Genomic DNA, 57,671 nt, shown 5'->3' with positions numbered 1-57,671 from the left:
ATACGGTAAAGGGTGTTTGCCCATTGTGTAATAAGCGACGTTCCCAGAAACCCTGATAATTTGCAATCAAGTTGCAACTCCCTTCTCTTACCTTTGTACCGTAATCAAGAAGTAAATAATTAAAATAGATAAGATTATGAGTACAACATGTGGATGCGAACATTGCCATTCGCACGGAAGTTCCGGTTTATGGATGCCGACGGTTTCTTTCGTTTTGTTGGTGATAGGACTTATCGGGAAGTACTCGGGGATAAGTTGGTTTGCTGAGTCTTGGATAGAGGCTATTTGGTTTCTGGTCGCTTTTTTGCCGGTAGGACTTCCTGTTATGCGAGAAGCTTGGGAAGCGGCTTTGCAGAAAGACTTTTTTAGTGAGTTCTCGTTAATGGCGATCGCCTCGATCGGGGCGTTTTGTATTGGGGAGTATCCCGAGGCCGTAGCCGTGATGCTTTTCTATACGGTAGGAGAGAGGTTGCAACTTCTAGCCGTGAATAAAGCTTCGAAGAATATCAGTGACTTATTAGATGTCCGGCCGGAACGAACGGATGTATGGCGGACGGGTACATATATGAATGTATCTCCGAAGGATGTGAAAGTAGGCGAGCGGATCGAGGTGAAGCCCGGCGGACGTGTGCCTTTGGATGGCGTTTTATTGGAAGCCGAGGCACAGTTCGATACTTCGGCATTAACTGGGGAAAGTATGCCTCGTTCTATCTGTGAGGGTGAGGAGGTGCTTGCCGGAATGATTGCGCAGGGACAGGCGGTACGTATACAAGTGAATCGGCCGTACGAGCAAAGTGCCTTGGCCCGTATTTTGGCTTTGGTGAAAGATGCCTCGGAGCGGAAAGCGCCGGCGGAATTGTTTATTCGGCGTTTCGCACGGATTTATACCCCAATCGTGATTCTTCTGTCGTTTCTAATCGTGTCGGTTCCAGCCTTGGTAGGGATGGTGACGCCTTCTTTCCAGTATGTTTTCTCGGATTGGTTATATAGGGGATTGGTTTTCTTGGTTATTTCTTGTCCTTGTGCCTTGGTTATAAGTGTTCCGCTCGGGTATTTCGGTGGTATAGGCGCCGCTTCTCGTGCCGGGATATTATTTAAGGGCGGTAATTATTTAGATGCGATCACACGGGTAAATACGGTAGCGTTCGATAAGACCGGTACATTGACTACCGGGCGTTTTGAGGTCACAACGGTGGAAAGCACGGGTATCCCGGCTTCTGATCTTTTGAGTGTTTTGTTATCAGTAGAGCGGAAAAGTACCCATCCGGTAGCGCAGGCTGTAGTTCGCTATGCGGAAAAACAAGATAGCGTGCCGATGGAAATCACTGACATGCGGGAATTGGCAGGGCATGGTGTCGAGGCTATCGTGAACGGTCGGCAGGTGCTTGTCGGTAACATTCGTTTATTGGCCGAACGTGATATTCCTGTCCCGAAGGAATTATCCGATAGTGTTTCTACCGTGGTGGTTTGTGCGATCGATGGGAAATATGCGGGGCATCTTCTCCTTTCGGATACCTTGAAGAAGGATGCCGTGGATGCGATTCGTCGGTTAAAGGATCTGGATGTTAAAAATATTTGCTTGTTGTCCGGGGATAAGCAAGAGATCGTGAATCAATTCGCTGAGCGTTTGGGTGTCGATAAAGCGTATGGTAATCTGCTGCCGGAGGATAAAGCCGCTTATATAGAGCGATTAACGGCGGAGCCGGATAAGTCGGTTGCCTTTGTGGGCGATGGGATGAACGATGCGCCGGTACTGGCTTTAAGTGATGTCGGTATTGCGATGGGTGGATTGGGATCGGATGCGGCCATCGAGAGCGCGGACGTGGTTATCCAAACGGACCAGCCCTCTAAAGTAGCGGAAGCTATTTCTATCGGACGTGCTACCCGGAATATCGTCCGTCAGAATATCGTGGGATCTATTGGCGTGAAGGTGATAGTCCTTGTGGCGGGAGCCTTCGGTTTTGCCACGCTTTGGGAAGCTGTTTTTGCGGATGTAGGCGTATCTTTGCTGGCGGTTCTTAATTCGATCCGTATACTAAAACGTTGAGAAGTGAAGAATTTCGAGATCGCTTTCATCGCATACTCATCTCTTTTTCGTACCTTTGCCCCTTAATCCAGTAGAAAATAATATAAATACACATACGAATTATGTTTGAGAACTTAAGCGAAAGGTTAGACAGATCGTTTAAACTGTTGAAGGGCGAAGGCAAGATTACCGAGATCAATGTGGCGGAAACATTGAAGGATGTGCGTAAAGCGTTGTTGGATGCCGACGTCAATTATAAGGTTGCCAAGAGTTTTACGGATACGGTAAAAGAGAAGGCTTTAGGACAGAATGTGCTTACATCGGTTAAGCCTAGTCAGTTGATGGTTAAGATTGTTCACGATGAGTTGGCCAGCTTGATGGGAGGTACGGCAGTCGACGTGAATTTGCAGGGAAATCCCGCCATTATATTGATGTCCGGTTTGCAAGGTTCGGGTAAGACTACTTTCACAGGTAAACTAGCGTCTTTATTAAAGACCAAGAAAAATAAGAAACCATTATTAGCCGCTTGCGACGTGTATCGTCCGGCAGCTATCGAGCAGTTGCGTGTAGTCGGAGAGCAGGTAGGTGTTCCGGTATACATGGAATTGGAGAATAAGAATCCGGTGGAGATCGCTATGAACGCTATCCGCGAGGCACGGGCTAAAGGCAATGACGTCGTGATCGTGGATACCGCCGGTCGTTTGGCTATCGATGAGCAGATGATGAACGAGATCGCCGCTATCAAGAGCGCTATCCAGCCGGATGAGACCTTGTTCGTAGTAGATGCCATGACGGGTCAGGATGCCGTGAATACCGCGAGGGAATTTAATGAGCGGCTGAACTTCGACGGCGTCGTACTTACGAAGTTGGATGGTGATACCCGTGGTGGTGCCGCTTTGTCGATCCGTACGGTTGTTGATAAGCCGATTAAGTTTGTCGGTACGGGCGAGAAGATGGATGCCTTGGATATTTTCCACCCTGAACGTATGGCGGATCGAATCTTAGGCATGGGTGATATCGTGTCTTTGGTGGAACGTGCGCAAGAGCAATATGACGAGGAAGAAGCGAAACGTTTGCAGAAGAAGATCGCTAAGAACCAGTTCGATTTTAACGACTTTATCTCCCAGATCCAACAGATCAAGAAGATGGGTAACTTGAAAGAGCTGGCATCTATGATCCCGGGCGTAGGAAAGGCATTGAAAGACGTGGATATCGATGATAACGCGTTCAAGAGTATCGAGGCTATCATTTATTCGATGACTCCGGATGAGCGTAGCAACCCGGCTATTTTGAATGGCTCACGCCGTCAGCGTATCGCCAAAGGTAGCGGTACGAGCATCCAGGAGGTGAACAAGCTGATCAAGCAATTTGATGAGACCCGTAAGATGATGCGTATGCTTACTTCCGCAAAGTCGGGGAAGATGAAGCTACCTTCGATGAAGCCCTCGTTCAGACGTTAATTAACAGGAGACAATCAATAATATGGAAGAACAACATTATCAATTGCTGGATGGTAAGGCCGTTTCCGCTCAGATGAAGAAGGAGATGGCTGAGGAGGTGGCCCAGATCAAGGCTGCCGGAGGTAAGATCCCTCACTTGGCCGCTATTTTGGTGGGCCATGACGGTGGTAGCGAGACTTATGTGGCTAGTAAAGTCAAGACTTGTCAGGAGATTGGTTTTAAGTCTACCTTAATTCGCTTTGAGGAGGATGTTACAGAGGAAGAATTGCTTCGTAAGGTCGATGAGTTAAATAATGATCCGGATGTGGATGGCTTTATCGTACAGCTTCCGCTTCCGAAACATATATCCGAGCAGAAGGTGATTGAGGCGATCGATTATCGTAAAGACGTGGACGGTTTCCATCCGATTAACGTGGGACGTATGTCTATCGGTTTACCTTGTTTCGTATCGGCTACGCCTGCCGGTATCTTGGAATTATTGAAGCGTTATCATATCGAGACGCAAGGAAAGCATTGCGTGGTTTTGGGACGCAGCAATATTGTCGGCAAGCCGATGGCTACCTTGATGATGCAGAAATCTTATCCGGGCGATTGTACGGTGACCGTATGCCATAGCCGTTCTAAGAACTTGAAGGAGATGTGCCTGTCTGCTGATATTATTATCGTGGCTTTAGGTGTTCCTGAATTCTTGAAAGGGGATATGGTGAAGGAAGGCGCCGTGATCGTAGACGTGGGAACAACCCGTATGCCAAGCAGCGTAACCAAGAGCGGATTTAAGTTAACGGGAGATGTCTTGTTTAACGAGGTGGCTCCTAAATGTTCCTATATCACTCCGGTTCCGGGTGGCGTAGGGCCTATGACAATCATTTCTTTGATGCGTAACACATTGTTAGCGGGAAAGAAAGCGATCTATAAGTAAGTGGATGGATAAAAAAGTTCGCAAAAGGTTTGTGTAATCAGAATTTATACCTATCTTTGCGCCGTCTTAAAGGGGGAATCCTTTGAAAGGCGGATATGGTGAGAGTAGCTCAGTTGGTTAGAGCATCGGATTGTGGTTCCGAGGGTCGTGGGTTCGAGCCCCATCTTTCACCCATTGTGGTTTTTTAGATAAAAATCTTGTTATGAATAAAACAAGGTTTTATGAACCAAGGTGTCTGTGAAGAATGAAAGGTTTTTTTATATGGTGAGAGTAGCTCAGTTGGTTAGAGCATCGGATTGTGGTTCCGAGGGTCGTGGGTTCGAGCCCCATCTTTCACCCTAGAATGAGAAAAGGATATGTCTATTAGGGCATATCCTTTTTCTATTTCTTATAATGGGCATTGTAAGTCTTTTATGATGCCCATCATAAGGAGCTTACAATAGGCATTGTAAACTCCTTATGATAGCGATCGTGCTGACCTACTCTTCGGTATATAAACCTTCTCTTGATAATTGCTTATCCAGATTCGCTACACCGAGGGCTATGATAGCGGTAACCGTAGCCGTATGTTCTTGGTATTCGGGGATGTTCTTTGTGTATAAATCCCGTTCCGTATGCCAGATTTCGCCGTAATCAAAATCATATCCTTTGAAATCTTCTGTGGTGAAACCTAATGTGGGGACACCTTCGATGGCGAAAACTGATGCGTCTGTTCCCCCCATGCGTGTCGGGCGTTTACGGGGTTCACGAACTTTTACCTCGAAAGGATAGTCCGGACGGATTTTTTGGATGGGTTCGCTGATCTTCACGAAATCATCATACATGGCTTGAGGGACGGAGATACCGACAGGAGGTTCCGGGCCACCGTCACGATTGAACAAATTAGCGATTTTGGGTAATTTATCCTTATGCGCTTTCACCCAAGCTTGTGCTCCTAATAAGCCAAATTCCTCACCGGCGAATCCGATAAATAAGATCGTGCGCTTAGGCTTGGCTCCGGATTTGGCGATCATGCGAGCGGCTTCCATCATCGGTCCGATTCCAGTACCGCAATCGATGCCTCCGGTAGCCACGTCGAAAGCATCTAAGTGACCGCTGATAATAACATATTCGTCCGGGTATTTGCTGCCTTTGATAGATGCTACGACATTATGGTATTTAACCGGGCCTAATTTAAAATGATTACGAATATCGAACTCTAGTTCGAATGTACGTCTCTCTTTCACCATTTGTTCGATGATCGCGAATTGATGCTCGTCTAATTTGATATCCGGAAGTTCCGGCAGATTGTCGAAGTTCGTATTCGGGTCGTTCATCATTTTCCGGTCGTATAACGCACGGATAGGTACGGTGGAGGATTGGATAAAACCTAAAGCTCCGGCCTCGCACATTTCCTTATAATATAATCCGGGGAATTCTTTATAAGGCAACATCTCGTTTTTCTCCCCGTTTTCCCAGTTGCGGCGTCTTAGATCATTGTTTTTCTTCATGATCTCGCTGTTCTCTTTCTTGATCTCCGCACGGATGGAATCTCCCGAGGCGGAGCGGTCGATAGGCCAACCTGCGTTTTTCCCTGAGATAAGAACCCAAGCACCATTCAACCTTCCTTTGATTTGCTGGAACTCCTCGTCGTTACGAGGCTCCATCACCGCATGCCCACGTTGCACGCCTTTCGTTCCGGAAGTGTAGGAAGGGGTGGCGAAATGCAGGATCATTCCGTTGTCGCTCAACAAGCGTCCGAACCAAGGTCCTCGATTAAAGCCGACAGGGACGGTACCGGCCTCTTCTAATTGGACATCGAGTCCCCAACTCTTAAACTCACGCACCATCCACTCGGCGGCGTTCTCATAAGCGTCGGAACCGATTAAACGTCCGCCAAAGCGGTTCGTAAGGATATCCAGCTGATGCATCACTTGATTGTCATTCTGACCCATCTCGATAATTTTCTTTACGGCCGCATCCTGCGCTGGTACAGGAGAAGTCGCCATGCAGGCTAGCGCCGCACAAACGAGTAAAATCTTTTTCATAAAGTAGTGTTTATTTCATTACTGCAAATAAAAAGATAAAATCGGGTTACACCAAATAATTTGTCTGTTTAAGTCGGGGTTTCTTTTAAATTTTATAATTTAAGTACTGGATATGTAAAGCTTAATGTTATTCTTTTATATAACTTTGCGGCGTAAACAGGATTGGCGAATGAAAACACTGCGTAGCTTACAATGGTTAAGGCCCCTTTTGGTGGTACTCTTCATGAGTTACTACGTAGGTGGTACGACCTTTACCCATACGCACTATTTCCTGACATACAGTATCACTCACTCTCACCCTTATTTGCCGGGTACCGATGGCTTGCCCCATCATGATCATAGTGCGGCCGGTTTTAATACGATCGAGGAGCTGACAGGGTTATGTATGGAATTGATACCAGACTTGTCGGTGGTTATGGCTTTGGTATTTTTGATGAGGGTGGTTTCCTGGCCAGGAAAAGGGATAACATTACACCCTGTTTGGCGTGCCATACTGCGTGCTCCCCCTTGTTTAGTATGAAATATGGATCAAGCAATTAGAATCACTTTTTATACTAAACATTTTACGCATCTTATATGAAATCTATATTTTTACTATTGCTTCCAGCGATAGTACTATGCTCTTGCCATACCCAAAAGCAAGAGGATGAGTCTGCGAATGCCGTAACACTCAAAGGGGATATTATACATATCGGTTCCGAATCTCCTGTTTTATCCAAATTGACAAAGGAAACGGTTAAACGGGAACCTTATCGTATGGAGTTTACCACCTCGGGGGTCGTACAGGCGATTCCTTCTAATTATGCGGAGGTGGCTTCACCGGTAAGCGGGCGAATTACGAAATCGTTCGTTCGCTTAGGGCAGAAAGTGGCCCCCAGTAGTCCGATCTTCGAGATTAGCGCTCCCGCTGTTTATGAGGCGGGGAAATCTTATTACCAAGCTCGCCAAGAGATGGAACTGGCTTTGAAAAGTTTGAATCGGGAGAAAGACTTGATGAAAAACAAGGTTGGTGTCCAAAAGGAATTGGAAGAGGCCGAGGTGAATTACGAGTTAAAGAAAAAAGACTATGAGAATATGGTAGCCGCATTAAAAGTCTTTCAGATTAATCCGGATGAAATGGCTTTGGGGCAACCATTGATCGTTCGCTCGCCTATAGCCGGTGAGGTCGTGAAAGATCGGATCGTAATCGGGCAATATATGAAAGAGGACGCCGAGCCAGTAGCTGTCATCGCCGATTTGAGCAAGGTATGGGTGGTCGCCCATGTAAAAGAGAAGGATTTGAGTTTAATACAGGCTTTGGATGAGGTGGAAATTCGGTTGGTAGCCATGCCGGATAAACCGATATCGGGAAAGATTTATCATATCAGCGAGATGCTGGACCCCGATACCCGTTCGGTGGAGGTCTTGATCGAGTGCGATAACAGTACCCGTTTGATGAAACCGGAGATGTACGGCACGGTCAAGTTGAGCGACCGTGAGGCGGAGGTAATCCGTATACCTACTTCCGCTATCTTGCAGGAAGAGGAGAATATGTACGTATTGGTGGAATTGGGGAATAACGATTATCGGAAACAAAAGATCGAGACCGGCCTTACTGAAGATGGCAAGACGGTGGTTTTATCCGGCTTGAACGTAGGTGACGAGATCGTAGCTACGGGAGCGTTTTATTTACTTGACGCACGCTAACGGATTATGAAAAGGATTATTTACTTGGCGATACATCGGCGAGGACTGATGTTCGTGTTATTTCTGTTCTTAGCGATCGTTGGTTATTATTCTTGGACGCGGTTGGCGATAGATGCTTATCCGGATATCGCCGATACCACCGTGCAAGTCGTGACGCAAGTTCCCGGATTGGCCGCCGAGGAGATCGAGCAACAAATCAGTATTCCGATCGAGCGGGCTATGAATGGTCTGCCGGGACTAAACGTAATGCGTAGCAAGAATACGTTTGGTTTATCTACGGTCGTATTGGTTTTTGATGATGGTATTGAGGATTATTGGGCCCGGCAACGTGTACAAGAGCGGTTGGTAGACGTGGAGCTTCCTTATAATGCGGTTCCCGGCTTAAATCCTTTGACTTCGCCGACGGGAGAGATCTTTCGTTATGTGGTGGAAAGTGACCGTTTAGACTTGAGGGAGTTGACCGATTTGCATAAATGGGTAATTATTCCGAGACTGAAACAGGTTACGGGTGTAGCGGATGTAAGTAATTACGGCGGTATCACTACCCAATATCAGATCGAGGTGAACCCTTATAAGATGGAGCAATACGACATTACCTTAGGGGATATTACGGAAAAGATAGAGAAGAATAACGTGAACGCCGGTGGTAGTATGTTAAGCCGGGGGGATTTGAGTTATGTGATCCGTGGAATCGGTCTGGTTAAGGACTTGGAAGACTTGGGACATATCGTGATCAAGACCGTGAATGGTGTCCCGGTCTACTTGAATGATATCGGTAAACTGAAATACGGAAACTTGGAGCGTAAGGGCGTTTTAGGTTTTACGGACGATACCCGTGATTACTCCGATGGCGTGGAAGGTATCGTGCAAATGCTTAGGGGGGAGAATCCGTCCCGGGTGTTGGATGATGTGCATAAGGCGGTAGACGAACTAAATAACGAGACACTTCCCGAGGGAACCCGTATCCATCCGTTTATGGATCGTACGGATTTGGTTAATACGACCTTGCATACTGTATCGCATACGTTGTTCGAGGGTATGGTACTGGTTGTCTTAGTACTGATCTTATTCTTGGGGAGTTGGCGTGGCGCTTTGTTGGTGGCCTTAACCATTCCCTTGTCTCTATTGATTGCCTTTATCTTGATGCATGTTACGAATATTCCTGCGAACCTACTTTCCCTAGGCGCTATAGACTTCGGTATTTTGGTAGACGGAGCGATCGTGATGATGGAGACGGTCTTGAAGAAAAGGGAACGGCATCCGGATGAGGTATTGACGGAAGATTCGATCTTGCGCCGTACGACTGAGGTGGCTCGCCCGATCTTTTTCTCTACATTAATTATTATAACGGCCTATCTTCCTTTGTTCGCTTTTGAGCATATTGAGAAGAAATTGTTTACGCCGATGGCTTATACCGTAGGGTATGCTTTGCTGGGCGCTTTGTGCGTGGCCTTGTTCTTGATTCCGGGATTGGCCTTTTATGCGTATCGTAAGCCGGGAAAGATTTACCATAATCGTTGGTTGGAGAAACTTTCCACGGCTTATCATTCACAAATTGCCCGATTGATGGAGAAGCCAAGACGGGTTATTGTACCGTTACTGGCGATATTGCTGGGAGCGGGGATTTTAAGTTATACCGTAGGAAAAGACTTCTTGCCTCCGTTGGATGAGGGGGCGATCTGGATACAGGTACAGCTTCCTCCGGGTATTTCCATTGAGAAATCTAAGGAGATGGGGGCGGAGCTTCGGAAGACTTTGAAAGAGTTTAAGGAAGTCTCATATGTAATGACCCAAGTAGGTCGCGATGATGAGGGGGCGGAAGCGTTCTCACTCTCCCATGTGGAGTGTGGCGTGGGATTGAAGCCCTATAGTACATGGGAGTTCGGTAAGACGAAAGCGGATTTGATCGAGGAGATGGCAGCTAAGTTGGAGACTATGCCCGGCTACTCGGTCGGTTTTTCACAGCCGATCATCGATATGGTGATGGATCAGATCGCCGGGGCTCATAGTGATTTGGCGTTGAAGATCTATAGCGATGATATTACGGAAAGTCGCCATATCGCAGATCAAGTCGCTAATGTGTTGAAGGAAATACCGGGTGCTGCCGACGTAGCGGTAGATCAAGAGCCTCCGTTGCCGCAATTGCAGATTATCGCGGATCGTGCCCGTATCGCCCAGTATGGCTTGAACGTGTCGGATGTGGCTGATTTGATTGAGTTAGCGATCGGTGGAGCCTCTATTTCCCAGATATTTGTCGGAAGTAAAAGTTATGACGTGATTTGTCGTTTCGATGACGCTAGCCGCAATTCTCCCGAACGTATCGGTAATCTATTGCTGACTACCGGTTCCGGTACGAAGATTCCTCTTTCGCAAGTAGCGGAGATTAAGATGACAACCGGTGCCAGTACGATTACCCGTGAGATGAATAAGCGGCACTTGACGGTACGGGTTAATTTACGTGGCGTGGACTTGACAGCGTTCTTGAATAAGGCGAATGCGTTGATTGATAAAGAGGTGAAATACGATCATGATTCCGTGCATTTGAAATGGGCCGGACAGTTCGAGAACCAGCATCGTGCGTATGCCCGTTTGGGGGCTGTGGTTCCTTTGGCGTTGGGACTGATGCTGCTTCTGTTGTTTGCGGCTTGCGGTAAATTCCGGCAGGCGGCTTTGATGATGAGTGTCGTTCCCTTGGCTTTGTTTGGTGGTATGTTGGCGTTGAATGTGCGGGGAATGACATTGAATGTTTCCTCGGCGGTTGGTTTTATTGCCTTGGTCGGTGTCGCTATCCAAAATGGCGTGATCATGATTTCCCATATCAATAACTTACGTACAAGGGAACGAGATTTGAAAGATGCGGTGATAACGGGAACTAAGCACCGTTTCCGTCCGATCTTGATGACGGCTACGGTTGCGGTCTTGGGATTGCTTCCTGCCTCTGTTAGTACAGGTATCGGTTCGGACGTGCAGCGTCCCTTGGCTACGGTAATCGTTTACGGGCTTTTATTTGCTACGGTTATTACGCTTTATGTACTTCCCGCTTTATACTATATGATCGAGAAACATTATGAGGGGAAGGATTTGACGCCGGTATCGGAGGAAAAAGAGCTGCACGCTTAATCCGGAGGTGGAATTAAAAAGATATACTATGTTTAGATTAGAAGATATGAAGAAATATATAATCCTGTCGTTACTCTGCGGATGCTTATCCGTGAATGCCCAGACCATGGTTCCGCTTACGTATCGGCAATATATGGAGCGGGTTGCGGAAGGCAACCTTGAGTATGCGTCGGAGAAATTGAATGTGCCGGCCGCTAAGGCTGAGGTAACGGTGGCAAAGGTGTTTAACGATCCGAACCTTTCCGTGTCTTATTTCAATAATGAGAATAATTCCTTGCAAATGGGAGAAGGTGTTGAAGTAGAACTGAGCAAAACTTTCTCTTTTGGAAAACGGGGTGCGAATATCTCATTGGCACGTAGCGAGAGTGAGTTGACCGAGGCTTTGTTGGCCGATTATTTCCGGAATCTCCGGGCAGACGCTACGATTGCTTATATGGAAGCCTTGAAGCAACATGAGTTGTATAAGGTAAAGGAGAATGCCTATGAGAATATCCGGACATTGGCGGAGAGCGACAGTATCCGTTTCTCATTGGGGCAAATCCGTGAGGTGGATGCTACGCAGAGCCGGGTAGAGGCCGGGGTCTTACGAAACGAGTTGTTGCAAGCCGGAGCGGAATTAAAGAATGCTTTCTCGAACTTAAACTTCTTGACGGGGACTTTCAGTACGGATACTTTATTTCACCCAGAGGCTGAGTTACGTACGGAGCCTCGGGATTTTATCCTTGCCGACTTAATCACGGCGGCAAGCGAGGGGCGTACGGATTTGGTAGCCGCCTTAAAAAACAAGGAAGTGGCCGCTAGAGCCTTGAAAGTAGCTCGCCGGGAGCGGAATACGGATGTGGATTTGTCTATCGCCGTAAGCCGTAACGCCCGGGTTTATAATGAGGAAGCCCCGGCACCTCCTTTTACCGGAGTGACGGCAGGTATCACTGTTCCTTTGAAATTCTCTAATTTCAATAAGGGAACGGTTCGTGCCGCTCGTTATCGGGAGCAACAGGCGGAAGCGCAATATAAGCAGGCTCTTTTGCAAGTACAGACGGAGGTGATGCAGGCATATCGTAATTATCAATCTTTCGCCGAGCAAGTCAATCATTATCAGGATGGGCTTTTAAGGCAAGCCCGTGAGGTGATGGATGGCAAGATTTACAGCTATAATAGGGGGGAAGTCTCTTTGTTGGAAGTCTTGGACGCCCAGCGTACTTACGATGAAGTACAAGCTCAGTATATTGAGACGCTGTTTAATTACAGCTCAGCCTTGGTCGAATTAGAACGTTCGGCGGGTATTTGGGATATTGAGATCTGATCATCTCCTAAGAGTGTAAGTTTTTATAATCGGGCGTTGGTAACGTAGACTTTACAAATAGATGTTTTTCTGTGAAACCAACGTCCGGTTATAATACTTTTGATATAGCTGTTTTTTTATTTGAAAAAAGATATTTATTTATTGGGGGGTTGCCTGCAATCGAAAACGACTACAATGTGGATGAAATCATCATTTTCTATACAATACAATATTTTGTAATGGCTTGTTTCATCTCATCGATTCAAAAAACTTATTCATCTCTTCTTCCTCTATATAAAGTCCCTTCTCATAGTTTTCTTCAGATTCAGCTATCATAGATTCTAATTCTTCTACCGATGGCGTCCAAGGGTAGTTCGTTGCCTTTTTGGAAGTAGGAGAGCACAAACGTTTTATATAGGTCTCCACTTTCGATAATCTTTCCTCATCCATGCCTTTTATCAAGTCATAGAGATATTCTTTCCGTAAATTTAATTCCATCGTTGTCATAAGATTTGTTTTTTAGGTTTCTTAAACTAGATAAAGATAGCGTATATATTTGGATATTATGTATTTTTGCATCTAAAAAATGAGCGCATGATATTCTACTTTACAGGGACAGGAAACTCCCGTTGGGTTGCGGAAGCGTTAGGGACGGCTTTCGATGAGCCGTTGGTTTCCATTGCCGATGCGTTGAATGAGGGTAAGAATGCTTATCCATTGGGGGAGAGGGAGAAAGTGTTTTTTGTGTTCCCTGTCCATTCTTGGGGGCCGGCTGTATTGGTGCCCCGCTTTATTTCCCGGTTGATCCTGTCCGGATATAAGGGGCAAGAGGTTTATTTCGTCTGTACTTGTGGTGATGATTGTGGATATACGGATCGGATCATGCGGAGCATCTTGGCGAGGCGGGGAATTGCCGTAACCGGAGGATTCTCTGTACAAATGCCGAACAATTATGTCTTGATGCCCGGCTTCGACGTGGATAGTAAGATGGTAGAGACTGAGAAACTGGAAAAAGCGCCGGAACGTGTAGGCGAGATCGTAGAGGCGATCCGGCAGAAGAGAAATCCCTCTTTGTATTATGCGGGAAGTGTCCCTCTTTTGAAGAGCTATATGGTCTATCCGTTGTTCACTCACTTTGCGATAGGCGGCAACCGATTTTATGCTACGGATGCCTGTATCTCTTGCGGAATCTGTGCGAAGGTCTGTCCGACCGGTACGATTTCCCTGTCGGGTGACGGAAAACCGGAATGGGCCGATTCTTGCGTTCAGTGTGTTGCCTGCATTCATCGTTGCCCGGTGCGTGCGATAGAATATGGTAAGATCTCGTTGAAAAAGGGACGTTATCATCACCCTGGGTTTAAGTAATCAATAAATAGAATAGAGAAATGAAGCAATTTTGTATGATGGCGCTTGCCGGCCTTTTGGTGGTTGGTTGCCAAGAAGTTCCAAAAGGATATGTTATCAATGGTGAGGTAGAGAATATGCCCGACGGTAAAATTTACTTGAAGTCATTCCGTAATAAAATGTTCTTTGACGTGGATACGGCGGAGATCAAAGATGGGAAATTCACCTTTAAAGGTGAGGTAGATCAGCCTTTACTATTCGGTTTGGCAACCGAGAGCATGAACTATCCGGTTCAACTTTTCTTGGAGAATACGGATATGAATGTCAAGATCGGGAATGACGGGGAGACTATTACCGTACAGAATTCACCGGTGAATGATGTCTTTCAAGAAAATGCGGAGAAGGTATTTGAGGAAGGGTATGATATTGACAGTTTGATTTCGAAATATCCAGATTCTCCGGCGGCGTCGTTCTATCTATATCGTTATTTTACCTACCAATTATCTTTGGATGATTTGAAGGCGACTCGTGCGAAGATTTCCCCGGTATTGGTGAATAGTCCTTATGTGAAGGACTTGGACGGTATTATCAAACAATTAGAACACGTACAGATCGGACAAGTCGCTCCGGAGTTTTCCTTGCCGGATACTGCAGGAGTTTCTGTGTCATTGTCGGACTTTAGGGGAAAATATGTGTTATTGGATTTTTGGGCCTCTTGGTGTCCCCCGTGTCGCAAGGAAAACCCTAACGTGGTAAATGCCTTCCAGCAATATAAGGATAAGAACTTTACGATCGTAGGTATATCCTTGGACAAGGATAAGGCTAAATGGCAGAAAGCGATCGCAGACGATCATCTGACTTGGGCTCACGTTTCCGACTTGAAATATTGGGATTCTGAGATCCCTGCTCTTTATGGGGTACGAGGTATTCCGGCAAATGTGTTATTGGATCCGAATGGGGTGATCATCGCCAAGAATATCACTGGAGAAGACTTACAGAATACCTTGAAGGAAGTGATTAAATAAGGATACGTTACTGCAACCCGCCTTGCAGTAGTGCTGCAAAGCCGTTGCAGTAGTATAAACAAAGGGAGTGTATTGGATTAAGCCTAATACACTCCCTTTGTTATGGATAAGTTATGACTTTTCTTTATTTAAGCGGAATAAGGGTAAAGCCCCAGTTGTATTCCCGGTTTGCGGGTAATGTATAAGCTGGTTCCGGACGTGAACCCCAGCTATCATAACCTGCTACACCTTGTTGTTTCAAGTCGACGCAAACCTCAACGAAGTCGCGAGGCGTGATATCGTTGATATGATGCTGGCGACGTAATACGTTCTTTGCTGCGGCTTCATCATGGTTCGCTACTTGCTCTGGTGTGAAATTACTCCATTGACGGGGTAGCCCAGTTGCTTCCTCGTCATCGAAATCCTCTATGGAATTACGCAAAGCGTTAAATCCAATCGTATTATCCGCTTGGATCAACAAGCCTTTCTTGCCGGTACTAAGTGATACCCAACGAGTGTCGGTATGATGACCGTTTTCCTGCGGGCGTACATATGGGAAATATAATTCCTCGGCTGTAGATTTATATAAGCCGATCATACTACCGGCGTTTCTGTCCAAGTAGTTCTCAGCAGGTCCCCGTCCGAAATATTCCACTTGATTCATACTTGCCGGTAAGCGGAAGCGAACACCGATACGAGGAACGTTTAGTTTGGAGGCCTCTTTACGGGCGGCGTCACGTCCCGGAGTGAAGGTTGCCGTGCGAGTAGCTTCCGATACCTCGGTTTGGGCGGCATCCATATCCGTGGATGTGAAACGGGCGGCCACATTTACGGCTCCGCTTGGATAGATCGTATAATTAACAATGTATAGATTTCCTGCCGGCAATAAATAGTTCACGTTAACCACGGCGTTATTGCCATCCATAGTGACGGTAGCGTCTGTCACGTTGAAGTTCTTGCTGCTTTCCTTCCAGACTTGCAAGCGTTTTGGCATACCGTTTCCGTAATCGTTATCGGTCGGCGCACGCCAGAAGTTCGGTTGGATACCGAAACCCTCGCTGAAATATTCCGTACCATCCACTTTATAAGAAGTAACGATTCCTGTCTTCCTGTTAAACACGAAGTTTACCTTTGAGGAGGATGCCGATAAGTTATCTCCATTGGTTGAAACCGTTAATTTAGGGCCGCTGGTCTTAAACGTCTTCTTGGGGTTTTCGATCGGTAAGCGGAATTGATCGCAAGCGATTTCGTGTCCGATAGGGATTAACGGCTCTTTTTCTACGGTCGTTACGTTGAAGTTTACGAAATATTCCGTACCGGCTTGTGGCTTTAAGTTGCCTACGGGAACCGTAAATTCCTTAGAAGCTTGCGGTTCTATGTCCAAAGAGACTTTACCGGAGCGTACAACTTTATTATTGGCTGTTACGCTATAGTGGACCATATATTTCTTTAGGTTCGTGAAATAAAAACGGTTCGTGACGCGGAATAAACCGTTCGCTAAATCGATCGCCTCAAACCCGATATTTTGATGGGCGTATTTAACCTCTGCCATAGCGGGATGCGGGGTACGATCTGGGTTTACTATACCGTTGCAAAGGAAGTTTCCGTCACTAGGGGCGTTTACTCCATAGTCACCACCATAGGTATAATATTCACGTCCATTCTTATCTTTTTCCAAGATACCTTGGTCCACCCAGTCCCAGATAAATCCGCCTTGCAGGTTCGGGTATTTATAGATCGCTTTCCATTGATCCCATAAGTTACCGGAAGAGTTACCCATCGCATGTGAATACTCCGAAGGAGCTACCGGACGATCACTACCCTTACGTCCGATTTCCTCTAGCCATTCAGCGCTTGGGTATTGAGGTACGTACATATCCGTATTCCATTCCCAAAGAGCACGTTCGTAGTTCACCGGACGATTCATGCTATTTATTTCCTTGTCTTTCAGATATAAATAAGTTTGATAGAAGTTGTATCCGTTTCCAGCCTCGTTTCCGAGTGACCAGAAAGTAACGCTCGGATAATTCTTGTTTCGTTCGTACATATTCATCGTACGGTCCATATGCGGGATCAGCCATTCCGGATTATTACCCAAAGTGCCGCCTTTTTTCAGGCTGTAATACATACCGTGAGACTCGATATTCGCCTCATCGTAAACATACAATCCGTATTCGTCGCAGAGTTCATAGAATTTACGGTCTTGCGGATAGTGGCATAGGCGGACAGCGTTGATATTGTTTTGCTTCATCAGCTCGAAATCCTTACGCATGAGTTCCTCGGTAACGTAATGTCCGGTTTCCGGGTTATGCTCATGGATATTGACTCCCTTGAACTTCACCGGTTGTCCGTTGAATAATAAGACCGTATAAGGTTTTCCGTTTTCCGCTACTTGGTCGATTTGCTTCATCTCGAACCGGCGGAAACCAACGTTGAATGGAACTACCTCGATTACCTTACCCTCTTCTTTTATCGTCATCAATAATTTGTATAGATTCGGGTGCTCGGCACTCCAAGGGGCTACGTTCTTTAAATCATACTCAAAAGATGCTGTTTGAGGACTTGCAGGACTTACCCATATATCATTAGCCTCGGAGACCATAAGATTACCTTTTGCGTCCAAAAGCTCATATCCGACATTTAAGTTTTTTGTTTCTTGGGTATGATTCTTTAAGTCTACCGCCAGTTTGAAGATTCCATTCGTATACGTATCGTCCAAAGTTGAGACGACACGGAAATCTTGAATACTGGCCTTGGGTTGAGACCAAAGGAATACGTCACGTTCGATACCGCTCATTCTCCAGAAATCCTGACATTCCAAATAAGAACCGGTGCTCCAACGGAATATCTTTAATGTAAGCACATTCTTTCCGGGTTGCAGGTATTTATTGATCAGGAACTCGGCGGGATTTTTGGAATCCTCGCTATAACCCACTTCTTTCCCGTTTAAATATACGTAAAGGCCGGATTTAGCTCCGCCGATGTGTAAATAAATATCCCGGTTATCCCAACTTGCGGGTATCTCGATGTCTCTGCGGTATACGCCAACCGGATTCGCTTCCGGCAATAACGGAGGTTGGGGATTTCTTGGTTTAAATTCGTAACCATGATTCGTATAAATGGCTACGCCATGCCCTTGTACTTCCCAGTTTCCGGGAACGGTTATATCATCCCATGAAGAGGTATTAACGGAAGGATCTGTGATATTTTGAGGAAGATCTTTGTAAGAGTCGACAAAGAAAAATTTCCAAGTACCGTTTAATAGGGAATAGTACGGGCTTTTCTCAAATCGAGAGGTGAGGGCGGTTTCCCGGTCCGCATAACTCATGAAAGAGCTTCTGGGTTTTTCCTTGTTTACGGCTACCACTTGGATGTCTTGCCAATAAGGTTTTGCAGGTTGGGGTGAAGAACCGCCCGCATAAGCCATTCCGGAAATAAGGCAACCTAATGCTCCGGAAAGCATCATTTTTTTGATAGAGTTCATATTCATCGTATTTTATTTAGATTAGCACTGGGGAATTGAGAATTGAAAATTAGAAGTGACTCTACATAATTTTCAATTCTCAATTTTCAATTATTTAGCTGCATAGTAAGAATATCCGTTAGCTACTTGCTGGAATGCTAAAACCCCAGATTGGCTTAACTCGACATTCATTTCTTTTCCGTCCGGTAGGTACATGACAACTTCGTCATTGCCATTGAATTTTAACAATTTTGTGCTTTCACCGTCAGCCTCTACATTCCAGCTTTGATCTGCTTCGTTGAAAACTAAGTCAAGCGCTTTCTCGTCGCCTTCCTTTTGGATATGGTATCCGTCAACTTTTGTTTCTACGGTATAAACGCCGTCTTTACCATCGATTGTTTTAACGTTACCTACATCTGCTACAGGATTACTTCCGCTCCAAAATTCGATAGAGTTGATCACAAGGACATCAGCCAAAGCGGAAATTTCGTAAACCGGGACAATCCAGAAAGCAATGAACACTAGCTCATTAACAAACTTACTGTCGATGCTTCTATTCCACGTTAAAAGTTTGTTTGTTAAACCAAAAGATCCTATACAGGACGAAAATAGGATACTGCTTGCCACCGTAGTCGCTAGTAATAAAGTTAAGCTTTTCTTTTTCATAATTTAATAATTAGTTATTACAAGGGACGAAGATAACAACTTTTTCATGATAAATAGTGGTTATAAAGGAATAAATGGAATAAGTGCCTTAATATTAATCAGGCTTCTATAAGTACGTAGTTCTGGCGGAACTCCGTTTATTACTCATATACACTAACTTCATGTTTGAATTTCAAACCATATACCTCTTTGATGTCCATAGCTCCATACTAAAAAAGATTATGGTTGAAAAGATTGTTTGTTAAATATTTTAATAATTAGGTGGTGTCGTTTTAGATTCGTATGCGAAAAATTAGTCTTTTTTGTTTTATAATTAAAAATAGTGCTATATTTGCTGCGTCTAATGATTATAAGTTCCGCCAGAACGATGAAGAAGTGCTTTCATGGTAGTTAACCGAGGATTTATAATTATACATTAATGATTTAGAAGAGTGAATATTATAAGAAACGAGATCTAAAATAGTATGCCTTAAGTCTTATAATAGTAACAGCTATTTAATAAACAAAAAACGATTCTTATGTTGAAAATTGTAAGACCTGTCAGTTTTGTTCTATTGTCTGCAGCGTTTTGTTCCGGAGGTGTGGTTCATGCTTCTGATCGTGCGGCGATAATTCCGAGGGTAGGTATTTCCCAGCAAGAAGGTAGTTTGAAGGGAACGGTTAGTGACAGTTTTGGCCCTGTGGCTGGAGCGTCAATAGTTGTAAAAGGTACTACGAATGGTACTGTAACCGACATGAATGGTAATTTCGTGTTGGATGTGAAGAAAGGGGATGTGATCCAAGTATCCTTTATCGGTTATCTAACTCAAGAATTCAAATATAATGGAGAGCCTTCCATCAATGTATCCTTGCAGGAAGATACCCAGAAATTAGATGAGGTGATCGTTGTCGGTTATGGTACGCAACAGAAGGCGAACTTGTCGGGAGCGGTAGCCCAATTGGATAGCAAGGAGTTGACAAGCCGTCCTATCTCCAACGTGTCTTCCGGTCTTCAAGGTATGATGCCGGGTGTAACCGTTACCTCGGGTCAAGGCCGTCCGGGACAGGATGGTAGTACGATCCGTATCCGTGGTGTCGGTACTTTGAACTCTGCCAGCCCATATATCTTGATCGATGGTATCGAGAGTGGCTCCATGAATGATATCGATCCGAATGATATTGAGAGTATTTCTGTATTGAAAGACGCTTCTTCCGCCGCTATTTACGGTTCGAAGGCTTCTAATGGTGTTATCTTGATCACGACAAAACGTGGTAAGACGGGTGCTCCTCGTATCTCTTATAACGGATATGTGGGTGCCTCGAAAGCTACTTCCATGATTGATCGTGTCAGCTCAGCCGATTACGCACGTTTGTGGAATCGTTTCGAGCCGGGACGTTATAGTGACGAGGACATCCGGATGTTTGAGGATGGCTCTGATCCTTACGGACATCCTAATACGGACTGGAATGATGAGGCTTATCGGACAGGTTTGTTGCATAAGCACAATGTTAGTATTACAGGAGGTGCGGAGAACGTGAAGTATATGGCTTCGGCCGGATATTTAGGGCAGACGGGTATCCTTCCTAACTCAGATCGTAAACAGTTTAACGGACGTACGAATCTGGATATGCAGTTGACGAAGAAACTGGCTGTTCGGATGAACATGTCTTTTATCAAGAATGACTTCTCGGATCCGAATGCTAGCTATTATGGTGGTTCTTCCGACCAGATTATCCGTCAATTGAATATTATTAGTCCGATGATTCCTGTCAAGGATAAGGATGGCAAATACGGACAAACTAACGATGGTAACCCTATCGCATGGTTGGATTCCGGGCAGACGGTGGATAATTGTAACCAGAATTTTACGGGGGCACTTTCTGTTGATTATGATATTATTGATGGGCTGAAGGCTACTGTGACGGGTGCCTATGTGAACGAGGACCAACGTCATACGGAGCGAGTTCTGAGCATACCGGATGATCCGGCATCTGCGTCTCGTACCACTTCCTTGGTTGAACGTTTCGTGAATTGGAAACGTTATAATTTCGATGCTTTGCTGAATTACAGCAAGAACTTTGGTCAGCATGGCTTGAAAGTGATGGTAGGTTATCATGCGGAGAAGTATGAGGTTAGCAAGAATCAGATGCAGAGGAATAATTTCCCGAGTAATAGCCTGAATGATATGGATGCCGGTGGGGCTTCTACACAAACAAATGATGGTTTGAGCCGAGAGCTTGCCATGCTTTCCTATTTTGGGCGTATTAATTATGATTTTGCGGGAAAATATTTATTAGAGGCAAACTTCCGTGCGGATGCTTCCTCTCGTTTTGCTCCGGGACATCGTTGGGGATATTTCCCTTCTTTCTCCGGTGCTTGGCGTATCAGCGAGGAGGAGTTTATGGAAAGTACGCATGATTGGTTGAGCAGTTTGAAGATTCGTGCTTCTTGGGGTATGTTAGGTAATCAAGACGCCTTGAATAAATCGAACCCTTGGGAGAACCAATATTATCCTTGGATGCAGACTTATAATTTGGATGGTAATTATCCTATAGGAGGCAACTTGACGACGGGATATTATCAGAAAGCCTATCGTATCGAGGATTTGTCATGGGAGAAATCTACGACTTGGGGTATTGGCTTGGATGCGGTTATTAATCATGTGACTTTCACGTTTGATTACTATGATCGCAAGACTACGGATATCATCATGGAGGTACCGGTCCCGACAGAGTTTGGCTTGGATCCTTATTTCGATAACGTGGGTTCTATGCGTAACCGAGGTGTCGAGGTACAGCTAGGTTATAACAATAAGTGGAATGACTGGTCATTGAATGTGATGGGAAATATGGCCTATAATAAGAACAAGATCGAGGATTTAGGAGGTGTAGACCGTATGACAAATCCTGATGACGGTGATTTGTGGCGTTTTGTTGGAAAGCCAATCGATTCTTACTATGTATATAAGGCTGATGGCTTTTTCCAATCTGATGCGGAGGCACAGCAATGGATGGATACCTATAAAGGAAAAGACGGCTACCCGTTCGGACAGGATTTCCAAGCCGGTGATTTACGTTATGTAGATACGAATGGAGATGGAAAGCTGGATGCGGATGACCGTGTATTGTCTAAGACTATCAATCCAGTTGTTACATTTGGTTTGAACTTGAATGTAGGCTATAAAGCATTTGACTTGACTTTGAACTTCACCGGTGCGGCTAATGTAGGCCGTGCGTTTACGAAAGAAGCGTTTGGTGAGTTCTCGGGTAGTGCCGGACATCCTTCTACTGCATGGCTGGATAGCTGGACACCGGAAAATACCAATGCAAGTATGCCGCGTGTAGCGGAGTCTAGAAAATCTCCGAGTGAGGCTTCTAACGTGATGTCTGATTTCTGGGTAATTAATACCAGTTACCTGCGTCTGAAGACATTGCAATTAGGATATACGCTTCCAAAGAGTGTGCTGAACGCTATCGGTTTGTCGAATGTACGTGTTTATTATTCTGCGGAGAATTTGTTTACGATAGATTCTATGCCATTGAACGTAGACCCGGAGACTATTAGTTCCCGTTTGTCTAGCTACCCATTAGTGATGACAAATTCTTTTGGCGTAAATGTGACATTCTAATTAGTTAAGACCATTTAAATAGAAGATTTTATGAAACGATTATCAATATATATGTTGGCGGCTGGTATGGCTGCGTTATCTACTTCGTGTTCGGATTTTCTGGATACGGTGCCTAAGGATCAGTTGGCTCCCTCTACCACATGGCAGACAGAGGCGGATGCGAAGGGCTTCATAGTAGGCTGTTATAAGGATTTGCTAGATGGAAATACGTTGCTTTATCTGGATTGTGGCTCAGATATAGGCTATAATAATTTCCCTTGGGAAGGATTCCGCCCGTGGGGGGATGGGTCATTGTCTAGTTCTAATCCTGGGCAGATCCTTTATGATTACAAGTCGATTCGTAAGGCGAATACATTCTTGGAGAATGTAGACAAGGTGACGTTTTCTAGTGACGCTGTAAAAGCTAATTATGTGGCTCAAGCTAAAGCGATCCGTGCTTATAAGTATTTCTTGATGAATTGGTGGTATGGTGGTGTGCCTATTATTAGTTCTTATTCAAGTGCAGACGAGGCTAAAGTGGAACGCAATACGGAACAAGAGGTACGCGATTATATAGCTAAGGATTTAGACGAGGCCTTAGCTGGGATCGCGGAGGCTCCGGAGGCTCGTGGCTATATCGCTAAAGGTGCTGTTTTAGCTATCAAGATGCGTGAGGCTTTGTATTATGGTGATTGGCAAAAGGCAAAAGACGCAGCTAAGGCAATCATTGATTTGAAGCAGTATGAGTTGGATCCGGATTATACGAATCTTTTTAAGGTATCGGGAGTGGATTCTAAAGAGATAATCCTAGCGGATCAGAATATTGAGACGTTGGACGGATTGGGAACCATCGGGCAAATGTACAATAATGTAGACCAAGGTTGGTCTTCTATCGTCCCGACCCAGAATTTGGTGGATATGTATGAAATGTCTGATGGATTGACGAAAGAAGAGTCGAAGACTTATGACGCAAAGCATCCGTTTGCGAATCGCGACCCTCGTATGGCCATGACCATTTTATATCCGGGACGTGACTGGAGAGGTGATATCTTGAATACTTTAGATGAGAAACTTCAAGATGGTACTGTCAACAAGAACTTCCCGACTTATACAGATAATGCTTCCAAGAGTGCTTTGACTTGGGCGAAATACTTGGATCCGATGGATCAATATGGAGATGTTTGGAGTTCGGGAGCTTGTCCGATCGTATTCCGTTATGCGGAGGTTCTATTGACGTATGCGGAGGCTGCGAATGAGCTGAGCGGTCCTTCTGATGAGATCTATGGTTATTTGAACCAGATCCGCCAGCGTGTAGGAATGGGGGAAGTGGATAAGGCTAAATATGGGACGAAGGATAAACTTCGTGAATTGATCCGTCGTGAGCGTACGGTAGAGTTGGCCGGCGAAGGCTTGCGCCGTGCGGACATCGTCCGTTGGCAGGAAGATGGAAAGATGCTTGCCGAGAAAGTCATGAATGGTGATTTGTTACGTGTTACAGGAACGATTAATTATGGGGAGTCTGAGCCTACTAAACGTGCGGAAATCACGGGTACGGCTGTTATTGAGACTCGCCAGTTCTCTTCTCGTAACCGTTACTTGCCGATTCCTCAAACAAGCATGGATAAGAATCCGAACTTGAAACAGAATCCGGGTTATTAATTTCCTATAAAGATGTTAGATAAAGAAGGGGGAAGGCCGAGAGGTTCTCCCCTTTTTTAGTTACATTTGGCGAATATTGAGATTGTATGTCTCATGTGCTTAAGTATATAAATTGATTCCGTTATGAAAAAGAAACTGATAGTTTTTGCCTGCTTTCTTCTCGTATCCTTGTCTTGTTTGCCGCAGTTGCCTGTACGGTTGAACGAGCGTTCGGTGGTGTTAAATACGTCTACCGGGGCATTAAAAGGGAAGATGGTAACTCCCAATCAGGAGTCCGGTTATCCTGTGGTATTGATCATCCCCGGCTCCGGCCCTACGGATATGGACGGGAACTCCGCCGCCTTGCCGGGTAAGAATAACTCCCTTAAATACTTGGCGGAAGGGCTAGCGGGAAAAGGTATCGCTTCCTTGCGGTATGATAAACGGGGTATCGCCTCCAGCGCCTCAGCGGGAAAGGATGAGTATTCCATGCGTTTCGAGGACGGGATCAAGGACGCACGAGGCTGGATCGATTATTTGAGCCGGGATAAACGTATTTCCGGAATCTATGTGTTGGGGCATAGCGAGGGAGCGTTGGTCGGTATGGCGGCTTCGGTGGATAACCCGAAAGTGAAAGGATACATTTCGGTGGCGGGTGCGGGGCGTCCGGCCTATGAGATCGTGGAGGAGCAAATGGCGGGTCAGCCGGAAGTGATCCGGGACATGGTAAAGTCGATAAATGCGTCCTTGAAGGGAGGGAAGCTCGTACCGGACGTGCCGATCGGCTTACAATCCTTGTTCCGTTCGTCGGTACAGCCTTATATGATCTCATGGTATACGTATAATCCGCAAGAAATCATCAAAAAATTAAAAGTGCCGGTGTTGATTTTACAAGGGGATAAGGATATGCAAGTATCCGTAAAAGATGCCGAACTGTTGAAGCAAGCCCAGCCTTCGGCGGATTATCATTTGATTGGAAATATGAACCATCTGATGAAGACCTGCGATACGATGGACCAGCAGAGGCAAATGGCTACCTATACCGATCCCGCCCTTCCGTTGCATAAGGATGTGCTGATATTAATTGAAAAGTTTGTGAGTAAACCTTGAACTGTTGTATCTTTGCGGTCATAAATTAAAGAGACAGTATGATTTCGGTTGAAGGACTAACAGTTGAGTTTGGCGGTTTTACGCTTTTTGATGACATTTCATTTGTGGTAAACAAGAAGGACCGTATCGCCTTGGTGGGCAAGAACGGTGCGGGTAAATCGACGATGTTGAAGATATTCGCCGGTTTGCAATCACCCACTTCCGGAACTGTTAGCGTACCGAAAGATGTTACGATCGGGTATTTGCCCCAGCACATGCAATTAGTTGATACCCGTACGGTGCGGGAGGAGGCGGAATGCGCTTTCGAGCATATCCATGAGATGGAGGAGGAGATCAACCGCTTGAATACCCAATTGGCGGAGCGTACGGATTATGACTCCGAGAGCTATCAAAAGCTGATCGATCGTGTCACGTACCTATCCGAGCATTTCCAGATGATGGGAGGAAACAACTACCATGCGGAGTTGGAGCGTACATTGGTCGGATTAGGCTTTAGCCGTAGCGATTTCGACCGCCCGACGTCTGAGTTCAGCGGAGGCTGGCGTATGCGTATCGAGCTGGCAAAGCTCTTACTCCGGCAACCGGACGTGTTGTTGCTGGACGAGCCGACGAATCATCTGGATATAGAATCCATCCAATGGCTGGAGAACTTTATCGCTACCCGTGCCAACGCCGTGATCTTAGTATCGCACGACCGTGCCTTTATTGATAATACGACTTTCCGCACCTTGGAGATCGAATTAGGCAAGGTCTACGATTATAAAGTGAAATATTCGGAGTACGTCGTACTTCGCCAAGAACGCCGTGAGCAGCAGCAGCGCGCTTATGAGAACCAACAAAAGAAATTGGCCGATACCGAGGCGTTTATCGAGCGTTTTCGTTATAAAGCCACGAAGTCCGTACAAGTACAATCCCGCATCAAGCAATTGGAGAAGGTGGAACGTATCGAGGTAGACGATGTGGATACAGCCATGCTGCGGCTGAAATTCCCGCCTGCTCCCCGTTCCGGCTCCTATCCGGTGATTTGTGAGGAGGTGGCGAAGCGTTATGGCGATCATCTGATCTTCGACCATGTGACGCTTACGATCAACCGGGGCGATAAAGTAGCTTTCGTCGGAAAGAACGGCGAGGGTAAATCTACCTTGGTGAAATGTATCATGGGAGAGATTGCCGATTTCACCGGAAAGCTCCAATTAGGTCATAACGTGAAGATCGGTTACTTCGCCCAGAACCAAGCGCAACTATTGAACGAGAATCTTACCGTTTTTGATACGATCGATTACGTAGCGCAAGGAGATATCCGCTTGAAGATACGGGATATCCTAGGCGCTTTCATGTTTGGTGGCGAGGCTTCCGATAAGAAGGTGAAAGTCCTGTCGGGTGGCGAGCGTACCCGTTTGGCGATGATCCGCTTGTTATTGGAGCCGGTCAACCTGCTGATTCTCGATGAGCCGACGAACCACTTAGATATGCGTTCGAAAGACGTGCTGAAAGACGCCTTGAGGGAGTTCGACGGCACGGTGATTCTGGTTTCCCACGACCGTGAGTTCTTGGATGGCCTAGTCGATAAGGTCTATGAGTTCGGTAACCAGAAAGTCGTCGAGCACTTAGGCGGCATCTATAATTTCTTGGAGCATAAGAAAATGGATAGCTTGCGTGAATTGGAACGTTCTACCGGGACGAGCACTTCCACATCCGGTACCGGTGAGGCTCAGGTATCTCAAAACAAGCTCTCCTATGAGGCAAGGAAGGAACTGAGTAAAGCGATTAAGAAAGCGGAGAAAGCAGTTGCCGAGGCCGAGGCCCGTATCTCGGAGCTTGAGAATGGCATTGCCGTTATCGAGGCGAAGCTGGCTACGCCGGAAGGTGCCTCCGACGCTTCTCTCTACGGTGAATATTCTGCCCTAAAAAAAGAACTTTCCGATGCGATGGATCTATGGACCGAACGGACAATGGAGTTGGAAGAGCTAAATACGCAGGATTCATGAAAAGGCTGCTAGTCAGTGAAAGGCTGCTTATCTGATCTTTTTGATCCAAATACTCCTGTTTTCGTGACAAGCGCTTGCCGTTGATGACGCAAAATAGCGGAAGGGAGAGTACGAGAGCTGGCTTTTAAAGGGGAGAATATCCCTTTTCTCATGCGTGATAGGCTGCGTTGGGCTACGCCAGTACTGCCATCGGCCGATGCGTATGCCGCCGTTGGGCATCGTGACTACTCAAGAATAGGGTTATGACTACTCGTGAATAGGCATTCTTACCCTGCTAGAACCGTATTGTAACCCTATAAATGATACCAATCTCTCCCTTTGATATGAATTAGGATGAATTGATTTCGCTAGAATAAAAGGCTGTTTTGGGGTATGGTGTTGGCCATTAGTTGATTACTGAAATTTTCTTTCGGATTTAGAGGCGAGCTGTACTTAGGGCCCGGAATATTCGATTCTCCGGAGGTTCGGATTACAAAGTGTCATTTTGATTATTCTTTGAAAATAACCTCTAATAGCTTACTCGTTTTAAAAAGAAAGTCCTTAACTTTGCTATCCAAAGAAACGCGAAAGCTTAAAACACATATCATGTTAACACAGATCATTAATGGAAAGATTCTTACCCCGCAAGGCTGGCTGAAAGACGGCTCGGTACTGATAAGCGACAGTAAGATTTTAGAAGTAACAAACTGCGACTTAGCGGTAGTAGGGGCAACCTTGATAGACGCCAAAGGTATGTATATCGTTCCCGGGGGTGTGGAAATTCACGTGCATGGAGGTGGAGGCCGTGATTTTATGGAAGGCACCGAGGACGCTTTCCGTGCGGCGGTAGCCACGCACATGAAACACGGTACGACCAGTATCTTCCCCACCTTATCCTCTTCTACCATCCCGATGATCCGTGCCGCTGCCGAGACCACCGAGAAACTGATGGCCGAGAAAGATAGCCCGGTTCTGGGGCTTCACTTAGAAGGACATTATTTCAACATGAAAATGGCCGGTGGCCAGATCCCGGAGAACATCAAGAATCCCGATCCCGAGGAATATATCCCTCTGTTGGAGGAAACGCATTGCATCAAGCGCTGGGACGCCGCTCCGGAACTTCCGGGAGCGATGCAGTTCGGTAAATATATCACCTCGAAAGGCGTACTCGCCTCGGTAGGGCATACCCAAGCCGAGTTTGAGGATATCTTGACCGCTTATGAGGTAGGTTATACCCACGCCACCCATTTCTATAACGCCATGCCGGGTTTCCATAAACGCCGCGAGTATAAGTATGAGGGAACGGTGGAAAGCATCTATCTGCTCGATGATATGACCGTCGAGGTCGTTGCGGATGGTATCCATGTGCCGCCTACGATCCTTCGTCTGGTCTATAAGATAAAAGGTGTGGAACGCACTTGTCTGATCACGGATGCCTTGGCTTGCGCCGCCAGTGATAGCCAAGTCGCTTTCGATCCCCGTGTCATCATCGAGGATGGCGTGTGTAAGTTGGCCGACCGATCGGCCTTGGCGGGTAGTGTCGCCACGATGGACCGCCTGATCCGTACGATGGTGCAGAAGGCCGAGATTCCCTTGGAGGATGCCGTGCGTATGGCCTCGGAGACTCCCGCCCGTATCATGGGCGTATCCGATCGCAAGGGAACCTTGCAGCGGGGCAAAGACGCCGATATCGTCTTGTTGGACCGTGACTTGAATGTCCGTGCGGTCTGGGCGATGGGTAAGTTGGTTGAAGGTACGAATAAACTATTCTAAACAAGAACGATTATGTTGACACAAATTATAAATGGCCATATCCTTACTCCGCAAGGTTGGATGAAGGATGGTTCCGTATTGATTAGCGATGGGAAGATCTTAGAGGTTACAAATAGCGATTTAGCGGTGATTGGCGCCAAGGTGGTGGACGCGAAAGGAATGTCTATCGTCCCCGGTTTCGTGGCGATGAATATCCATGGCGGTGGGGGCTTCGACTTCTCCGAATGTACGGAAGAGGCTTTTCATGGTGCGGTAGCTGCCCATCAGAAGCATGGGGCCACGACGATATTCCCTACCGTGTTGGCTCCGGAAATTGGGGTGATCGATAAGGCGGTGGCCGTATGCGAGGAGATGATGAGGAAAAAAGACGGCCCTATCTTGGGATTGCATATCGAGGGACCGTATCTGAATCCGAAGATGGCGGCGAGCCTGTTTATCGATAAGGAGAATTCCGCCGACCCGAAAGAATATAAAGAGATATTGGAACGCACGGATTGCATCAAGCGTTGGGATTCCAGCCCGGAGATACCGGGTACGCTTGAGTTCGCCCAATACTTGAAGTCGAGGGGAATCCTGCCCGCTATCTCGCATACGGAAGCGGAGTTTGATGATATTAAGACCGCTTACAACGCCGGTTTCACGCATGCGGCCCATTTCTATAACGCTATGCCGGGCTTCCATAAGCGTCGGGAATATAAATACGAGGGAACGGTGGAAAGTGTTTTCTTGATGGACGATATGACGGTAGAGGTGATCGCTGATGGGCGTCATTTACCCTCTACGATCCTCCGATTGGTCTATAAGCTGAAAGGAGTGGAACGTACTTGCTTGGTTACGGACGCTCTTTCTTGCGCCGCCAACGAGGGTAAGCCTTTATCCGATCCCCGCATTATCATTGAGGATGGCGTATGCAAGTTGGCGGATCACTCCTCATTGGTGGGAAGTATCGCTACGATGGACGTATTGGTGCGTACGATGGTGCAGAAAGCGGATATTCCCTTGGCCGACGCCGTGCGTATGGCTTCGGAGACTCCTGCCCGCCTGATGGGGGTAAGCGATCGCACCGGAACCTTGCAAAGAGGGAAGGACGCGGATATCGTGATCTTGGATCGTAAGTTGAATGTGCGTGCGGTATGGAGCATGGGAAATTTAGTTCCGGAGACAAATACATTGGTCTAAGCTCGTTAATAATATAAGGAAGGGACTGTCTTGGCTGGCCGGGACGGTTCTTTTTTATTTTTAGGCGATATAGATCAAACCTTTCGGCTAATAAATTTGTTCTATCAACGTATGGCGATATCAGTACTTATTTCATATATTTGTGATTCAAGTAAGATTGTAATACTAAATCAATAATTAAACATGAAAACGAACCTTAGTTCTCAAATTACTCTGACGCGTATACCGTTGCGGTATTATCGCCCGGAAAATGCTTTCGAGCATTCTGTTTTAACCCGTTTGGAAAAGATTCCGACAAACATTTACGAATCGGCCGAGGAAGGTTCTTTCGCTATCGCTAAAGAGATAGCAACACAAATCCGTAAAAAACAAGATATCGGTAAGCCCTTCGTGATCGCTTTACCCGGAGGACGTTCTCCGCTAAGCGTTTACAAGGAGTTGATCCGTATGCATAAAGAGGAGAAATTAAGTTTCCGCAACGTGATTGCTTTCGTGGAATATGAGTTCTATCCATTGGCTAATCCCAGCGCCGGAAATCTGGCTCGCCTAAAAGAGGAGTTATTCGATCAGGTCGATATCGATCCTGCGAATATCTATTGCCCGGACGGAAGCATGCCGAAAGACGCTATCCTAGATTTCTGTCGCCAGTATGAGGAGACGATCCAATCCGTGGGAGGTATCGATTGCATGTTGCTAGGTATCGGTAACTCCAGCAATATCATGTTCAACGTGGGTGGAACGACGATCAGCTCGCGTACCCGTATGGTCTTGTTGGAAGGTGCTTCTCGCAAGGAGGCTGCCCGTACGTTCCCTTCGCTGGAGAATGTACCGGCCGGTATTATCACGATGGGTATCTCTACGATGATGAACGCCCGCAGCGTGATCTTGATGGCTTGGGGCGAGGATAAGGCTAGTATTGTCGCTAAGACCGTTGAGGGCAAGGTTAGCGATGCCGTTCCTTCCAGCTATTTGCAGAATCATGCGAACGCTAAGGTCGTGATTGATCTTTCTGCTGCTTACGACCTGACTCGTATCAGCCATCCTTGGTTGGTGACTAGCTGCGAGTGGGATAATAAGTTGATCCGCCGTGCGATCGTTTGGTTGTGTCAGTTGACGGACAAACCGATCTTGAAATTGACAAACAAGGATTATAGCGAGCACGGATTGGGTGAGTTGTTAGCCCTGTATGGTTCGGCGTATAATGTAAATATCAAGATATTCAACGATATCCAGCATACGATTACCGGATGGCCGGGTGGTAAACCGAACGCCGACGATTCCAATCGTCCGGAGCGTGCTAACCCGTATCCGAAGAAAGTGATCGTATTCAGTCCGCACCCGGATGATGACGTGATCTCCATGGGCGGAACCTTGCGTCGTTTGTGCGACCAGCATCATGATGTGCATGTGGCTTACGAGACTTCCGGTAATATTGCCGTAGGCGACGAGGAGGTAATCCGTTATTGCGAGTATTTGCGTGATGTATGTGAGAAATACTCTCCCGACTCGGCCGTGAAGGATAAAGCGAACGAGATCATCAACTACCTGCGTTACGAGAAGGTGGAGAACGGCGAGCCGGAGAGAAAGGATGTCCTCTTTATGAAAGGAACGATCCGTCGTGAGGAAGCCCGTCACGGTTGCCGCTACTCGGGCGTGAAGGACGATCATGTTCATTTCTTGGATCTTCCGTTCTACGAGACCGGATTAGTGAAAAAGAATGATTTGAGTGAGGCCGACAAGGATATCGTAAAGGCGCTGTTGCTCGAGATCAAGCCGGATCAAATGTTTGTCGCCGGTGACTTGGCTGACCCGCACGGAACTCACAAGGTTTGTCTGGATGCCGTACTGGCCGCTATCGACGAGGTGAAAGACGAGGAATGGATGAAGAACTGCCGTGTATGGATGTATCGCGGCGCATGGGCAGAATGGGAAATGGACCATATCGAGATGGCCGTACCTATCAGTCCGGAGGAGTTGCGCTTCAAACGTAACGCTATCTTGAAGCATCAATCGCAGGCCGAGAGCGCTCCGTATCTGGGTGACGACGAGCGTTTGTTCTGGCAGCGTGCCGAAGATCGCAACCGTGCTACTGCGGAGTTGTATCGTCAATTAGGTTTGGCTTCTTATGAGGCGATCGAGGCGTTTGTACAATATATCCCGTTGAGATAATATCTAGCGATAGAATAATCTGAAAGCCCTATCTGATTAAGTTCGGATAGGGCTTTTTGTTTTTGTGTTATTTTTTTCGTGTGGGCGTAAGTAGATCTGTTTCTATGATCGTATATAGATAAAGGAGAAGCCTTGAATTGTCTAATATAATACAAGAAATGTCCACATTGAGCATGAAAGACTATATTATTAAGAACCATGAGTTAGATAAATTTAAATTATTATATCTGGAGAATGCCCCCAGACTGATCTTTTATGCCTCGAAATATGTGGATAGCGATACGGCGGAAGATTTAGTGCATGATATATTCATCAAGATCTGGCAAAAGAAAGAGATTTATTCCGTGGAAGAAGGCTTGAAGACATACCTATTCCGTTCCGTTCAAAATGCTTGCCTCGATTACCTAAAGCATAAATCAATAGAAATGACTTATGCGGATGAGGTTGCTCGTAGACTAAAGATAGAGGAGATAGGTTATTATAATCAGTCGGATGCGGCGGAGCTGGAGAAAGAGCGTCTGGACTCCGTTTACCGGGAAATAGCCAAGTTACCGGACAGATGCCGAGAGGTTTTTACGTTGGCTTATGTGGACGGGAAGAAATCAGTGGAGATCGCAGGAATGCTAAATATCTCTCAACGTACGGTAGAGGCGCAACTCTATAAAGGATTGAAGATCATACGGAATGTGTTGGCACTTCTGGCACTGGTTTTATTTTTTAGATGAAAATACGGTAGAATACGTAAGTAAAAAGAGGGAACCGGTCGTATATATTATAAATGAAACAGAAAATGGAATTTAATAATTCGATAGAAGAACTGATCATACGCTATTTGCAGAACGAGATTCAAGAGGATGAACTTCGGGTGTTGGATGCTTGGATTCATGAGAGTGACGCTAATAAAGCCCACTTCTTTGAGCTTAAGGGGCTTTTTGACACTCGGAAAGAAGTGGCGTTCTTGAACCATTATTCCGTGGAGCGTAGTTGGGAGCGAATGGCTGGAAAGCTGGATGCGATCTCTGGCGTATCTGTGAAATCCAAGGTCCTTGGCAAACAGTTCTGGCTTTCATTCTTGAGATATGCGGCGATTATCGTAATCGCTATGGGAATAGGTGTGGGTATGAATCAATGGATAAGCAATCGTTTATATGCTGGCGATACGGAATATAACGAGATTGTAGTGGAAAAAGGCGGACGTGCGAACACGCTATTGCTATCCGACGGCAGTAAGATCATACTCAATGCCTCCACCCGTTTTAAATACCCCACCTCTTTTAATGGAGATGAGCGTGTGGTTCATCTGGAGGGTGAGGCCTATTTCGAGGTTGCGAAGAATCATTCGAAACCTTTCATCGTAAAACTAAAGAACCAACAAATCACGGTACTCGGAACCTCATTCAATATACAGGCTTTCAACGATGATCGTTTTAGCGTCACCACCTTATTAAGTGGTAGTATCCTATTGGAATCTTTTGACGCTCAAGGACGGAAAATGAGTAGTATGAAGCTAAAGCCGAACCAGCAAGCCCGGTCGGATAACCGGACCGGCTCTATTTTCTTGTCAGAGACAGATGCCTCGATCTCGAACGCTTGGGTAGGTGGGAAATATCGTTTCAAGGATGAGACCTTAGTCTCTATCGTAAAACGTATGGAGAATTACTATGGGGTAAATATCCGCTTGGCGCATGACAGTCTGCGGAACATCCGCTACACAGGAACCTTCTCCTTGGATCAAGGTATACAAGAGGTGCTAGATATTATTAACTCGGAGAAACAATTCACTTTCACGAAAGACGGAAAAGATATCCTGATATCGGCGAGGAGCAAATAACAAAATAATAGATGTATAACCTTAAACATTCGAATTGCCTATGACAAATACCTGATCACAAAAAAGAATCGGGACTGACACCACTCACCCCCGATTCTTAGACGTTCATTATTCGTTTAATCACCTTTATCGCTGTCCTCTAAAAAGTAGCGAGCAAGGTAAGTCATTAATAAAAAATAATTACAAACTTACAGAAAATCTTTGGAATAACCGACAAAAGAGGTTGAAATGTCACTGAAATGCCTATCTATAAAGCGTTTATAGTGCCAGGTGAAGCCAACCGCAAAAAACGGGAAACGCAAAGGAAAGCAGTTCTATGAAGCAGAACGGTTTTCAAATCGTTACCCGAAGCGGGATGCATTTTTAACGCTCCCTGCATTGATTGCGCCGTTCTGCGCCGATTTGCTTATCAAGGTCTAACTCGTTGAGTAATAACTTTGCAAACAAAAAAACGAGTATGGCAAGAAGTACATTCAAAGTGCTGTTCTACGTGAACGGCAGCAAGGAGAGAAACGGCATTGTCCCCATCATGGGACGAGTGACAATCAACGGGACTGTGGCGCAGTTCAGTTGCAAACAGAGTGTCCCGAAAACGCTTTGGGACATCAAGGGCAACCGAGCCAAAGGCAAGAGCAAGGAGGCACGGGACATCAATTTGGCATTGGACAACATCAAGGCGCAAATCATCAAGCACTACCAACGCATATCCGACCGTGAAGCGTTCGTAACTGCAGAAATGGTGCGCAATGCCTATCAGGGCATCGGAAGCGAGTACGAGACATTGCTCAAAGCATTCGACCGTGAAAACGAGGTGTTCAAGAAACGTGTCGGCAAGGACAGGGTTATGGCAACCTACCGTTCACGGGTGGTGGCGAGAAACCATGTGGCAGCGTTCATCAAGTCTTTCTACAGACGGACGGACATGTCCATGCTGGAGATTACGCCCGACTTCATCAAGGAGTTTGCCGCCTACCTCTCAACGGAAGCGGGACTGCACAACGGGACGATATGGGAAAAGTGCATGTGGCTGAAAGGCGTTGTCATGCGTGCGCACTTCAACGGTCTGATACCGAGAAATCCGTTCGCCCAATTCCACATCAGCCCGAATGTAAAGGAACGTGAATACCTAACGGAAGACGAACTGAAAGCGTTGATGACGCACGAGTTCGGGGATGCCAAGCTGTCCTATATCCGTGATATTTTCGTTTTCGCCAGCTTCACCGCCCTCTCTTTCGTGGACATCAAGGAACTGACCTATGACAATATCGTGGAAGTGAACGGTGAGAAGTGGATATTATCCAAACGGCACAAGACAAAAGTGCCGTTCCAAGTGAAACTGCTGGATATACCCTTGCAGATAATAGAGCGTTACCGTCCTTTGCAAGAGAATAATCTCGTGTTCCCCAATCTCAACTACTGGTCTATCTGCAAACCACTGAAAAAGGTGATGAAAGAGTGCGGGATAACAAAGGACATCTCGTTTCACATGAGAAGACATTACGAATTGTCTTTATCGCTGAATTTGAATAGTTTGCAAAGATTCGTTTCTTGATGGGTAACGATTTAGAAACAAGCGAAGTTCTGTATTTTACCTCGTTTTGCATTAAATCAAAAGAACACTTTTTCTAAATGCAAATATAATACTATTTTTTGAAAAAACATACTTTTGTGGGTAACTAAATTCAGCGAATTATGGACTATGATTGCTGAAATTTATACTTCAATCCATATTCTTCCAGTTTGTTGTACAGCGTCGTACGTCCTATCCCGAGCAGTTCGGCGGCAACCTTGCGGTTCCCGTTCGCCTGCTTCAACGCGCGTAAGACACGCTCCTTGTCTTCCGCATCGCTGCGCAGGGCGAAGCTGACGGGTGAGGTCGCCCTCGTCACGGCAAGTTCCAGATGCTCTTTCGTGACAAGACCCGTCTGTGCCTGCAACACCGCGCCCATGATTTTCTGACGAAGCTCGCGGACATTGCCCGGCCACGCATGGGTCAGCAATGTCTTGCGGGCTTCCCCGTCAAAGCCGATGACATCGCATTCCAGTTCCCGGTTCGCAATTTCACGGAAGAACTCAGCCAGCGGCATGACGTCCTCCTGACAATCGCGTAACGGCGGGACAGTTATCTCGAAGTCATGCAGACGGTACAACAAGTCCTGCCGGAAACGCTTTTCATGGACCGCCTTCTCCAGATCCTCGTTGGTGGCGGCGATGATGCGGACATTGAAACTCCGGTCAGACTTGTCGCCAACGGGACGGAACCGCCGTTCCTGTATGGCTCGCAGAAGCATCTGCTGGGTTTCCGGTGCGAGGTTGCCAACCTCATCCAAGAACAGTGTACCGCCTTCTGCCTCGTGAAAATAGCCTTTCTTACTGCTGTCCGCACCCGTGAACGCCCCTTTGACGTGTCCGAAGAACGCCGACGGCGCAAGCTCTTTGGTAAGCGAACCGCAATCCACCGCCACGAAAGGCTTGCCTGAACGTTTGCTTTTGTCATGCAGATGGTGGGCGATATGCTCCTTGCCCGTGCCGTTCTCTCCGAAGATCAGCACACTCATATCGGTGGGGGCTACCAGCCTTATCCGGTGCATGATTTTCTGAAAGGCGGAACCGTCACGAGCAAACACGGGCATACGGCTTCGTCCGATATTCCGTTCTTTCAGTATGGTACGGAGCAGAGGTACGAGTTTGTCCTCCACGAGTTGTTTGGGTATGTAGTCCAGCGAACCGAGTTTCATGCTTTCAACCGCCGTATGCACTTCGGCATAGTCGGTCATGATGATGAACGGCTGCGTCATACCCTCCTTGCGCATCCAACGCAACAGGTCGATGCCGTCACCATCGGGTAAGCGCAGGTCGGAAACCACTATGTCCCCGTCAGCGGCCTGTTGCAGAAGTTTCCTCGCTGTCGAGAGGCGGAAAGCCTGCACGGTACGGAATCCCTCACGTGCCAGCAGGTTGCAGACAAACTCGCAATACACGATGTTGTCCTCCACCACGATGATTTTTGTCTTATCCATTGTTGTATTTCTTCCTTTCTTCTTTTGCCAGCCGGATTATCTCCGAACCCTTATCCAGCACGGCTCTTACGGCATTGCCTATTGCTTTGTCGTCAGGTGTGCCATTGTGATGAATCAGTTTATAAAGTTCCCTCAACGGTCTGTCGGCACGGATTATCTCCCAAGAGCTGCGCAGGTGGTGTGTTAGGGCGTCCAGTTCCTGAAGGTCTTTCTGTTGTTCCGCTTCCCTGATTGCCTGCATTTCCTTTTCGGTTTCCGTTATCAATTTCTCCAGCATGACGGCTTCATTGCCGTATGACAGCAGGGAGGAGAAATCCGGTTTTTCATTTTGCGCCACATTCATGGCGCATTTGTCTGAAACCTCCATCAGTTCCGATATGGAGAACGGTTTGAGCAAGCAATCGGCAAATCCACGTCCTATAAGTTCCTCCTTGCTGCAACTACCCGAAGCGGTTGTCACGACAACAGGAATCGTCTTTGCATTACCCACGTTGGAAGTGCGCAATAGTTCCAGCAGTTCGAAGCCGTTTATATCCGGCATATTCAGGTCAGTAAGCAATAGATTGTATTTCTTTTTCCTTATCATTTCCATCAGTCCCGCCGCATTGGTACAGGTATCGCAGTGTATCCCTTCCTGTACATACATTTCTTTCAGCATCAGAAGAAGCACTTCGTCATTGTCGATGGCAATGACATTATGGAATGTATAGTTATGATGAATCAGTGTTTGATTTATCTGTTCCGGCAGTTCCTCGGCTGTCTGCATGGGTATTTCCACTGTGAAGCGACTTCCTTTACCTTTATCGCTCTCCAGCCGGATTATACCGCCGAGCATTGTCACAATACGCAGAACAATGGAAAGACCTAATCCGAAGCCGTCCTTTGCGGCAGCGTTTGGCAAACGTTCAAACGCACCGAACACACGTTGCTGTTCATCTTCGGTCATGCCTGTACCCGTATCTTCAACAGTAATTATCAGAACTCCATCGGTATAGTCGGTAGTCAGCGACACACCGCCTTCCTCCGTGAATTTGATGGCGTTTGACAGCAGATTATTTCCGATTTGCAGGATACGTTCTTTATCTGTTTGGACGAGGCCATCCTTGTGGCAATGTATTGTCAGAGCCAATCCCTTGTTCATGGCGATTGGCATAAACTCTGTTTCGAGCGTGTGAATGATTGCGGAAATCCTGCACGGAGAAATGTTCGGCTGTTCCTTACCGTTATCCAGACGGAAAAAACTCAATAGGATGTTGAGCATTTCACGCATACGGTCGGAGGACTGCTGAATATTTTGGATATAACCCCCGATTTTATCCGTATTATAATCTTTCCGCATCAGTCCGGCATAACCGGTTATTGCCGTCAGCGGTGTACGTAATTCATGGGTAATGGTATGCACGGCTTTCTTGCGGGAAGCTATCAGTGCCTCGTTCTGTTCAACAGACTGTTTCAACTGTTCTATTAAATCCGCAGTTTCTCGCTTGTATCGTTTGATACGGGTGATATTTCGGTGGATAATTATGTAAGAGATTATCAATAACAAAACAACGAATCCTGTCAAGCCACCTATCTGAATAAACGATTTTTCACGCATGGTGGCTATCTCGTCCTCTCTCTCTTGCAGGTCAGCTTGTATTTTTCCATCTATTTGGCGAATCAAACTTTTTAACTGACGGTTAAGCTCGGCATTTCGTGCAGCAAGACTGTCAGCGTGTTCCGATAAACGGCGGCTTTGCGCTTGTTGTTCGGCTATCATATTCCGGTTAAGAGAATGGAGCATCGTGGTAGTCACGGTGGGCTTTGCTTCCTCCTTTTTACCAAAGATGCCCAAGAAGCCCTTTCGCTTCAGCTTCTTGGGTTGTTCTTGCACACTCTTCTGCACGATTACAGGTACTTGACTGGTTATCTTATCTTTGATGGCTTGTTGCTGTTCAAGTACCTGCACGATTTGGCGCATCTGCCGCTCCTTGTCTTCGAGAATATGGCGCATACTGTCGATACGCTCTGCCGGATAGATAGCTTTGAAACGGAACAGCATACTGTCTATTGCCATACGCCGGGCATGGTAATGTTCCATGTCTTCATTATCCCATTCCAATATTGTTTCTCCTAACAGAGAAAATCCTGTTAAGCGAAAGTTTAATTCATTAACATGTCGGCGCAACTTATCAGTGGTTCGGTTCTCCTTCTCTAATACTTCAAGTTTTTTCCATTCATACTGATAGCAATATATAATCATTCCTATTAGTATGAATATTAGAATATAGCCACATGATATTAACTTGCGGATTGAAATCATAAAATTAGCGAGGTTTGAAGGAGATAAAATCAACAATGTCCTGAAGGACTTCAGGGGAGATTGTTTCCTCGATTGTACCGTATTCCTGTACCGATCCTGTTTGAGCGTACTGGAAAAGGTGATTAAGTCCGGGATAAAGTTTCACGATCGCTTTCGGGGCGAGTCGTTGCATTTGAGGCATATTCAGTTCCGGGCGAACTTGTATATCCTTTTCTCCGTATAGTACGAATACCGGGCAATCCGTATCAGCAATGCTTTCCGCCGGTGAAAAACAGATATAGTAATTTAGCCACGGGTTATTGTCAGCCGCAATCTTTTTCAGATTGGCTTTCAAAGATGTATGAACGGGAGTATTCTTCCAATTTGCACATATATCCTCAATATTTTCAACCGCCATATTGTTACCCACCCTTATTTTCAGTTCATACATCTTGCGCAATGCCTCAACATAATCCGATACAATATCCGTCGGCATATTGCCTTGTTCCAACATTGTTGCGCTTTGGTCTATCAAAAGCGAGTCACCTCGAACCGCCTGTGCGCCAATGGCAATAATGAAATTCGGATTTGAGAATAATCCCGAATTGTTATCAGCTCCCAACATGAACGCCACTGCCGTTCCCTCACTATGCCCCAGTATTCCAACGTTCTTGAATTTCATTTCTTTGCGCAGGTATTCCATTGCTGTTTTCGCATCCCGTGCAAAATCTTCAGTGGTGGCATTTTTGCCGTCGCCGGTAGATTCTCCATATCCTCGGTCATCATATCGTAAAGTCGCAATGCCGTTTCGGGCAAGGTAATCTGCGATGACAGCAAACGGTTTATGTCCGCATATTTCTTCATCGCGGTTTTGCAGTCCGCTACCTGTTATCATTACAATAGCCGGATTTGCCTCATTAAAACTTTCAGGCAAGGTAAGTATCCCAGCGAGAGTAACACTATCTGATAAGTTATTGAAACGAACCTCCTTTGTAGTGTATGGATATGGTGGCTTAGGTGTTTGAGGTCGCTTTAATTCCACAATGCCCGGCGATAATTCAAGGGCGGCACTCATTGCTCCTTGTGTGCATTTCCCAATGAGTTTCCCATCTTGTTTCCGTCCTGTAAACGTCAATCCGATGCGTCGAACTGTCACATTTACAGAATCAGCCGAAAGGAAATTCACTTCTCCGGCTATTCCGTATGCACCTTGATCCGGAGAATCAAGCGTAACTGACGGTTTGCCATCTTCTCCTGTCTTGAAATTGAACACGATCTTTAACTCCACTTGTGGAGTTATCTTCAACGTACCATGCCACGCTCCCGAAATATTATCATAGGAAGCCATGATGTTTAACATGGAACAAGTGGCTAAAATAGCTGCAATTATTATTCTTTTCATCATTGTAAAACTATTGCTTTGTTAGCTCCATCAGTATATGTCCATATACATCTTTCAAATACAGCACGGCATTATTTTTTAGCTCGTATGACTTGACACATTGTAGATTTGCCTCTATACTTCTCTCCAATTCCATATCATCACAAGATACTATACCCACTACTGCCTTTTCAGTCATGGATATGTTGGAGAAGCCCAAGATATTATTATCCTCTACAAAATTGCCTGATATAATGTTACAGTCAGTGGTGCAGACAAATCCGGTGTTATTCAACTGTAAAACGCAGCCCGATTCCTCGTTTACGTCTGTAAGTTCGTTTGAATTTGTAACGATACTGTTGTACTTTTCAAGTCTCCATTTCCCACACAAACTTTCATCCGGTAAATCATATCTTATTAGTTCCATCAGTATATGACCTTTATCATCTTTCAATACCAAAATGGCATCATCCGTAATTTCGTATGATTTGATACATGGCAGATTAAATACTATGCTTCTTTCCACCATCATGTCATCACAAGCCAACTCGGTAAAGGATATACCGGAGAATTTCAAGGCGCTTTTACTTTTTTCAAATTTACCGGAGATTGTATTGCAGTCGGTGGTACAGGAGAATACTCCAGTATTGTCAAGTTGCAATACATAATCACAATTTTCGTTCACCTGTGTCAGTCCGTATGATGATGTGGCAATACAGTTGTATTTCTCAAGTCTCCATTCTCTGTACAGGGCATTATCTGACGGAGAATTGCATGAGCCAACCAATATGGCTAATGCAAGCATTATTGCTGTAAGAATGTTTGTTTTCATATCATTTGCGTTTTATTGTCTGACATTTTCGCTTGTTCATTTCCTCTGCATACGCTATTTCTCCGTGTTCCCGTATATAGCTGATACAAGCCGGACAATCAGAGTTGAAGAGCAAAGCGAACACTTTGCTTATAAAGTTGGAATAGGTTTTACACTCTCTTACGTCACACTCGCATTCGGCACAAGTATGATAGCCTTTGTTTATGCAGCATTTGCGGATTTTACACCATGATGCTTTCTCGTTATTCCTGCATCCGGGGCATTTCCCAGACAAAAATTTGCGACACGCGCCACAATACAGCCCACAGGCGGCTATATTGTTTATATCTGTTGTCATATTTCCCATATATTCAATATTTTCTATTTGTATAATTTTTGCCACAGCCATAACATTTTCCGTTATGCATGGATATGACACCACCGCAATCGGAGCAAGTCCAACGTTCTTTTTCCCTTTGTAAGAACTTTTTAAGACCGTTCTCTCCAATAAAGGCGAGATTGCCCATCAGCGATTCTATCATCGGATAGGCGTTGGCATACCAACACTCCTTATTGACAATCTCCCGGCAAGGGTATTGAGGGCATTTGTCACAGAATCCGTCCGGCAGACTTTTTCGTATCTCGCATTTGACAATCTTGCATAAATTGGCACAATACTCACCTTTATTGCCCTCACTACGGCAACCCACGCAGGGACTATCTTCTCGCAATGCTTCGCTGCAAACAGCGCAGTTTATCCCACATAGGGCAATCATATTCCTGTCCATAAAACTGATTAATTCAACTTGTCGGAATCATCCCGACTATAAGACCTTTATATCGCAGTCTATCTCTTAGAGATAACTAAGGCTACTAATGATACAAGGTATGCCGTACTGCAAAATACGGCACACTCCAAGTATCAGATAAGATATATGTATTTTTTAGAAGTTTTATTGCTGTTTGTTGACCGAATAGTTGAAAGCCAGTGTGTAACTTGATTCCGCAGGTAGTCCTCCATTGAGACCGGGGTGGAATTTTGGAAGCATACGAGCCACACGCAGAGCTTCGGCATCCAGCACTTGGCCTGAGCTTTTTACAATTCGGGCATCTTTTACTACACCGTCTTTAGCGATTGTGAGCTGAACCACCGCATCCATATCAAGAATACCGTTGACGTATGTGCTTTCAGGGAAAGATATATTCTTGTTGACAAACTCCGTCAACTTATCTTTACCTCCGGGAAAGTTTGGAGCGGTTTCGGTCTTAATGAATGGCACAGCGTCTGCGGCATCAGCCTTTTCAGTTACCTCCACGTCTGAATTTCTTTCTGTCACTCGAATGGTGGAGTCGGATTTTTCGCTAATTTTGTAGCGCAGATCCTCCACCGGTGTAGCGGCTGATACCTCGTTGATTACTGCTGACACCGCAGGGGTTGCCAGACCGATTAACGCGAGTGCCATTGCAGGCACCATGACAAAGGCACGCACACGGGCTTTGCCTGTCGGTTTGCTTGATAACATCATAGTTATACGTTTTTTAAGTGAACTGTGATTTAGACAGTTGGAAAGAGTAGCGAACCTTGCTCCAACTGTCTTTTTTATTAGAAATATCTGATACTCCTCTCGTTTTATGCCCGATGCAAGCACACGGCTGTCGGCTTCATACTCATGAAGGGTATGAAGCTCATTGCGCAGAAGCCATATAGCGGGACAATACCAAGTGATAATAATCGCTGCCTGCATAAAAAGCAAGTCAATCCAATGGCGACATTCTATATGCGCTTTTTCATGGCATACTATCATCTGCCCGAACTCGTACCAGTCACGTCTTGGCATCATGATATATCCGCACCATGCAAACGGGGCGACGCTGTTATGGCGATGAAGTATAATGCGGCAGTCATCCTGTTTTATATGCTCACCTTTGAGAATGAACAGTGTCAGCCGTACCAGTGAAACAAGGAAATAAATAGTCATGACAATAACTCCTATAAGGTAAAGTGTGACTATATAATCCCATATCGGAGTGATTTGCTCTGATAGCGTATTGGCTATATAGGCAACCTCTACCGGATTAAAAGCGATTTCAATATTATTCTCCATAATATCCGCTAACCAAAAGGGATTAAGTATGAAGATGGGGGAAACAAAAGCAAGCGTTATACTGGACAACAACAATATCCTGTTGAACCGGAAACATCCGATATTGGCAAGAACGCATTTGTACACCACCCAGACTACAATCAAGAGGGTACTTGCCAATAATGAATATGCTAAAAATATGCCTGCCATTGTTATTCCTTTCCTCTGTTAGATATTTGCAATATTATTTCCTTAGCTTCTTCATCGCTATATTCCTCGCTTTTAATCAGGAAGTTCACAACATTTTGAATGGAATTGTCGAAATACCGCCTAATGACACTCTTCAGATTTTGTCCACAATAATCCTCTCGCTCTATTATTGGGAAATATATGAAGCCAGTGCTTTCGGCCTTGTGGTCAAGATAGCCTTTCTGTTCGAGAAATTTCACGAATGTGGCTACCGTCGTCCGACTTGGCTTCGGCTCATCGTGAAGGGCAACAACATCTCGAACCGAGAGTGCCCCGCTTTCCCAAAAGAAGTTCATCACTTCTTCTTCTCTTTCTGTTAATGGCCTCATATCTTCCATTTTATATAGTCTAATTAAATTAGACGATTTGATAATGCAAAAGTAGTCTAATTATTTTAGACAACAAAATGATATGGCAGAAAAAATTGATTATAGATACGGATAGTGGAGAAAACCGAGTAGTTCTCTCCACTGTAACCTACGTTTTCGGCTCTTTACTTGTCGCCATAAAGCCCTATGCGGTTGCCTACAGGATCGGCGATGATGGCGAAGTAACCCCAACCGTCAACCTGAATCTTGGTCTTGGGGGTTACGAGCGTTGCTCCGTTGTCCAGAGCTGTCTTCACGCTTGCTTCCAAGTCTTTTAATTGGAGATACACCAGCACGCCTCCATTAGAGGGTGAGAAACCGGGGAACGAGGGGGCCGAGGAGATTGAGCAAACACTCTTGCCGTCTTTCATAAGACAGGCCATTTTCTCGTCGCCGAACTGCGACACTTCCAGCTTTTCGCCGAAGAGTGCCTGATAGAACGCCACCGACTTGTCAAAGTCATTGGTGGGGATTTCAAAAAATGCAATCATACTTTTTATTATTTGATTAGTACGCTGCAAAGTTACAGCGATGTAATAGCCTGTGATAGTAAAAAGCGGACATCCGTGTTAGGTTAAAAGACCTAATGATGATTATCCTCAGCTTTATAATTATTCTGCAATTTGTTACTGAATGATTCCCTGAGAGCTATCCGCAATCCGTTCAAGAAAGATTCTTGGATATATATTGAGAATGTCGGACAGTTGTCGGCGCATAATCGGCACTGGATACAATTTTTCTCGTCCATCGGCAAAGCCGTATCTTTTAGTGAGAATATGTGCATCGGACAAACATTGATACATTTTCCACACTTTATACAGGTAGAGGTATTGAGAAACACCACCTTGTTACCGGCTACTATATATGAACCCTTGCGGCGTATCGGTATGCTTTCAGAATATCCTGCAATCGGATTTTTACAAACAAATGCCAAAGGATGCAATTTCCACCGAAGCTTTTCCGAGAACAGTCTTGCCTTGAACATATCCCGCTCATTCGGTCTGGCTTTATTGTAGCCGTCCATCAGAACCCACGGCCCGGTGCGGTCAAATCCTCGGCAGGAAAATTCGCCAACTATAATTCCACCTTTCCTCTCTATGATTTTTTTGAGGGGGCTATGATATGCCCCCAAAAAAGGTCTGCAACGGGTAGAAAATATGAACACATTTTTACCTTTAAGATTCTGACTTGTAACAAATCGTTGAAGTCGTATATCGTGAGCGGCAAAGTTAATCGCGGAGCCAAAGCCGATAAGGTCATAATCCGACAGGTCGATTGAAGGATTGCTGTCGATAGATACCAATTCGGCAGATAGGGCATCCTTCATGCTTTCCGCAATCTTCAACGTGTTTCCTCTATATGAGGAACGATAGAATATTATTGTCTTCATCTTGCGACTGATATTTTTGTTTCAGGTGTTCCGGGGCCTCCATTTACGCCTTTATAGCCTACAAACATCAGAGAACTCGTGTCAAAGTAATAATCACAGCTCCAGAAAGCAGACATAAAGCCGGTAAGACTGACTTCGATTCTTACTGCATTCTTTCCGTCTAATTTCTCATTTCCTTTCTTTGCTGCCGACATGGTATATAGTTTTATGTTGTCGGGGCGAAAACATTCGTATTCCACAGACCTGCCATTTTTCAGAGTTAATCCCGCATTATAGGCTATGTTTTGATACCACGGCTTGCCTTTACTTTTCACCTTTTTTGAAATCTGTTTTCCATTGAATTTGCCGGATATGGAGTATATCCCATTATTCAGACTGATTGACAGATTGGTGTTTGAAGAAGTATTTACTATCTTCCAACTCTCTGTTTTATAACCGCTTCCTAAGATATACTCATGCTTCTCATTGCCTTGAACCGTGTACAGGTATATCTTTCCATTCTTGCGTTCTTCCATCCATTTGATGGATGTTTTGGTCTTGCCGCAGATGGAAATGTAATTTCTTTCCTGCGCCATAGCAAATGCTGCAAGAAATAATGTAAGTACTATTGTAATAATATGTTTCATAGACAGTTATTGTCAAAGATAAAATCCACATATTTGGAAATCATAGCTTCCATTCTTTCCCATGCTTCCGGGTTACTGAAATCTATGCCGTTGATTTTGTGGTATTGCCTTGTGAAAAGAACAATGTAGTTGATTGCGGATATGATTATTGCAATCGACATATTGTTGTCGACACTCTTGCCCAAATACCTGTTCAGTTCCTCCTGCAATTTATGACCGACACGCTCACGTTCTTCTATAATTCCCTTGAAAGATGAATGACCTGAAAGTTCCCATACCAAAAGTTCTTGCATGATTACATTATCTTTTAGATAGCTAAGCTGACACATAAACACATCCTTAACAATCTGCTTTATGTTACCGTCTTTGGCTCGTTTAATGGTGTCAATAAACTCTGAATAGGCAAACGAATAATAGTCATGACGCTTTGCCCATTCCACGAGCAAACCATCCAACCCACCGAAATAGCGATAAATCAAAACCTTATCGCATCCGGCTTGATTAGCGATGCGATTAACTCCGATTTTGGTAAAACCGTCGTTCTCTACGATATGGCTCACGGCTTCAAGGAGCCTCTTTTCTGTTTCTTTCAATTCCATCTTATATAATGTCACTAAGTGGTGACAAAATTATAAAAATAATCGGTGACAACCAAATACAAGGCTGTATAAACGCTATTTTTCAAAATGTGAAATAGTCGGAAACAGGAGAGTATCGAGCAATATACTCTTTCGGTGTGTAGCCGGAGAATAGCTTGAATTCTTTAATCATGTGGGATTGGTCGGTGTACCCACATTCGTATGACAGCTGCGCAAAACCTATTCCCTCATTATGCTGCATGACAGATAAGGCACGTTGCAACCTGACTATACGCATGAAATCTTTGGGTGTCGTTCCTATGTTTTCCGAGAAAATCCGGGAGAATTGCTTTTCGCTCAGGCACGCAATATTCGAAAGTGCCCTGATATTTGTCTGAGTGGAATTGTTGATATGACGTACCACTTCCGCCAGTCGTGGCAGATGATAAGGTGTCCCGTACATCAGGCACTTATAGAAATAATTCTCTATCAGCTCAATGCAGATGTCGTGATTTTCACTGTCTTCAACTCTGTGTGCCAAATCACACAAGGCTGGATTTTCAATGTCCGCAACCGCCACATTCCTGTCACGCAGTAAAGTGACCGGCATACGGAAGAATATTTTTGCCGCATGAGGCTGGAATACTGCCACAATCATTTCAATGTCGCCGGTTGAAGCCACATCTGAATAGCCGCTTTCCTGACCGCAAATAAAACTCTGCGGCTGTAATTCATCACGGTTCGTGACTTTCAGCCTTTCGCCACGATGGAACACAAGCGACATACAGCCCGTCGGCAAAGTGCGTTGCGACACTATGCCTGAGGTACTATCCTGCAATATCCAGTAATACCGTATGAACGGTTTCAGGGCAGGCGTTGGCTGTATGATTCTGAATGTCTGCATCCCGCAAAATTACGACATGATTATTTTCGATGATAGTAAAAAACGGACATTGGTGTTATATGCCTCACTCAACCGTAAATTCCTCTGAATGATAGCTGTTGTAAAAACGACCGGATACATTTGTTCCGAATCTCTCATAATTTATGTGTTATATGGTGATGTGAGCAAACTCGCGGTTTATCCAGATGGTAGCCTCATTTCCGATAAAGCGAATAAGCACATAGTTCGAATCTGCCGGGCCGGCGGGGAAATAATTTATAAAATACTCCTGCCACATCCGCTTGCGGGTTACATCATCCGTAATGATTTCGACTGTGCCGCGCAAAGCAACACTATCGCCATAAAATGAATAGGAAAGCCCGGCTTTGGGATTGAGCCTGAAATCGGCAACCTTTTCGGAGTCTGCTGCGGTCACTACCCAGACCTCATTGCATCCTAACGAATGAATTTTATCCAATGGCACAGGGCGTGGAAAACCATCTGCATTGACCGATGCCAACGTAACCTCTTTGCACTGCAAAAGCAGGTGTGTAGCTTTTTCAGTCAAACTTCTTTCATCTTTCTCTTTCCAACGTTTGAGTGTTGGGAAGATTTGTTGCATTTGAGCCTTTGCCTGTTGGGGCGTCAGATTCCAACCCGTTTCCTTGTTAATCTGGTCGGTAAACTGAGTGCAGAACTCTATCATCTGGCTCATGTTGAAATCTTGGAGGAAAACACCTCCTTTGTAGCAGTAGCCACAATAGTCCTTACTTTTACTGCCGTCTGAATTTGTGCCGATGTTACCCTCTACAAGGGGCATACCGCAGCTTTGACAAAATCTTTGTTCCATATGTTCTATCATCGTTTTCAAATAATCAGTTCACTATCCCGTCATCTTTTTTTGAATTTCTCTTTTGCGTATTCGTAGGATTCAAGGATGTAAGGTTTTAATAATTCAAATGTCGCTTCAGATGGGGTTAAAGCGCAAATCCAGCCCATCCACGCATAAACCGGATGCGGCATAATGACATCCTTTGCGGTAAATTCATACGGCATATCTACAATGCAACCTTTACATGGACGTTTGGGCAGTTCTCCGAATAAAGTGCGGAAAGTCTGTTTTCTGACTCCTATATTTATTCGCCACACATCCTTGCGGTCAAGGTGGGAAGCTCGATCATTGTCGCCATCCTTTTCTTTTATCGTCAAGATATAAACCCCACGTTTCAACACTCCATCCGGATTGTAGAAAATCCCACGCTCGCCCCAACTGTTTACTTCGACCGTCCCTTCAAGGTTGTCAAGGCAATATTTCAAAATATCATCAGGTGCAATAGCCATCTTTAATCAAAACATTTAATTAACCTGTACATCGTTTCTATATCCTTCGATGCCATCTCGAATTTTGACTTTTCAATCAGAATGTTCTGGCCGGTCATAATGTAAGAGGGCATAATGCGTATTCCATTATAGAAAATCTCTGTATTACGTAACTTGTAAGTAGATATACTTGGAACGGCATTTTTCTTGGTCGCCTTCTTGCATATCATATTAAAGGCTTTCTTTGCCACATCCCCCATAAGCATGATAACCTTGGCGTTTGGAAACAAAGCAAGCTCTTTTTCCAGATAGGGCAGGCTATCCTCTATGCTCTCCTTTGAAACGGCATATTCGGTTTTAGGTGCCTTGACAGCATTGGTAATGTAAATTCCATTATTCAGAATGTCTTGTACTGAACCTATCTCTATTCCTGCTTTTCTGAACATCGGAATTGTCGTTGACATATACGCGGAATCCGGTTTCCCATAGAAATCATCTTCCGGACATGACGGGACAACCTCATTTATCATGATTGCCTGTATCGTTTCCGGCTCAATATTTACGTCATTAAGCCGTAGATTTTGGGTATCCCCACAGAGTTGTTGTAGTTCCGACTTTATATTCATGATTTACTTTTAATTCAAATGTTAACCATTAAATAATCCTGCTCTCACTCTGTTATAGTCTCAAAGCCAAATTTGCAGCATATAATTATCTTGTTGACCTACGGTTCAACGTTTTCAATCGGTTTAAAGATTTCTTCAAAAAACATTGCAGATTCCTCCGACAAACGCCGGGTTGCAGCTATACTTTGAGCCAACACAACTCCTTTTGAATTGATTCGTAATGGCTTCTCTTTACTCTTCGGATAACCGAATCTAAGAAGTGGCACAACCTCATCAGGAATGAGGCGCGGTTGGATAACACTGCCATTTTCTCCCCATACTGCCCATTCGGCACAGCAATTAAACGGTTCCTGATGCTTGCAATGGGGTTTGTCGCCGGGAATAATCATCGTGAGATTCTCAGGCACACTCTGGAGACTTTTATAAGAAACGTCTTTTGCACAAAAGAATGCGTCAGAGACCTTAACGACAACACCTTCGGGAATAAGAGACCTGTAAGGATTTCCGAGTTCTCTTATGCAATAGTCGAAGGCTCTTTCCTTATGAGTCACTTCCAATCTTGCCATTATGTAGAGATGCCTATCAAGCAATGAGACCGGAAATACGACATCTCCCTCTTTTATTGATGCTATTGATGGCATCCTTGAGTGGATGCTGCCAAACACTACTTTTATAGGCCCTGTGTCATTTGATTTTCTTAGTTCGTCCAACCAGTCCTGAGGCCAGTAAACAGTATAATATGCCATAATATGATGTTACTTGTTTCTATTCAAAAAAGCTGCTGCCAGTTCGGGGCTGTTCAGTGTCATGGCTGACGAGTCTTCGAGATTTTCAGCGTCTTCATCATCCGATATTGAAATGAAGAATGTGATTTCTTCGGTGCCTTCTCCGAATATTCCCGAGCCTTTGACCTGCGCCATCGCTGATATCATTGCGCTGAAGAAAAAGGCTTCGCCCGGCAAAGTGGCGTGGTTTTCCCACAGCGATTTGCTGAGCTTCACCAGTTCGCTGCCATGTCCGTCAGAATATCCCCATTCATCCGGATGCCATTTGCTCTCGTCATCGGGTTCTTCGTCTTCGCTTTGAAGGTACTCCAACGTGTTCACAGCGAGAAAAAGAGAGCAGCAATACCTGTCGGTGACCAAGGCGGCAGTGTATATGTGCTCATCATCTATGCGCCCAAGAATTTCGCGCAGGTCAGTTGCAACCGCATCTCTGATTTTTTCAGTCACTTCCTGCCAGAAGGGGGCTATGGGCGTCGCCGGCTGTTCTTTTGTCCGCCAGTTGGCTTCAAAGTCCGACGAGTTTATGTAGCCGATATACTCTTTAGCTTCTTCCGAACCGAGTTTTGCGGCATCCTCAAGATATTGGTATCCCAGTTCTATATCCGTTTCGGTGCCACGACCGAAGGCATACGCCACGCCGAGTGCGGTGAGCACCTTGACGGTTATTGACTCCCATAGGTTGTCGATGTCTTCCCCGGCTTCATGAAGATACTCGAATGCCACATCGTCGTCTTGAACTGTTCCCAGCCCCTCCTGATAGCATAAACCGAGGTAGGCGGCGGTCTGCGTCCGGGTGGTCTCGCTGCATTTCGGGTTTTGGTATGCCTTTTCAAACCATTCCACAGCCTTGGCGTAGTCCTGCTCCACATCACCGAAGCCTTCAAACAGATAATATCCTACCTCAAATTGTCCTGCGGGATGTCCGCATTTGGCAGCCATTTCATAGAGTTGATATGCAAGGTCGATATTCTCATCCACTTCTTCACCGGCTTCGTAGATATGCCCTGCATTGTATGCGGCTTGTGGGTCGCCCCTGCGGGCAGCCTCCACATATCGCAACAGCCCACCGTATGAGTCGCCCTTCTCGGTGCGGAGATAATAGCCGTAGTTGTTGCAGATTACGGGTGAAATATCCGCCAGCATCAAGTAATATTTCTCATAAACATCTTGCGCAATCTCGCAGAGGCCGGATTTGCGTATGTCGCAGTAATTGCCCCATCCGGCACAAAGCCCGCCGTCGAAACTGCGCTCGTACCACACCTTTGCTATCGGCCAGGCCCATGCGTTATAGTCGCTTTCGTCTTTGAATTGCTTGGCATAGTCTAGCTCGACACGCAGATAGTCGCCCCAATAATACACATTGCCGACCATGTAGCAACAGAAGGCGTCGCCACGCTCTGCCTGACCGAGAATCTCCTCAAACGCTTCCTTAAACGAGGCGAACGGCATTGCACGTTCCACCGAAGGGGTGAGGTTTGCGCTTCGCGCAGCACAAAGAACGCCCGTGGCACTGCCCATCATCGCGCTCTTCTGCATCAGCTTCGATGCGTTTTCATCGTCAGCTTTGAAGCCTGCCTGCGGCCACACATACGACTCACCCATGAAGCAGCGGGCTATGAATGCCAGCGCATCTGCATCGCCCTTTTGCGCCTCCAGTATAAGTATTGAGTATCCCCGGCGTATTTCATCGCGGTCAAAACTTGACCAAATCAGCTTGACTGCCGTTTTCACCTGCCTGCTATATTTACCTTTCATCTTTCTCTTCGTCTAAAAATCTGAATACCAGTCTTCCAAAATAATCGTTTACGTCAAACTCCTCCCAACAGCTCAGAGGATCGGGCAATCTCTCGCCATCAATCAGACTCCACAGCCAGTTCCGCAAGAGACCGACATCAAAAATAACACCTCTGTAACCAATAGGCACCGGCTCCGACCACCTTACATATTCAACTTTATATCCGGTGGTCGGAGCGGTATCATTGTCACGCCTGCGGATGTTGATATACCCGCCATCGCCTTTAGTGAAATCATAAAGCATCCATAGCGATTTGCCCTCTATGATATCTTCCAAAGCACAGAACACATCCGCCATATCAAAGTATCGGAAATCCTCGCCGTCAACACATAGTTTCGTCTCTGCCTTTTCTTGCTCGGGATGGATTTTCTGACAGTGCCAGCCGGTCATATCGGGGAGCAATGCGGTGCGGAAGAAGTCACACATGATATCGGCGGCCATGTCGCAATCAACGTCCGACCGCCACATTCGCAGCATATACCCGTTGACCATAAAACATACCGCTATACTGCTATCCTTAAAGTAATCAATTGAGTATGCCTTTGCATAGCTGACTAACACCACCGGCACGCATTTTTCAAGGTATACGCATTCATTATCCTCAATGTCGTCTATGGCATCAAGGATCTTTTCCTCGGTCACGTTTGATGTGCGTATATCCCCGTTCTTTGTGCCCAACACATATTGTGGCTTGCGGACTTTAAGTCCGGAAAAGATGTCTCGTGTATCGTTGCTCATTTTCAATTAACGGTTTTTATGTTCAGCGGTCAGTTTGCCGCTCTCGATTGATATGTATGGCATCGTAATATGATTCCGTCAGAAATTAGATATTGACATCCCCTTGATTCCACATTTCATGACGCTACGTTTAACCTTTTCGATAGTTGCGTCCGTAACGCCATCTCCTACTGATATGTGAAGTTCAGAGCCGTTTTTGAGTCGGTTTATCTGAACGGAATCCATTGATGCAAACCAATTGGATAGAAAATCCGTGAAAGCGGGATTACTTGTATCTAATATCAAAGGGTCACTGTCCTGCCCAGAGAAATTATTGTTGCAAGTTATCAGGCTGTCGCTTGAAATTTCAAGTACAACACCAAACGTCCTGTCAGCATCAGTATATTCAAATGAGGGTCTGTCACCACCTGCTAATGCAGAGTCTTGGCTATTATTCGCTGATTGGCTACATGATACAATTGTCATGGCACAACCTATAAACAAACATAAAAGATTCTTCTGTTTCATCTTGATGATTTACTCGGTTTAATTAGTACTCTTGTTAACTCTACTGAACACGTCTATTCAAGTACTTGCTGATAACCATTGCTATCCAACCTATTGCAAGATATACTATTGCATAGACGACAAACCATAATTCATGTATGTCAAAGAAAATCCATGTCCCGGCAAGAAACGCTACGGCTGACACCAATGGAAAATTCCACATTTTCTTTATGTCTTTCCCGCAGCGATAACCAAGAATCGCAGAATAAATAGGATTCACAATTAAGAAAAGCATCATGCACAGTGCCATTCCGGAACATTCAGACGCAAGCCGGGCAACGGCAAAAGGCAATGCTAACATCACAAGGATTGTGATTGCCAGCCAAATAATTATAGCTCTTTTATTAACCATCAGTATAATACTTATTTTAGTATGTCGGAAAGGCTCGATTCCACAAACATTGTCGGAGTAAACTCGACAATCCGGTAGTCAGCAACACCATTGATGTAGAACGGATCTTGCTTGATGATAGAATCAACCACTGCACGGCTTTCGGCCTTTATCAATATTACGCCGCCCACGCGGGGAGTCTGCGGACCGGATGCGATGAAATCGCCAGCCGCATAGTGCTCGGCAAGATAGTCACGATGTGCCTGAAGGAAACGGTCGACTTCTTCAAGCGGTTTCTTATATGTCAGAATTGTAATAAACATGGCTGTCCGGTTTTTCCAGCGTTTGAGTTGTGGAAAGAATTGACGCATCATGTCTTTTGCCTGTTCCTGTGTCAAGGTCTGTCCTGACTCCTTGTTTATCTCGTCGGTAAACTGAGCGCAATGTTCAATCATCTGCTCCATAGTGAAGTCTTGTGTGAATCTGCCATCCTTATAGCAGTAGATACAGTAATCCTCGTTGCGACTGCCATCAGCATTAGTACCTTTGTTGTCTGTAGTCAGCGGCATTCCGCAGCTTTGACAAAATTTATGTTCCATATTCTTATCTTATTTTTGTTTAATCAAACCTTCCAAGACAATCTTAGAAACCTCAGCAATGATGGCTGAGGTCGTTGCTATGTCGTAATTGGAATCAGCAACAAACACGGCAATAGAATATCTTGTACCATTAGGCAAATTCACATATCCACAATCATTTACTGCGGATATACGACCTTCGGGTGTCGGAAATCCTGTACCTGTCTTATGTCCTATCAGGGCATTAGTAGGCAAAAGGGGTAAAGCAAGCCTGTCAAGCCCCGTGCGACACTGTTCAAGCATGACGGATATTTCAGAATATGACTGTGATGCGTTTCTCAATTCGTGGTAAAACCTATCAAATAGCTGCGCCATTGCCAAAGGTGTGGTACGGTTAAGATAGCTTAGGTATGGATCACGGTGCATATCTTCTTCCGAGGCTCCGATTACAATCTCATCAGAGATACCCATTTGCCTCATTATTGATGTTACTCCCGATGTTCCACCGACGCGATGCAGGAGTATGTCTGCCGCATTGTTGTCACTCTCAATCAAAGACCATTCAAGCAGTTCTCTTATAGTCATGGTATTTCGGCTCTTACCATACTTTTTGAGCATTGGACTATATGTGTCCTCGTTCAAGTCATTCTTCCTGAATGTTATGGAATCGTTCAGCGACATACCGTTAGTATCTATCCAGTGCGCTACCGTCAGAGCCAGCGGAAATTTGACTACGCTCATCATAGGGAAATCCCGATTGCCGTTGACAGAAGCGGTGTCTTTGCCATTGATAATGACCGCGACACCTATCCGGGCATCTTTCCCTTTGATATACTCCTGCAAAGCATTCTCTATCGTCATGTTTCTTTCAGCGAAAACAGGCGATATAAAAGACAAATATATAATTATAAACAGTAACTTTCTCATTTTGAATACAGTTTGTTCCTAATTAGCATACAAGCGTAGATGTGAGCCATCCAATGCTTGGAAAACGGCATAAGAATCAGCCCTTTCAAATCCTCGCCACACCAGTAATCTATCAACCATTTTGCATTATCGGATTGGCTTACTACACATAAGGATTCAAGACGTAATTTATCTTCGATTGTAAAACTACGCTTCAAATCTGCGAATACCAGATTCTTGAGCATAAACTCAGTATTAGCTTTGACCTTTGTAGAGTATTGATATAGTGCCTCTAAATCCAATTTTTCCGAAAAGTCACCGATACGCTGTTTTACAAGTTCATTGCCGGTAGTTATTATCGGAGAACCGATGCGCTCTTGAAAATTCTCGGAAAAGAATATTTGGACATCTCCGTTAATCAGAGTATGGCTGACAATATCCTCAATACGGAATATATGCCAGATGGAATAAGCGATTGTTTTGCTGTGAAAGCCATCCTTTCCTATGAATGGCATAGCATTAAAATCATCACGACATAATTCCGCTTTTAATTGTAATATGGCGTTGAACAATTGTTTACGCAACAGCAACAGATTTTCAATCCCCAAATGAAATGTGTTTTCATTGGAGATTTCTTCTTTTATCTTACTGCATAATTCTATCAGTTCGTTATCCATATTGTCATCAGTCTTATTCTTGGCGATTGCCTTCTATCACCTGATTTATCAACTCCCGGACTTCATCGTCTGACATTTTTCTATCTCTTACAAGAGTGCTTATCACGCCACGAATGGAATTATTGAAATATCGCTGAACGACATTTTTCAGATTATTGCCACAATACTCCTCTCTTTCTATAATGGGATAATAGATGAATCCGTTGTTTCCTGCCGGCTTGTGGCCTAAAAAGCCCTTCTCGACAAGAAACTTCACGAATGTAGATATGGCGGTTCTGCTTGGACGAGGTTCGGGATAAGTGGCGATAATCTCCTTAACGGTAGCTTCACCCTTCTCCCAAAACTTGTTCATCACTTCTTCTTCACGCTTGGTAAGTTGTTCCATCATCAAATGAAATTTGGTATATGCAAAATTAGTCTAAATAAATTAGTCGGTCAAGCAAATACGGCTATTTTTATGATTTATAAGCAAACGTTATTATTACGACAATGAAATTTATAGATTAATAAATGAAAATGAAGCAAGAGAATGTAGATAATTATTCCGCTTACTTCATTTTTTTATTTACATTTTTATCCCTTTCGGACGGTTTTCATCCTTTAACTGAAAACCCGGATGTCCGATGATGACATGATCGGCAATGAAGTTGTTTGACGAACTTTGTTCATTTATCAGGCTACTTTCTTCAATTCTGTTGTTCCCACTTAGCATACATCTCCCTTGAAAGTTCCACGATCTCCCGGCTCAACTTCACAAGGTCGATGGTATGTTTCTCCAACTTGTAGAGCAACGCCATCGCCTTCTTCTCCGAAAAGTGGATGCGCAACTCTTTAACGACCTGATTGTAGTTCGTACCGATGGCACGGAACTGGGCGTGGAAGTCCGACAGTTTGGTGTAGTAGTCCACCAGCGTCTTGTCCACCTTCAGCACCTTGAACTTCTGTCCGAAGAAATGCGCCTTCAGAAAGACGGCTTTCGCATACACCTGTGATTCCTCGTACATCGTCAGGAACCTGTTCCATTCCACATCATCGAAGCGCACCATCACGCAGTGTGTCTTCGGATTCAATTTGGGATTTCTCCCGTACTTGCTCTTCTTTTTCATTCTTCTTATTCTTTTAATTTTATGGCTTGTCCATTGTTTAATCTTTGATTAAGGAACCCCGAAATTATCCGACTGCGGAGGATAATTCTGCCCACGGCAGTGAAGGTGTTTTCAGTTACTTAGAATTATTCGGGTAACTGAAAATATATCTTGCTGTGTCTTTGAGGGCACAAAAATCCTCCGTTTGTCGGATTGGGAAAACACCTTTCAAACTCCAAGTCGCTTCATCCGGGTATTCCTCACTGTTCGGGTGCAAAGTTACGCCCTTAACACGGTATCGGACAGTGGTTTGAACCGGACAATGGCTACCTATCGACGCAATATGCAGCCACTTATCGAAA

General features: G+C 45.3%; 51 protein-coding genes, 2 tRNA genes and 1 pseudogene (1 of these 54 running past the window's edge). 22 read left to right on the top strand and 32 right to left on the bottom strand.

Annotation, left to right across the window (positions count from 1 at the left end; genetic code table 11):
* The 6 genes from D7V92_RS17535 to D7V92_RS17510 all read left to right on the top strand — a co-directional run.
* Window positions 1-56 carry the final stretch of a Fur family transcriptional regulator gene (locus tag D7V92_RS17535; RefSeq protein ID WP_008774104.1) on the top strand. 382 nt of this gene lie to the left of the window's left edge, so only the last 56 of its 438 coding nucleotides appear in the window; its start codon lies beyond the left edge, outside the window; its stop codon occupies window positions 54-56.
* Between the two features lie 80 nt (window positions 57-136).
* Window positions 137-2,047: a heavy metal translocating P-type ATPase gene (locus tag D7V92_RS17530; RefSeq protein WP_121773396.1), complete on the top strand. Its 1,911-nt coding sequence runs from the start codon at window positions 137-139 to the stop codon at window positions 2,045-2,047.
* Between the two features lie 101 nt (window positions 2,048-2,148).
* Window positions 2,149-3,486 (top strand): signal recognition particle protein, encoded by a 1,338-nt coding sequence (gene ffh / locus D7V92_RS17525; protein ID WP_005861632.1) that lies wholly within the window; start codon window positions 2,149-2,151, stop codon window positions 3,484-3,486.
* A gap of 22 nt (window positions 3,487-3,508) precedes the next feature.
* The gene (folD, locus tag D7V92_RS17520) at window positions 3,509-4,405 is read left to right on the top strand and encodes a bifunctional methylenetetrahydrofolate dehydrogenase/methenyltetrahydrofolate cyclohydrolase FolD (RefSeq protein WP_005865864.1); all 897 of its coding nucleotides are present in this window, start codon (window positions 3,509-3,511) and stop codon (window positions 4,403-4,405) included.
* Between the two features lie 98 nt (window positions 4,406-4,503).
* A tRNA-His gene (locus D7V92_RS17515) sits at window positions 4,504-4,577 on the top strand.
* 92 nt (window positions 4,578-4,669) lie between these two features.
* Window positions 4,670-4,743: transfer RNA gene (locus tag D7V92_RS17510), tRNA-His, on the top strand.
* Window positions 4,744-4,884: 141 nt separating this feature from the next.
* Here D7V92_RS17510 and D7V92_RS17505 read toward each other — a convergent pair.
* Window positions 4,885-6,432 carry a M28 family metallopeptidase gene (locus D7V92_RS17505; protein ID WP_009018582.1) on the bottom strand — a complete coding sequence of 516 codons (1,548 nt, stop codon included), beginning with the start codon at window positions 6,430-6,432 and terminating at the stop codon, window positions 4,885-4,887.
* Between the two features lie 169 nt (window positions 6,433-6,601).
* Here D7V92_RS17505 and D7V92_RS17500 point away from each other — a divergent pair, with 169 nt between their 5' ends.
* The 4 genes from D7V92_RS17500 to D7V92_RS17485 are packed head-to-tail and all read left to right on the top strand — an operon-like array spanning window position 6,602 to window position 12,541.
* Complete coding sequence (locus tag D7V92_RS17500) at window positions 6,602-6,952, top strand: hypothetical protein (protein WP_009018581.1); 351 nt, start codon at window positions 6,602-6,604, stop codon at window positions 6,950-6,952.
* 56 nt (window positions 6,953-7,008) lie between these two features.
* Complete coding sequence (locus tag D7V92_RS17495; protein WP_121773395.1) at window positions 7,009-8,118, top strand: efflux RND transporter periplasmic adaptor subunit; 1,110 nt, start codon at window positions 7,009-7,011, stop codon at window positions 8,116-8,118.
* 6 nt (window positions 8,119-8,124) lie between these two features.
* The gene (locus D7V92_RS17490) at window positions 8,125-11,238 is read left to right on the top strand and encodes an efflux RND transporter permease subunit (protein ID WP_121773394.1); all 3,114 of its coding nucleotides are present in this window, start codon (window positions 8,125-8,127) and stop codon (window positions 11,236-11,238) included.
* A 28-nt stretch (window positions 11,239-11,266) separates the two neighbouring features.
* Window positions 11,267-12,541 (top strand): TolC family protein, encoded by a 1,275-nt coding sequence (locus D7V92_RS17485; RefSeq protein WP_121773393.1) that lies wholly within the window; start codon window positions 11,267-11,269, stop codon window positions 12,539-12,541.
* A 228-nt stretch (window positions 12,542-12,769) separates the two neighbouring features.
* Here the strand turns inward: D7V92_RS17485 and D7V92_RS17480 are convergent, their stop codons facing one another.
* Complete coding sequence (locus D7V92_RS17480) at window positions 12,770-13,027, bottom strand: hypothetical protein (RefSeq protein WP_009276550.1); 258 nt, start codon at window positions 13,025-13,027, stop codon at window positions 12,770-12,772.
* Window positions 13,028-13,114: 87 nt separating this feature from the next.
* Here D7V92_RS17480 and D7V92_RS17475 point away from each other — a divergent pair, with 87 nt between their 5' ends.
* Together D7V92_RS17475 and D7V92_RS17470 are read left to right on the top strand one after the other, a co-directional pair.
* A complete protein-coding gene (locus D7V92_RS17475) occupies window positions 13,115-13,885 on the top strand; it encodes an EFR1 family ferrodoxin (protein ID WP_005861724.1) in 771 nt (256 codons plus the stop codon).
* A gap of 20 nt (window positions 13,886-13,905) precedes the next feature.
* Entirely contained in the window at window positions 13,906-14,889 is a 984-nt protein-coding gene (locus D7V92_RS17470; protein ID WP_121773392.1) for a TlpA disulfide reductase family protein, read from the top strand.
* A gap of 124 nt (window positions 14,890-15,013) precedes the next feature.
* Here the strand turns inward: D7V92_RS17470 and D7V92_RS17465 are convergent, their stop codons facing one another.
* On the bottom strand, window positions 15,014-18,352 hold the full coding sequence (locus tag D7V92_RS17465; protein ID WP_370036546.1) for a glycoside hydrolase family 2 TIM barrel-domain containing protein: 3,339 nt from the start codon (window positions 18,350-18,352) through the stop codon (window positions 15,014-15,016).
* A gap of 90 nt (window positions 18,353-18,442) precedes the next feature.
* A complete protein-coding gene (locus D7V92_RS17460) occupies window positions 18,443-18,997 on the bottom strand; it encodes a DUF3332 domain-containing protein (RefSeq protein WP_005865883.1) in 555 nt (184 codons plus the stop codon).
* Window positions 18,998-19,515: 518 nt separating this feature from the next.
* Here D7V92_RS17460 and D7V92_RS17455 point away from each other — a divergent pair.
* The 10 genes from D7V92_RS17455 to D7V92_RS17410 all read left to right on the top strand — a co-directional run bounded on the left by D7V92_RS17455 (window position 19,516) and on the right by D7V92_RS17410 (window position 35,803).
* Window positions 19,516-22,605 carry a TonB-dependent receptor gene (locus tag D7V92_RS17455; protein WP_121773391.1) on the top strand — a complete coding sequence of 1,030 codons (3,090 nt, stop codon included), beginning with the start codon at window positions 19,516-19,518 and terminating at the stop codon, window positions 22,603-22,605.
* Window positions 22,606-22,635: 30 nt separating this feature from the next.
* Complete coding sequence (locus D7V92_RS17450; RefSeq protein WP_036617318.1) at window positions 22,636-24,243, top strand: RagB/SusD family nutrient uptake outer membrane protein; 1,608 nt, start codon at window positions 22,636-22,638, stop codon at window positions 24,241-24,243.
* A gap of 123 nt (window positions 24,244-24,366) precedes the next feature.
* The gene (locus tag D7V92_RS17445; RefSeq protein ID WP_121773390.1) at window positions 24,367-25,332 is read left to right on the top strand and encodes an alpha/beta hydrolase; all 966 of its coding nucleotides are present in this window, start codon (window positions 24,367-24,369) and stop codon (window positions 25,330-25,332) included.
* 38 nt (window positions 25,333-25,370) lie between these two features.
* Window positions 25,371-27,320 carry an ABC-F family ATP-binding cassette domain-containing protein gene (locus D7V92_RS17440; RefSeq protein WP_048928023.1) on the top strand — a complete coding sequence of 650 codons (1,950 nt, stop codon included), beginning with the start codon at window positions 25,371-25,373 and terminating at the stop codon, window positions 27,318-27,320.
* A gap of 585 nt (window positions 27,321-27,905) precedes the next feature.
* Window positions 27,906-29,072, top strand: coding sequence for an N-acetylglucosamine-6-phosphate deacetylase (gene nagA, locus D7V92_RS17435; protein ID WP_036617327.1), 1,167 nt, complete (start codon window positions 27,906-27,908; stop codon window positions 29,070-29,072).
* Window positions 29,073-29,084: 12 nt separating this feature from the next.
* Window positions 29,085-30,251 (top strand): N-acetylglucosamine-6-phosphate deacetylase, encoded by a 1,167-nt coding sequence (nagA, locus tag D7V92_RS17430; protein ID WP_036617330.1) that lies wholly within the window; start codon window positions 29,085-29,087, stop codon window positions 30,249-30,251.
* 183 nt (window positions 30,252-30,434) lie between these two features.
* Window positions 30,435-32,420 (top strand): glucosamine-6-phosphate deaminase, encoded by a 1,986-nt coding sequence (locus tag D7V92_RS17425; protein ID WP_008774090.1) that lies wholly within the window; start codon window positions 30,435-30,437, stop codon window positions 32,418-32,420.
* Window positions 32,421-32,578: 158 nt separating this feature from the next.
* Window positions 32,579-33,145, top strand: coding sequence for an RNA polymerase sigma-70 factor (locus tag D7V92_RS17420; RefSeq protein WP_008778039.1), 567 nt, complete (start codon window positions 32,579-32,581; stop codon window positions 33,143-33,145).
* A gap of 65 nt (window positions 33,146-33,210) precedes the next feature.
* Window positions 33,211-34,251 carry a FecR family protein gene (locus D7V92_RS17415; RefSeq protein ID WP_199718919.1) on the top strand — a complete coding sequence of 347 codons (1,041 nt, stop codon included), beginning with the start codon at window positions 33,211-33,213 and terminating at the stop codon, window positions 34,249-34,251.
* Window positions 34,252-34,708: 457 nt separating this feature from the next.
* Window positions 34,709-35,803, top strand: coding sequence for a phage integrase SAM-like domain-containing protein (locus tag D7V92_RS17410; protein ID WP_370036539.1), 1,095 nt, complete (start codon window positions 34,709-34,711; stop codon window positions 35,801-35,803).
* A 145-nt stretch (window positions 35,804-35,948) separates the two neighbouring features.
* Here D7V92_RS17410 and D7V92_RS17400 read toward each other — a convergent pair whose 3' ends face one another.
* The 28 genes and pseudogenes from D7V92_RS17400 to D7V92_RS22535 all read right to left on the bottom strand — a co-directional run.
* Window positions 35,949-37,271, bottom strand: coding sequence for a sigma-54 dependent transcriptional regulator (locus D7V92_RS17400; RefSeq protein WP_121773388.1), 1,323 nt, complete (start codon window positions 37,269-37,271; stop codon window positions 35,949-35,951).
* Complete coding sequence (locus D7V92_RS17395; protein WP_121773409.1) at window positions 37,264-39,573, bottom strand: ATP-binding protein; 2,310 nt, start codon at window positions 39,571-39,573, stop codon at window positions 37,264-37,266. The genes D7V92_RS17400 and D7V92_RS17395 overlap by 8 nt, the downstream gene beginning before the upstream one ends.
* Before the next feature lie 4 nt (window positions 39,574-39,577).
* Entirely contained in the window at window positions 39,578-40,957 is a 1,380-nt protein-coding gene (locus D7V92_RS17390) for an alpha/beta hydrolase (RefSeq protein WP_233572874.1), read from the bottom strand.
* A 7-nt stretch (window positions 40,958-40,964) separates the two neighbouring features.
* Window positions 40,965-41,765 carry an META domain-containing protein gene (locus D7V92_RS22100; RefSeq protein WP_158598892.1) on the bottom strand — a complete coding sequence of 267 codons (801 nt, stop codon included), beginning with the start codon at window positions 41,763-41,765 and terminating at the stop codon, window positions 40,965-40,967.
* Window position 41,766: 1 nt separating this feature from the next.
* Window positions 41,767-42,111 carry a DUF3795 domain-containing protein gene (locus tag D7V92_RS22545; RefSeq protein ID WP_121773387.1) on the bottom strand — a complete coding sequence of 115 codons (345 nt, stop codon included), beginning with the start codon at window positions 42,109-42,111 and terminating at the stop codon, window positions 41,767-41,769.
* A 4-nt stretch (window positions 42,112-42,115) separates the two neighbouring features.
* A complete protein-coding gene (locus D7V92_RS17375; RefSeq protein WP_233572873.1) occupies window positions 42,116-42,532 on the bottom strand; it encodes a DUF3795 domain-containing protein in 417 nt (138 codons plus the stop codon).
* A gap of 165 nt (window positions 42,533-42,697) precedes the next feature.
* A complete protein-coding gene (locus tag D7V92_RS17370) occupies window positions 42,698-44,038 on the bottom strand; it encodes a M56 family metallopeptidase (protein WP_121773386.1) in 1,341 nt (446 codons plus the stop codon).
* Window positions 44,039-44,040: 2 nt separating this feature from the next.
* Window positions 44,041-44,406: a BlaI/MecI/CopY family transcriptional regulator gene (locus D7V92_RS17365; RefSeq protein WP_121773406.1), complete on the bottom strand. Its 366-nt coding sequence runs from the start codon at window positions 44,404-44,406 to the stop codon at window positions 44,041-44,043.
* 164 nt (window positions 44,407-44,570) lie between these two features.
* Complete coding sequence (locus tag D7V92_RS17360) at window positions 44,571-44,936, bottom strand: VOC family protein (protein ID WP_121773385.1); 366 nt, start codon at window positions 44,934-44,936, stop codon at window positions 44,571-44,573.
* Window positions 44,937-45,028: 92 nt separating this feature from the next.
* Entirely contained in the window at window positions 45,029-45,835 is an 807-nt protein-coding gene (locus D7V92_RS17355; RefSeq protein ID WP_121773384.1) for an EFR1 family ferrodoxin, read from the bottom strand.
* Window positions 45,832-46,461: a hypothetical protein gene (locus D7V92_RS17350; RefSeq protein WP_121773383.1), complete on the bottom strand. Its 630-nt coding sequence runs from the start codon at window positions 46,459-46,461 to the stop codon at window positions 45,832-45,834. Before D7V92_RS17350 ends, D7V92_RS17355 begins: the two co-directional genes overlap by 4 nt.
* On the bottom strand, window positions 46,458-47,060 hold the full coding sequence (locus D7V92_RS17345) for a TetR/AcrR family transcriptional regulator (protein WP_121773382.1): 603 nt from the start codon (window positions 47,058-47,060) through the stop codon (window positions 46,458-46,460). The genes D7V92_RS17350 and D7V92_RS17345 overlap by 4 nt, the downstream gene beginning before the upstream one ends.
* Window positions 47,061-47,142: 82 nt before the next feature.
* Window positions 47,143-47,943 carry a helix-turn-helix domain-containing protein gene (locus D7V92_RS17340; protein ID WP_121773381.1) on the bottom strand — a complete coding sequence of 267 codons (801 nt, stop codon included), beginning with the start codon at window positions 47,941-47,943 and terminating at the stop codon, window positions 47,143-47,145.
* A 148-nt stretch (window positions 47,944-48,091) separates the two neighbouring features.
* Window positions 48,092-48,772: a zinc ribbon domain-containing protein gene (locus tag D7V92_RS17335; protein WP_121773405.1), complete on the bottom strand. Its 681-nt coding sequence runs from the start codon at window positions 48,770-48,772 to the stop codon at window positions 48,092-48,094.
* Between the two features lie 41 nt (window positions 48,773-48,813).
* Complete coding sequence (locus D7V92_RS17330; RefSeq protein ID WP_057250590.1) at window positions 48,814-49,263, bottom strand: DUF6194 family protein; 450 nt, start codon at window positions 49,261-49,263, stop codon at window positions 48,814-48,816.
* Between the two features lie 2 nt (window positions 49,264-49,265).
* The gene (locus D7V92_RS17325; RefSeq protein ID WP_057250588.1) at window positions 49,266-49,868 is read right to left on the bottom strand and encodes a uracil-DNA glycosylase family protein; all 603 of its coding nucleotides are present in this window, start codon (window positions 49,866-49,868) and stop codon (window positions 49,266-49,268) included.
* Window positions 49,869-49,966: 98 nt separating this feature from the next.
* Window positions 49,967-50,614 carry a hypothetical protein gene (locus tag D7V92_RS17320; RefSeq protein ID WP_057250586.1) on the bottom strand — a complete coding sequence of 216 codons (648 nt, stop codon included), beginning with the start codon at window positions 50,612-50,614 and terminating at the stop codon, window positions 49,967-49,969.
* A gap of 9 nt (window positions 50,615-50,623) precedes the next feature.
* Window positions 50,624-52,408 (bottom strand): DUF4303 domain-containing protein, encoded by a 1,785-nt coding sequence (locus D7V92_RS17315; RefSeq protein ID WP_121773380.1) that lies wholly within the window; start codon window positions 52,406-52,408, stop codon window positions 50,624-50,626.
* On the bottom strand, window positions 52,398-53,186 hold the full coding sequence (locus D7V92_RS17310) for a hypothetical protein (protein WP_121773379.1): 789 nt from the start codon (window positions 53,184-53,186) through the stop codon (window positions 52,398-52,400). The genes D7V92_RS17315 and D7V92_RS17310 overlap by 11 nt, the downstream gene beginning before the upstream one ends.
* 78 nt (window positions 53,187-53,264) lie before the next feature.
* Window positions 53,265-53,693, bottom strand: a complete 429-nt coding sequence (locus D7V92_RS17305) for a hypothetical protein (RefSeq protein WP_147441529.1) — start codon at window positions 53,691-53,693, stop codon at window positions 53,265-53,267.
* A 40-nt stretch (window positions 53,694-53,733) separates the two neighbouring features.
* Window positions 53,734-54,084, bottom strand: coding sequence for a hypothetical protein (locus D7V92_RS17300; RefSeq protein ID WP_199718918.1), 351 nt, complete (start codon window positions 54,082-54,084; stop codon window positions 53,734-53,736).
* A gap of 11 nt (window positions 54,085-54,095) precedes the next feature.
* Complete coding sequence (locus D7V92_RS22540; protein WP_233572872.1) at window positions 54,096-54,662, bottom strand: zinc ribbon domain-containing protein; 567 nt, start codon at window positions 54,660-54,662, stop codon at window positions 54,096-54,098.
* Window positions 54,663-54,671: 9 nt separating this feature from the next.
* The gene (gene bla / locus D7V92_RS17285) at window positions 54,672-55,568 is read right to left on the bottom strand and encodes a class A beta-lactamase (RefSeq protein ID WP_121773377.1); all 897 of its coding nucleotides are present in this window, start codon (window positions 55,566-55,568) and stop codon (window positions 54,672-54,674) included.
* Window positions 55,565-56,224: a phage head-tail adapter protein gene (locus tag D7V92_RS17280; protein WP_121773376.1), complete on the bottom strand. Its 660-nt coding sequence runs from the start codon at window positions 56,222-56,224 to the stop codon at window positions 55,565-55,567. Before D7V92_RS17280 ends, bla begins: the two co-directional genes overlap by 4 nt.
* 13 nt (window positions 56,225-56,237) lie before the next feature.
* Window positions 56,238-56,609 (bottom strand): BlaI/MecI/CopY family transcriptional regulator, encoded by a 372-nt coding sequence (locus D7V92_RS17275; protein ID WP_121773402.1) that lies wholly within the window; start codon window positions 56,607-56,609, stop codon window positions 56,238-56,240.
* A 180-nt stretch (window positions 56,610-56,789) separates the two neighbouring features.
* Window positions 56,790-56,885, bottom strand: a pseudogene (locus tag D7V92_RS22750) (DNA methylase); the annotation flags it as partial.
* Window positions 56,886-56,910: 25 nt separating this feature from the next.
* Entirely contained in the window at window positions 56,911-57,330 is a 420-nt protein-coding gene (gene mobA, locus D7V92_RS17265; RefSeq protein WP_121773375.1) for a conjugal transfer protein MobA, read from the bottom strand.
* Between the two features lie 115 nt (window positions 57,331-57,445).
* Window positions 57,446-57,671: hypothetical protein (locus D7V92_RS22535; protein ID WP_233572871.1), on the bottom strand; the 226-nt coding region annotated here is incomplete at its 5' end.

The sequence above is a fragment of the Parabacteroides sp. CH2-D42-20 genome, assembly GCF_003670185.1.
GTDB lineage: Bacteria > Bacteroidota > Bacteroidia > Bacteroidales > Tannerellaceae > Parabacteroides > Parabacteroides distasonis.
The sequence above is the reverse complement of the archived record's forward strand: the minus strand, read 5'-3'. Positions and strand labels throughout refer to the sequence as shown.

Coding starts and splice junctions, on each gene's coding strand:
- D7V92_RS17460 (WP_005865883.1), bottom strand. CDS start 18,997: ATGAAAAAGAAAAGCTTAACTTTATTACTAGCGACTACGGTGGCAAGC.
- D7V92_RS17480 (WP_009276550.1), bottom strand. CDS start 13,027: ATGACAACGATGGAATTAAATTTACGGAAAGAATATCTCTATGACTTG.
- ffh (WP_005861632.1), top strand. CDS start 2,149: ATGTTTGAGAACTTAAGCGAAAGGTTAGACAGATCGTTTAAACTGTTG.
- D7V92_RS17305 (WP_147441529.1), bottom strand. CDS start 53,693: ATGAAACAGAAGAATCTTTTATGTTTGTTTATAGGTTGTGCCATGACA.
- D7V92_RS17485 (WP_121773393.1), top strand. CDS start 11,267: ATGTTTAGATTAGAAGATATGAAGAAATATATAATCCTGTCGTTACTC.
- D7V92_RS17310 (WP_121773379.1), bottom strand. CDS start 53,186: ATGAGCAACGATACACGAGACATCTTTTCCGGACTTAAAGTCCGCAAG.
- D7V92_RS17280 (WP_121773376.1), bottom strand. CDS start 56,224: ATGGATAACGAACTGATAGAATTATGCAGTAAGATAAAAGAAGAAATC.
- D7V92_RS17300 (WP_199718918.1), bottom strand. CDS start 54,084: ATGGTTAATAAAAGAGCTATAATTATTTGGCTGGCAATCACAATCCTT.
- D7V92_RS17410 (WP_370036539.1), top strand. CDS start 34,709: ATGGCAAGAAGTACATTCAAAGTGCTGTTCTACGTGAACGGCAGCAAG.
- D7V92_RS17530 (WP_121773396.1), top strand. CDS start 137: ATGAGTACAACATGTGGATGCGAACATTGCCATTCGCACGGAAGTTCC.
- D7V92_RS17395 (WP_121773409.1), bottom strand. CDS start 39,573: ATGATTTCAATCCGCAAGTTAATATCATGTGGCTATATTCTAATATTC.
- D7V92_RS17345 (WP_121773382.1), bottom strand. CDS start 47,060: ATGGAATTGAAAGAAACAGAAAAGAGGCTCCTTGAAGCCGTGAGCCAT.
- D7V92_RS17475 (WP_005861724.1), top strand. CDS start 13,115: ATGATATTCTACTTTACAGGGACAGGAAACTCCCGTTGGGTTGCGGAA.
- D7V92_RS17425 (WP_008774090.1), top strand. CDS start 30,435: ATGAAAACGAACCTTAGTTCTCAAATTACTCTGACGCGTATACCGTTG.
- D7V92_RS17420 (WP_008778039.1), top strand. CDS start 32,579: ATGTCCACATTGAGCATGAAAGACTATATTATTAAGAACCATGAGTTA.
- mobA (WP_121773375.1), bottom strand. CDS start 57,330: ATGAAAAAGAAGAGCAAGTACGGGAGAAATCCCAAATTGAATCCGAAG.
- D7V92_RS17365 (WP_121773406.1), bottom strand. CDS start 44,406: ATGAGGCCATTAACAGAAAGAGAAGAAGAAGTGATGAACTTCTTTTGG.
- D7V92_RS17500 (WP_009018581.1), top strand. CDS start 6,602: ATGAAAACACTGCGTAGCTTACAATGGTTAAGGCCCCTTTTGGTGGTA.
- D7V92_RS17440 (WP_048928023.1), top strand. CDS start 25,371: ATGATTTCGGTTGAAGGACTAACAGTTGAGTTTGGCGGTTTTACGCTT.
- D7V92_RS17490 (WP_121773394.1), top strand. CDS start 8,125: ATGAAAAGGATTATTTACTTGGCGATACATCGGCGAGGACTGATGTTC.
- D7V92_RS17390 (WP_233572874.1), bottom strand. CDS start 40,957: ATGATGAAAAGAATAATAATTGCAGCTATTTTAGCCACTTGTTCCATG.
- D7V92_RS17415 (WP_199718919.1), top strand. CDS start 33,211: ATGGAATTTAATAATTCGATAGAAGAACTGATCATACGCTATTTGCAG.
- D7V92_RS17445 (WP_121773390.1), top strand. CDS start 24,367: ATGAAAAAGAAACTGATAGTTTTTGCCTGCTTTCTTCTCGTATCCTTG.
- D7V92_RS17355 (WP_121773384.1), bottom strand. CDS start 45,835: ATGAAGACAATAATATTCTATCGTTCCTCATATAGAGGAAACACGTTG.
- D7V92_RS17495 (WP_121773395.1), top strand. CDS start 7,009: ATGAAATCTATATTTTTACTATTGCTTCCAGCGATAGTACTATGCTCT.
- D7V92_RS17465 (WP_370036546.1), bottom strand. CDS start 18,352: ATGAACTCTATCAAAAAAATGATGCTTTCCGGAGCATTAGGTTGCCTT.
- D7V92_RS17360 (WP_121773385.1), bottom strand. CDS start 44,936: ATGATTGCATTTTTTGAAATCCCCACCAATGACTTTGACAAGTCGGTG.
- nagA (WP_036617327.1), top strand. CDS start 27,906: ATGTTAACACAGATCATTAATGGAAAGATTCTTACCCCGCAAGGCTGG.
- D7V92_RS17320 (WP_057250586.1), bottom strand. CDS start 50,614: ATGGCATATTATACTGTTTACTGGCCTCAGGACTGGTTGGACGAACTA.
- D7V92_RS17315 (WP_121773380.1), bottom strand. CDS start 52,408: ATGAAAGGTAAATATAGCAGGCAGGTGAAAACGGCAGTCAAGCTGATT.
- D7V92_RS17375 (WP_233572873.1), bottom strand. CDS start 42,532: ATGGACAGGAATATGATTGCCCTATGTGGGATAAACTGCGCTGTTTGC.
- D7V92_RS17470 (WP_121773392.1), top strand. CDS start 13,906: ATGAAGCAATTTTGTATGATGGCGCTTGCCGGCCTTTTGGTGGTTGGT.
- D7V92_RS17400 (WP_121773388.1), bottom strand. CDS start 37,271: ATGGATAAGACAAAAATCATCGTGGTGGAGGACAACATCGTGTATTGC.
- D7V92_RS17335 (WP_121773405.1), bottom strand. CDS start 48,772: ATGGAACAAAGATTTTGTCAAAGCTGCGGTATGCCCCTTGTAGAGGGT.
- D7V92_RS17450 (WP_036617318.1), top strand. CDS start 22,636: ATGAAACGATTATCAATATATATGTTGGCGGCTGGTATGGCTGCGTTA.
- D7V92_RS17455 (WP_121773391.1), top strand. CDS start 19,516: ATGTTGAAAATTGTAAGACCTGTCAGTTTTGTTCTATTGTCTGCAGCG.
- bla (WP_121773377.1), bottom strand. CDS start 55,568: ATGAGAAAGTTACTGTTTATAATTATATATTTGTCTTTTATATCGCCT.
- D7V92_RS17340 (WP_121773381.1), bottom strand. CDS start 47,943: ATGCAGACATTCAGAATCATACAGCCAACGCCTGCCCTGAAACCGTTC.
- nagA (WP_036617330.1), top strand. CDS start 29,085: ATGTTGACACAAATTATAAATGGCCATATCCTTACTCCGCAAGGTTGG.
- D7V92_RS22100 (WP_158598892.1), bottom strand. CDS start 41,765: ATGAAAACAAACATTCTTACAGCAATAATGCTTGCATTAGCCATATTG.
- D7V92_RS17330 (WP_057250590.1), bottom strand. CDS start 49,263: ATGGCTATTGCACCTGATGATATTTTGAAATATTGCCTTGACAACCTT.
- D7V92_RS22545 (WP_121773387.1), bottom strand. CDS start 42,111: ATGGGAAATATGACAACAGATATAAACAATATAGCCGCCTGTGGGCTG.
- D7V92_RS17350 (WP_121773383.1), bottom strand. CDS start 46,461: ATGAAACATATTATTACAATAGTACTTACATTATTTCTTGCAGCATTT.
- D7V92_RS17325 (WP_057250588.1), bottom strand. CDS start 49,868: ATGAATATAAAGTCGGAACTACAACAACTCTGTGGGGATACCCAAAAT.
- D7V92_RS17275 (WP_121773402.1), bottom strand. CDS start 56,609: ATGGAACAACTTACCAAGCGTGAAGAAGAAGTGATGAACAAGTTTTGG.
- D7V92_RS17370 (WP_121773386.1), bottom strand. CDS start 44,038: ATGGCAGGCATATTTTTAGCATATTCATTATTGGCAAGTACCCTCTTG.
- folD (WP_005865864.1), top strand. CDS start 3,509: ATGGAAGAACAACATTATCAATTGCTGGATGGTAAGGCCGTTTCCGCT.
- D7V92_RS22540 (WP_233572872.1), bottom strand. CDS start 54,662: ATGGAACATAAATTTTGTCAAAGCTGCGGAATGCCGCTGACTACAGAC.
- D7V92_RS17505 (WP_009018582.1), bottom strand. CDS start 6,432: ATGAAAAAGATTTTACTCGTTTGTGCGGCGCTAGCCTGCATGGCGACT.